This window comes from Streptococcus sp. CF8_St5-11, from assembly GCF_024295625.1.
GTDB lineage: Bacteria > Bacillota > Bacilli > Lactobacillales > Streptococcaceae > Streptococcus.
The window spans coordinates 286,757-344,427 of sequence record NZ_JANCOJ010000002.1; the positions used below are offsets into that span (position 1 = coordinate 286,757).

56 protein-coding genes, 1 riboswitch and 1 other annotated feature (2 of these 58 running past the window's edge) are annotated in these 57,671 nt (G+C 41.0%); of the genes, 50 read left to right on the top strand and 6 right to left on the bottom strand.

Annotated elements, in window-relative coordinates:
* The 9 genes from NMM13_RS05120 to NMM13_RS05160 form a co-directional block, all read left to right on the top strand.
* Positions 1–621, top strand: the 3' portion of a protein-coding gene (locus tag NMM13_RS05120; RefSeq protein ID WP_254727777.1) for an inositol monophosphatase family protein. Its footprint begins 150 nt before the window's first position; the window shows 621 of its 771 coding nt (coding positions 151–771); its start codon lies off the left edge, out of view; its stop codon occupies positions 619–621.
* Positions 622–1,926: an RsmF rRNA methyltransferase first C-terminal domain-containing protein gene (locus tag NMM13_RS05125; RefSeq protein ID WP_254727775.1), complete on the top strand. Its 1,305-nt coding sequence runs from the start codon at positions 622–624 to the stop codon at positions 1,924–1,926.
* Between the two features lie 107 nt (positions 1,927–2,033).
* Positions 2,034–2,900, top strand: coding sequence for a phosphate ABC transporter substrate-binding protein PstS family protein (locus tag NMM13_RS05130; RefSeq protein ID WP_049518365.1), 867 nt, complete (start codon positions 2,034–2,036; stop codon positions 2,898–2,900).
* Between the two features lie 16 nt (positions 2,901–2,916).
* On the top strand, positions 2,917–3,828 hold the full coding sequence (pstC, locus tag NMM13_RS05135) for a phosphate ABC transporter permease subunit PstC (RefSeq protein WP_049483388.1): 912 nt from the start codon (positions 2,917–2,919) through the stop codon (positions 3,826–3,828).
* A complete protein-coding gene (gene pstA / locus NMM13_RS05140; protein WP_070660270.1) occupies positions 3,818–4,702 on the top strand; it encodes a phosphate ABC transporter permease PstA in 885 nt (294 codons plus the stop codon). The genes pstC and pstA overlap by 11 nt, the downstream gene beginning before the upstream one ends.
* Positions 4,703–4,712: 10 nt before the next feature.
* Positions 4,713–5,516 (top strand): phosphate ABC transporter ATP-binding protein PstB, encoded by an 804-nt coding sequence (gene pstB / locus NMM13_RS05145; protein ID WP_003006600.1) that lies wholly within the window; start codon positions 4,713–4,715, stop codon positions 5,514–5,516.
* 29 nt (positions 5,517–5,545) lie between these two features.
* Complete coding sequence (gene pstB, locus NMM13_RS05150; RefSeq protein WP_003003393.1) at positions 5,546–6,304, top strand: phosphate ABC transporter ATP-binding protein PstB; 759 nt, start codon at positions 5,546–5,548, stop codon at positions 6,302–6,304.
* A 12-nt stretch (positions 6,305–6,316) separates the two neighbouring features.
* Positions 6,317–6,970 carry a phosphate signaling complex protein PhoU gene (gene phoU, locus NMM13_RS05155; RefSeq protein WP_003006603.1) on the top strand — a complete coding sequence of 218 codons (654 nt, stop codon included), beginning with the start codon at positions 6,317–6,319 and terminating at the stop codon, positions 6,968–6,970.
* A 130-nt stretch (positions 6,971–7,100) separates the two neighbouring features.
* Positions 7,101–9,644, top strand: coding sequence for a M1 family metallopeptidase (locus NMM13_RS05160; RefSeq protein ID WP_254727773.1), 2,544 nt, complete (start codon positions 7,101–7,103; stop codon positions 9,642–9,644).
* Positions 9,645–9,700: 56 nt separating this feature from the next.
* Here the strand turns inward: NMM13_RS05160 and NMM13_RS05165 are convergent, their stop codons facing one another.
* Positions 9,701–10,234, bottom strand: a complete 534-nt coding sequence (locus NMM13_RS05165; RefSeq protein WP_118228284.1) for a biotin transporter BioY — start codon at positions 10,232–10,234, stop codon at positions 9,701–9,703.
* A 205-nt stretch (positions 10,235–10,439) separates the two neighbouring features.
* Between NMM13_RS05165 and NMM13_RS05170 the strand changes: the two genes are divergently transcribed.
* From NMM13_RS05170 to NMM13_RS05190, 5 genes are all read left to right on the top strand, one after another.
* On the top strand, positions 10,440–10,982 hold the full coding sequence (locus NMM13_RS05170) for a hypothetical protein (RefSeq protein WP_254727771.1): 543 nt from the start codon (positions 10,440–10,442) through the stop codon (positions 10,980–10,982).
* A 134-nt stretch (positions 10,983–11,116) separates the two neighbouring features.
* Positions 11,117–11,797: a response regulator transcription factor gene (locus NMM13_RS05175; protein WP_003003305.1), complete on the top strand. Its 681-nt coding sequence runs from the start codon at positions 11,117–11,119 to the stop codon at positions 11,795–11,797.
* Positions 11,781–13,139, top strand: coding sequence for a cell wall metabolism sensor histidine kinase WalK (locus tag NMM13_RS05180; RefSeq protein WP_254727769.1), 1,359 nt, complete (start codon positions 11,781–11,783; stop codon positions 13,137–13,139). The genes NMM13_RS05175 and NMM13_RS05180 overlap by 17 nt, the downstream gene beginning before the upstream one ends.
* A 32-nt stretch (positions 13,140–13,171) precedes the next feature.
* A complete protein-coding gene (locus tag NMM13_RS05185; protein ID WP_023917784.1) occupies positions 13,172–13,552 on the top strand; it encodes a VOC family protein in 381 nt (126 codons plus the stop codon).
* A 110-nt stretch (positions 13,553–13,662) separates the two neighbouring features.
* On the top strand, positions 13,663–15,045 hold the full coding sequence (locus NMM13_RS05190; protein WP_254734758.1) for a polysaccharide deacetylase family protein: 1,383 nt from the start codon (positions 13,663–13,665) through the stop codon (positions 15,043–15,045).
* Positions 15,046–15,087: 42 nt separating this feature from the next.
* Here the strand turns inward: NMM13_RS05190 and NMM13_RS05195 are convergent, their stop codons facing one another.
* Both NMM13_RS05195 and NMM13_RS05200 read right to left on the bottom strand, forming a co-directional pair.
* The gene (locus NMM13_RS05195) at positions 15,088–16,173 is read right to left on the bottom strand and encodes a DEAD/DEAH box helicase (RefSeq protein ID WP_254727765.1); all 1,086 of its coding nucleotides are present in this window, start codon (positions 16,171–16,173) and stop codon (positions 15,088–15,090) included.
* Positions 16,170–17,150 (bottom strand): Gfo/Idh/MocA family protein, encoded by a 981-nt coding sequence (locus tag NMM13_RS05200; RefSeq protein WP_254727763.1) that lies wholly within the window; start codon positions 17,148–17,150, stop codon positions 16,170–16,172. The genes NMM13_RS05195 and NMM13_RS05200 overlap by 4 nt, the downstream gene beginning before the upstream one ends.
* A 102-nt stretch (positions 17,151–17,252) precedes the next feature.
* Between NMM13_RS05200 and NMM13_RS05205 the strand changes: the two genes are divergently transcribed.
* From NMM13_RS05205 to NMM13_RS05280, 16 genes are all read left to right on the top strand, one after another.
* On the top strand, positions 17,253–17,987 hold the full coding sequence (locus NMM13_RS05205; RefSeq protein WP_070673900.1) for a glycosyltransferase family 2 protein: 735 nt from the start codon (positions 17,253–17,255) through the stop codon (positions 17,985–17,987).
* A 1-nt stretch (position 17,988) separates the two neighbouring features.
* Complete coding sequence (locus tag NMM13_RS05210; protein WP_070673901.1) at positions 17,989–18,318, top strand: DUF2304 domain-containing protein; 330 nt, start codon at positions 17,989–17,991, stop codon at positions 18,316–18,318.
* Complete coding sequence (locus tag NMM13_RS05215) at positions 18,308–19,591, top strand: lipopolysaccharide biosynthesis protein (protein WP_254727761.1); 1,284 nt, start codon at positions 18,308–18,310, stop codon at positions 19,589–19,591. Before NMM13_RS05210 ends, NMM13_RS05215 begins: the two co-directional genes overlap by 11 nt.
* Entirely contained in the window at positions 19,587–20,363 is a 777-nt protein-coding gene (locus NMM13_RS05220; protein ID WP_125826376.1) for a glycosyltransferase family 2 protein, read from the top strand. The genes NMM13_RS05215 and NMM13_RS05220 overlap by 5 nt, the downstream gene beginning before the upstream one ends.
* A gap of 9 nt (positions 20,364–20,372) precedes the next feature.
* A complete protein-coding gene (locus NMM13_RS05225) occupies positions 20,373–21,851 on the top strand; it encodes a DUF2142 domain-containing protein (protein ID WP_031574202.1) in 1,479 nt (492 codons plus the stop codon).
* An 82-nt stretch (positions 21,852–21,933) separates the two neighbouring features.
* On the top strand, positions 21,934–22,863 hold the full coding sequence (locus tag NMM13_RS05230; protein WP_031574198.1) for a glycosyltransferase family 2 protein: 930 nt from the start codon (positions 21,934–21,936) through the stop codon (positions 22,861–22,863).
* Positions 22,860–24,761 carry a hypothetical protein gene (locus NMM13_RS05235; protein ID WP_254727759.1) on the top strand — a complete coding sequence of 634 codons (1,902 nt, stop codon included), beginning with the start codon at positions 22,860–22,862 and terminating at the stop codon, positions 24,759–24,761. Before NMM13_RS05230 ends, NMM13_RS05235 begins: the two co-directional genes overlap by 4 nt.
* Before the next feature lie 65 nt (positions 24,762–24,826).
* Positions 24,827–25,678, top strand: a complete 852-nt coding sequence (rfbD, locus tag NMM13_RS05240; RefSeq protein WP_125826274.1) for a dTDP-4-dehydrorhamnose reductase — start codon at positions 24,827–24,829, stop codon at positions 25,676–25,678.
* A 106-nt stretch (positions 25,679–25,784) separates the two neighbouring features.
* Positions 25,785–26,933 carry a beta 1-4 rhamnosyltransferase Cps2T gene (gene cps2T / locus NMM13_RS05245; protein WP_254727757.1) on the top strand — a complete coding sequence of 383 codons (1,149 nt, stop codon included), beginning with the start codon at positions 25,785–25,787 and terminating at the stop codon, positions 26,931–26,933.
* Positions 26,930–27,871, top strand: a complete 942-nt coding sequence (locus NMM13_RS05250) for a glycosyltransferase family 2 protein (protein WP_254727755.1) — start codon at positions 26,930–26,932, stop codon at positions 27,869–27,871. The genes cps2T and NMM13_RS05250 overlap by 4 nt, the downstream gene beginning before the upstream one ends.
* Positions 27,871–28,677 (top strand): ABC transporter permease, encoded by an 807-nt coding sequence (locus tag NMM13_RS05255; RefSeq protein ID WP_003003247.1) that lies wholly within the window; start codon positions 27,871–27,873, stop codon positions 28,675–28,677. The genes NMM13_RS05250 and NMM13_RS05255 overlap by 1 nt, the downstream gene beginning before the upstream one ends.
* On the top strand, positions 28,677–29,879 hold the full coding sequence (locus tag NMM13_RS05260; protein ID WP_118095650.1) for an ABC transporter ATP-binding protein: 1,203 nt from the start codon (positions 28,677–28,679) through the stop codon (positions 29,877–29,879). The genes NMM13_RS05255 and NMM13_RS05260 overlap by 1 nt, the downstream gene beginning before the upstream one ends.
* A 17-nt stretch (positions 29,880–29,896) precedes the next feature.
* A complete protein-coding gene (locus NMM13_RS05265) occupies positions 29,897–31,555 on the top strand; it encodes a glycosyltransferase family 4 protein (RefSeq protein ID WP_254727753.1) in 1,659 nt (552 codons plus the stop codon).
* A gap of 1 nt (position 31,556) precedes the next feature.
* Positions 31,557–33,305 carry a rhamnan synthesis F family protein gene (locus NMM13_RS05270; protein ID WP_254727751.1) on the top strand — a complete coding sequence of 583 codons (1,749 nt, stop codon included), beginning with the start codon at positions 31,557–31,559 and terminating at the stop codon, positions 33,303–33,305.
* Positions 33,305–35,830, top strand: a complete 2,526-nt coding sequence (locus NMM13_RS05275) for an LTA synthase family protein (RefSeq protein WP_254727749.1) — start codon at positions 33,305–33,307, stop codon at positions 35,828–35,830. The genes NMM13_RS05270 and NMM13_RS05275 overlap by 1 nt, the downstream gene beginning before the upstream one ends.
* 94 nt (positions 35,831–35,924) lie before the next feature.
* Entirely contained in the window at positions 35,925–36,401 is a 477-nt protein-coding gene (locus NMM13_RS05280) for an EbsA family protein (RefSeq protein WP_049522867.1), read from the top strand.
* A gap of 9 nt (positions 36,402–36,410) precedes the next feature.
* Here NMM13_RS05280 and NMM13_RS05285 read toward each other — a convergent pair whose 3' ends face one another.
* Positions 36,411–36,611, bottom strand: a complete 201-nt coding sequence (locus NMM13_RS05285) for a ferredoxin (protein ID WP_003003472.1) — start codon at positions 36,609–36,611, stop codon at positions 36,411–36,413.
* Positions 36,612–36,656: 45 nt separating this feature from the next.
* On the opposite strand from NMM13_RS05285, the gene NMM13_RS05290 reads away from it, so the two are divergent.
* The 16 genes from NMM13_RS05290 to NMM13_RS05365 all read left to right on the top strand — a co-directional run bounded on the left by NMM13_RS05290 (position 36,657) and on the right by NMM13_RS05365 (position 50,536).
* Positions 36,657–37,112, top strand: coding sequence for an SAG1386/EF1546 family surface-associated protein (locus tag NMM13_RS05290; RefSeq protein ID WP_003006692.1), 456 nt, complete (start codon positions 36,657–36,659; stop codon positions 37,110–37,112).
* A 14-nt stretch (positions 37,113–37,126) separates the two neighbouring features.
* Complete coding sequence (cmk, locus tag NMM13_RS05295) at positions 37,127–37,807, top strand: (d)CMP kinase (RefSeq protein WP_070586083.1); 681 nt, start codon at positions 37,127–37,129, stop codon at positions 37,805–37,807.
* Positions 37,808–37,830: 23 nt separating this feature from the next.
* Positions 37,831–37,959 (top strand) — a sequence feature (ribosomal protein L20 leader region).
* A gap of 16 nt (positions 37,960–37,975) precedes the next feature.
* The gene (gene infC / locus NMM13_RS05300; protein WP_003003721.1) at positions 37,976–38,506 is read left to right on the top strand and encodes a translation initiation factor IF-3; all 531 of its coding nucleotides are present in this window, start codon (positions 37,976–37,978) and stop codon (positions 38,504–38,506) included.
* 33 nt (positions 38,507–38,539) lie between these two features.
* On the top strand, positions 38,540–38,740 hold the full coding sequence (gene rpmI, locus NMM13_RS05305) for a 50S ribosomal protein L35 (RefSeq protein ID WP_003003453.1): 201 nt from the start codon (positions 38,540–38,542) through the stop codon (positions 38,738–38,740).
* A gap of 49 nt (positions 38,741–38,789) precedes the next feature.
* Positions 38,790–39,149 (top strand): 50S ribosomal protein L20, encoded by a 360-nt coding sequence (rplT, locus tag NMM13_RS05310; RefSeq protein ID WP_000124834.1) that lies wholly within the window; start codon positions 38,790–38,792, stop codon positions 39,147–39,149.
* A 104-nt stretch (positions 39,150–39,253) separates the two neighbouring features.
* Positions 39,254–39,721 carry a deaminase gene (locus NMM13_RS05315; RefSeq protein WP_049490930.1) on the top strand — a complete coding sequence of 156 codons (468 nt, stop codon included), beginning with the start codon at positions 39,254–39,256 and terminating at the stop codon, positions 39,719–39,721.
* A gap of 170 nt (positions 39,722–39,891) precedes the next feature.
* A complete protein-coding gene (locus NMM13_RS05320) occupies positions 39,892–40,323 on the top strand; it encodes a hypothetical protein (protein WP_254727747.1) in 432 nt (143 codons plus the stop codon).
* 706 nt (positions 40,324–41,029) lie between these two features.
* Positions 41,030–42,256, top strand: coding sequence for an ABC transporter permease (locus NMM13_RS05325; RefSeq protein WP_254727745.1), 1,227 nt, complete (start codon positions 41,030–41,032; stop codon positions 42,254–42,256).
* A gap of 399 nt (positions 42,257–42,655) precedes the next feature.
* Positions 42,656–43,846: a methionine adenosyltransferase gene (gene metK, locus NMM13_RS05330; RefSeq protein WP_254727743.1), complete on the top strand. Its 1,191-nt coding sequence runs from the start codon at positions 42,656–42,658 to the stop codon at positions 43,844–43,846.
* A 193-nt stretch (positions 43,847–44,039) separates the two neighbouring features.
* Positions 44,040–45,299 carry a UDP-N-acetylglucosamine 1-carboxyvinyltransferase gene (locus tag NMM13_RS05335; RefSeq protein WP_254727741.1) on the top strand — a complete coding sequence of 420 codons (1,260 nt, stop codon included), beginning with the start codon at positions 44,040–44,042 and terminating at the stop codon, positions 45,297–45,299.
* A gap of 56 nt (positions 45,300–45,355) precedes the next feature.
* Complete coding sequence (locus tag NMM13_RS05340) at positions 45,356–45,907, top strand: GNAT family N-acetyltransferase (RefSeq protein WP_003003737.1); 552 nt, start codon at positions 45,356–45,358, stop codon at positions 45,905–45,907.
* Positions 45,900–47,177 (top strand): CBS-HotDog domain-containing transcription factor SpxR, encoded by a 1,278-nt coding sequence (spxR, locus tag NMM13_RS05345; protein WP_150905861.1) that lies wholly within the window; start codon positions 45,900–45,902, stop codon positions 47,175–47,177. Before NMM13_RS05340 ends, spxR begins: the two co-directional genes overlap by 8 nt.
* A 21-nt stretch (positions 47,178–47,198) precedes the next feature.
* Positions 47,199–48,059, top strand: coding sequence for a methionyl aminopeptidase (locus NMM13_RS05350; RefSeq protein WP_003015764.1), 861 nt, complete (start codon positions 47,199–47,201; stop codon positions 48,057–48,059).
* An 83-nt stretch (positions 48,060–48,142) separates the two neighbouring features.
* Positions 48,143–49,114 carry a YihY/virulence factor BrkB family protein gene (locus NMM13_RS05355; RefSeq protein ID WP_254727738.1) on the top strand — a complete coding sequence of 324 codons (972 nt, stop codon included), beginning with the start codon at positions 48,143–48,145 and terminating at the stop codon, positions 49,112–49,114.
* A 253-nt stretch (positions 49,115–49,367) separates the two neighbouring features.
* Positions 49,368–49,832 carry a MarR family winged helix-turn-helix transcriptional regulator gene (locus tag NMM13_RS05360; protein ID WP_134974155.1) on the top strand — a complete coding sequence of 155 codons (465 nt, stop codon included), beginning with the start codon at positions 49,368–49,370 and terminating at the stop codon, positions 49,830–49,832.
* Positions 49,829–50,536, top strand: coding sequence for a B3/4 domain-containing protein (locus NMM13_RS05365; protein ID WP_134974154.1), 708 nt, complete (start codon positions 49,829–49,831; stop codon positions 50,534–50,536). The genes NMM13_RS05360 and NMM13_RS05365 overlap by 4 nt, the downstream gene beginning before the upstream one ends.
* Positions 50,537–50,560: 24 nt before the next feature.
* Here the strand turns inward: NMM13_RS05365 and NMM13_RS05370 are convergent, their stop codons facing one another.
* Positions 50,561–51,004, bottom strand: a complete 444-nt coding sequence (locus tag NMM13_RS05370) for a GtrA family protein (protein WP_049513904.1) — start codon at positions 51,002–51,004, stop codon at positions 50,561–50,563.
* A gap of 28 nt (positions 51,005–51,032) precedes the next feature.
* Positions 51,033–51,139, top strand: a riboswitch (PreQ1 riboswitch).
* Here NMM13_RS05370 and NMM13_RS05375 point away from each other — a divergent pair.
* The 4 genes from NMM13_RS05375 (at position 51,137) to pulA (ending at position 57,196) form a co-directional block, all read left to right on the top strand.
* On the top strand, positions 51,137–51,646 hold the full coding sequence (locus NMM13_RS05375) for a QueT transporter family protein (RefSeq protein WP_134974153.1): 510 nt from the start codon (positions 51,137–51,139) through the stop codon (positions 51,644–51,646). (Overlaps the previous riboswitch by 3 nt.)
* Before the next feature lie 243 nt (positions 51,647–51,889).
* A complete protein-coding gene (gene ligA / locus NMM13_RS05380) occupies positions 51,890–53,848 on the top strand; it encodes an NAD-dependent DNA ligase LigA (protein WP_254727736.1) in 1,959 nt (652 codons plus the stop codon).
* Positions 53,849–53,857: 9 nt separating this feature from the next.
* Positions 53,858–54,820 carry a diacylglycerol kinase family lipid kinase gene (locus NMM13_RS05385; RefSeq protein WP_021153031.1) on the top strand — a complete coding sequence of 321 codons (963 nt, stop codon included), beginning with the start codon at positions 53,858–53,860 and terminating at the stop codon, positions 54,818–54,820.
* 78 nt (positions 54,821–54,898) lie between these two features.
* Complete coding sequence (pulA, locus tag NMM13_RS05390) at positions 54,899–57,196, top strand: type I pullulanase (protein ID WP_254727734.1); 2,298 nt, start codon at positions 54,899–54,901, stop codon at positions 57,194–57,196.
* 54 nt (positions 57,197–57,250) lie between these two features.
* Here the strand turns inward: pulA and NMM13_RS05395 are convergent, their stop codons facing one another.
* Positions 57,251–57,671, bottom strand: partial view of an LTA synthase family protein gene (locus NMM13_RS05395; protein WP_024055522.1) — the 3' end only. The gene runs 1,739 nt beyond the window's last position; only the last 421 of its 2,160 coding nucleotides appear in the window; its start codon lies beyond the right edge, outside the window; its stop codon occupies positions 57,251–57,253.

Here is a 57,671-nt window from a genome sequence, read left to right on the forward strand (position 1 = left end):
GTTGAAAAAATCAAACATCGCTACCCAGAAGATCGGATTTTTGCGGAGGAAGATGGCCTTCGTTCCCCAATTTCAGAAGGTTCCGTTTGGGTGATTGATCCTATTGATGGGACCAATAATTTTGTGACCCAAAAGGAAGATTTTGCGGTGATGGTGGCCTATTTTGAAGACGGAATTGGTCAGTTTGGCCTGATCTACGATGTGATGCGGGATCACCTTTTTTACGGGGGTGGAGAATTCCCTGTTTATCGCAATGAGGTTGAACTGACGCCCTTTGTGGACCAACCTCTGGAAAACCTTTTGATTGCTTCAAATGTCGGCATGCTTGAGAAAAATGACTGGGGCATGGCCGATCTTGGTATGGACTCTCTTGGCATTCGGGTCTACGGAAGTGCCGGTATTAGTTTTTCAAAAATTCTCTCAGGTGGGATTCTAGCTTATTTTAGCTATATCTGGCCTTGGGATTATGCCGCAGCTGCGATCATGGGGGAACAGTTGGGCTATACCGTTTTAAATCTAAATGGAGATAAACCTAATTACCAGTCAGTGGAACCCATTATGATGGTTCCAAAAGTGAAGTTAACAGAAATTCAAACCTATCTTAAGAAAGGGAGAAGTTAAATGAATTTTCCCAATGGTTTTAAAGAAAAATACCAGCATCTTCTAGGTGAGGATGCTGCTGCTTTTTTTGCGACCTTTGAGCAAGAAGCAGTATCGGCCTTTCGGACTAATCCTTTGAAAGAAACTCAAAAAGCATTTGATGATCCGATTCCCAATACCCCTTGGGGACATTATGGAAAGGTCTCAGGAAAATCCATCGAGCACGCAACGGGCTTGGTCTATTCGCAAGAGCCAGCAGCTCAGATAGTGGCCCAGGTCGCCCAGCCTAAGCCAGGAATGAAGGTCTTAGACTTGGCCGCAGCTCCTGGTGGAAAGACCACCCAGCTCTTGTCTTATTTGGACAATCAGGGACTCTTGGTCTCCAATGAAATCCACAAGGGTCGTTCGAAAATTCTTGTAGAGAATGTAGAACGCTTTGGTGCGCGAAATGTGCTGGTGACCAATGAGTCTGCCGATCGTCTGGCCAAAGTTTTCTCAGGCTTTTTTGATCTGATTGTACTAGACGCCCCGTGTTCAGGTGAGGGGATGTTCCGTAAGCAACCAGATGCCATGGACTATTGGTCCATCGAATATCCTCGAGAGTGTAGTCTTCTTCAAAGAGAAATTCTAGAGGATGCTCTCAAGATGTTGGTTCCAGGTGGTTCCTTGGTTTATTCAACCTGTACCTGGGCTCCTGAGGAAAATGAAGAGATCGTATCCTGGCTCTTAGATAATTTTGATCTAGAATTGGAAACGATCGAGAAGATCAATGGTATGGCAGAAGGCATTGACCATCCAGAAACGGCGCGCATGTATCCTCATCTCTTTAAAGGGGAGGGACAATTTGTTGCTAAGTTCCGTTATCTAGGAGAGAATCGACCTGCCAAAATCCCTTCCAAAAAGGACCAATTATCTGCAGAACAAAAGAAATGGTGGCAGGAGTTTGCTAAGAAACACTTGAAGATCACTCTAGAAGGTGTCCTCGAAACCTTTGGGGACGAACTCTACTTGGTTCCACTTGGTTTACCAGATTTGCGAAAAGTAAAAATCGCCCGAAATGGCTTGCATCTAGGCACCTTCAAGAAAAATCGATTTGAACCTAGTTTTGCCCTTGGCCTTGCTCTAAAACCGAGTGAGGTCAAAGAGACCGTTTCGATCACGCCTGAAGACTTTGTTCATTATGTGGCGGGAGAGACGGTTCAATTAAAGGAAACGCATCCAAATGGATGGTACCAGGTCCTGGTTGAAGGCAATGGTTTGGGCTTTGCCAAAGTGACCGGACAGACCCTGAAAAATTTCTATCCAAAGGGGCTTCGTTTTAGGTAAAATGCTGGGCAAAGAACCCGTTCTATGATATAGTGGAAGTACAGGTTTTTTTGAAAAAAACTTGTCAAAATCATAAGTGAAATAGTGAAATATCAAGGAGACATGATTTGAAAAAGTCTAAAAAGCTGATCCTAGGACTAGCGACGATCGCATTAGCAGGAAGTTTATCTGCTTGTGCGTCTTGGATCAATCGCGGAGAATCCATCACTGCTGTCGGATCGACTGCCTTACAACCCTTGGTTGAAGGAGTAGTAGATCGCTACATTGAAGAACATCCTGGTAAGATTGTGAATGTACAAGGAGGAGGTTCTGGTACAGGACTTTCACAAGTTCAATCAGGCGCTGTTGATATCGGAAATAGTGACCTTTTTGCAGAGGAAAAATCTGGGATTGATGCTTCTAGTCTGGTCGATCACCAGGTAGCCGTAGCAGGGACAGCCATCATTGCCAATAAAAATATCTCAGTAGATAATTTGACAACAGAGCAATTGCGAAAGATCTTTACGGGTGAATATACCAACTGGAAGCAATTGGGAGGTCCAGATCTTGAAATCACGATTGTGAACCGAGCGGTTGGTTCTGGTAGCCGTGCTGTCTTTGATGCCATCATCATGGATGGCAAACAGCCCAAGCAGGCCCAAGAGCAAGACTCTAATGGAATGGTGAAAAACATCGTTTCTCAGACGCCAGGAGCCATCTCTTATCTAGCCTTTACCTACTTGGATAGCAGTGTTAAAACCATGAAGCTTAATGGCTATCAACCAACTAAAGCCAATGTCGTCAACAATAACTGGCCAATCTGGTCTTACGAACACATGTATACTAAGGGAAAACCTAATGAGTTGTCTAAAAAATTCATTGACTACATGATGACCGATGAGGTTCAGCAAAAAGTTGTTGGCAAGATGGGTTATATCCCGATCAATGACATGAAAGTTACCCGTGATTTAAAAGGGAATGTGACAAAAAAATAAAAGAATTAGGTAAAAAATGAACGAAGTAGCAAAAAAAATGCTGACGAAATCAAAAAACTCCCGCCTAGAAAAATTTGGCAGAACCATTACTTTTCTATGCATGAGTTTGATTGTTGTCGTCGTTGCCATGATTTTGATTTTCGTGGCCCAAAAAGGTTTATCGACTTTCTTTGTCAATAAAGTCAATATCTTTAGTTTTCTATTTGGGAGCTCTTGGAATCCTGCTGCAAAGGAATTCGGAGCCCTACCAATGATTCTAGGTTCCTTTATTGTAACCTTGCTTTCTGCCCTCTTGGCAACGCCGTTTGCCATTGGTGCAGCTGTTTTCATGACAGAAGTCTCTCCTAAAGGAGCTCGTTTCTTGCAACCAGCGATTGAGCTCTTAGTGGGAATTCCTTCAGTTGTTTACGGATTTATTGGCCTTCAAGTGGTCGTCCCATTTACGCGTAGTCTCTTTGGTGGGACTGGTTTTGGGATTCTCTCAGGGGTCTTTGTCCTCTTTGTTATGATCCTGCCAACTGTCACCTTTATGACGACCGATAGCCTCCGAGCTGTTCCCCGTCATTACCGGGAAGCTAGTATGGCCATGGGTGCGACACGCTGGCAAACGATTTGGCATGTCACGCTCAAGGCAGCCCGCTCAGGAATCTTTACAGCGGTTGTCTTTGGAATGGCGCGTGCCTTCGGGGAAGCCTTGGCGATCCAGATGGTGGTCGGAAACTCGGCAGTGGTACCAACCTCGCTCACAACACCAGCTTCCACCCTCACCTCTATTTTGACCATGGGAATCGGAAATACCGTCATGGGTACGGTCAATAACAATGTTCTTTGGTCACTCGCCTTGGTATTGCTCCTCATGAGTCTTGCCTTTAACAGTGTGATTAAACTGATTACGAAAGAAAGAGGTAAGAAGAACTATGCACGCTAAACGAATGGATAAAATTGCAACAGGAGTGCTGTATGCTATTTCAGGGATCATCGTTGCGATTCTTGCCTCATTGATCCTTTATATCTTGGTCCGTGGCTTGCCCCATGTATCTTGGCACTTCTTGACTGGGAAATCTTCTTCTTACCAAGCAGGAGGAGGGATCGGAATTCAATTGTATAATTCCTTCTTCCTCTTGGTCATTACCTTGGTGATTTCCTTCCCACTTTCTCTTGGAGCTGGGATTTACCTCTCTGAGTACGCTAAAAAAGGTCGTTTGACCAATTTGGTTCGTACCTGTATTGAGATCTTGTCTTCTTTGCCATCTGTCGTTGTAGGTCTCTTTGGTTACCTGGTCTTCGTTGTCCAGTTCAAATATGGATTTTCGATCATTTCAGGGGCCTTGGCCTTGACCGTCTTTAACCTGCCACAGATGACCCGCAATATCGAAGATAGCTTGCAGCACGTTCACCATACACAGCGCGAAGCAGGTCTAGCACTGGGCTTGTCTCGCTGGGAAACTGTGATCCATGTCGTGGTTCCAGAAGCTCTTCCAAGTATTATCACTGGGGTTGTCTTAGCCTCTGGACGGATCTTTGGGGAAGCTGCAGCCTTGATCTATACAGCAGGTCAGTCGGCTCCAGCCCTTGATTGGTCAAACTGGAATGTCTTTAGTGTGACCAGTCCGATTTCGATCTTCCGTCAGGCTGAAACCTTGGCTGTCCATATCTGGAAGGTCAACAGTGAAGGAACCATTCCAGACTCGATCGAAGTTTCAGCCGGTTCTGCCGCCGTTCTTTTGATCTTTATCTTGATCTTTAACTTTGGAGCGCGCAAACTCGGAAGTTACCTCCATAAAAAACTAACATCTGCTTAAAGGAGAAGAAATGTCAAAATACAATTGGGATGAGAGACACATCATTACTTTTCCTGAAGAAAAGGTGGTCCTATCGACCAAAGATTTGCATGTCTATTATGGAACGAACGAGTCCATAAAAGGCGTCGACATGCAGTTTGAAAAGAATAAGATTACAGCCTTGATCGGTCCTTCAGGATCTGGGAAATCAACCTACCTTCGTAGTTTGAACCGGATGAATGATACCATTGATATTGCGCGTGTAACGGGTGAAATTTGGTATGAAGGAATCGATGTCAATCGTCCAGATATCAATGTTTATGAAATGCGCAAGCATATTGGGATGGTTTTCCAACGACCCAATCCTTTCGCCAAATCGATTTATAAAAACATCACCTTCCCGCATGAACGCGCTGGGGTGAAAGACAAGAAGATTTTGGACGAATTGGTCGAAACTTCTTTGAAACAGGCAGCCCTATGGGATCAGGTCAAGGATGACCTTCATAAATCAGCCTTGACACTTTCAGGTGGTCAACAGCAACGGCTATGTATCGCGCGGGCCATCTCTGTGAAGCCAGATATCTTACTCATGGATGAGCCTGCTTCAGCGCTTGATCCGATCGCGACAGCGCAATTAGAAGAAACCATGCTTGAGTTGAAGAAGGATTATACCATTGTCATCGTGACCCACAGCATGCAACAAGCAGCCCGTGCTAGCGATTATACTGGTTTCTTCTACCTTGGGAACCTCATCGAGTACGATAAGACTTCGAATATTTTCCAAAATGCGAAATTGCAATCGACCAACGATTATGTATCGGGTCACTTTGGATAAAGTAAAATGACAACAAAAAGGAAAATAGAATGACAGAACCAATTTTGCAAGTCAAGGACTTGTCGGTTTATTACAATAAAAAGAAGGCTCTAAATAGCGTCTCCTTGGACTTTGCTCCAAAGGAGATTACAGCCTTGATTGGTCCTTCAGGATCAGGGAAATCTACCCTTTTAAAAGCCATTAACCGCATGGGTGACCTCAACCATGAGGTCACCACCACAGGAACCATCCTCTACAATGGACATAATATCTACGGACCACGGACCGATACGGTCGAATTGCGTAAGGAAATCGGAATGGTCTTCCAACAGCCCAATCCTTTCCCAATGTCCATTTATGATAATGTGACCTATGGTTTGATGATTAATGGTGTCAAGGACAAGGCTGTCTTGGACGAAGCAGTTGAAACCTCTTTGAAACGCGCGTCCATCTGGGATGAAGTCAAGGATCGCCTGCATGATTCAGCGATCGGACTTTCCGGTGGTCAGCAGCAGCGGGTCTGTGTGGCGCGGGTCCTTGCGACCAGTCCAAAGATTATTCTTTTGGATGAGCCAACTTCAGCGCTGGATCCAATTTCAGCTGGGAAGATTGAAGAAACCTTGTATGGACTAAAAGACCGCTACACCATGCTCTTGGTGACACGCTCCATGCAACAAGCAAGTCGGATTTCCGATAAAACAGCCTTTTTCTTGGATGGCGATTTGATCGAGTACAATGACACCAATGAAATGTTCTTGAACCCAGCTAAGAAAGAAACAGAAGACTATGTCTCTGGTAAATTTGGATAGGAAGAAAATAAAATGTTACGAGTTCAATTTGAAGAAGATTTAGAGAAGTTGCATAACCAGTTTTATGCAATGGGAAATGAAGTGTTGAGTCAGATCAACCGTACGGTTCGTGCTTTCGTGACCCATGACCGTGAATTGGCCCGTCAGGTCATCGAAGATGATGCGGAGATCAACGAATACGAAGTGAAGCTAGAGCGTAAGTCTTTTGAGATTATCGCCCTTCAACAGCCGGTTTCACAAGACCTTCGTGTCGTGATGACCGTCTTAAAAGCAGTTTCTGACTTGGAGCGGATGGGGGACCACGCAGTATCGATTGCCAAGGCAACGATTCGCATGAAAGGGGAAGTCCGTATCCAATCTGTTGAGGAAGAAATCAGCAAGATGGGCCGTGAAGTCAAAGATTTTGTTGAAGCGACACTAGATGTTTACCTCAAAGGCGATGTGGATTTGGCCTATGAAGTTGCTTCACGAGATGAAGTCATCAACCATTACTTCGATAGCATCCAAGAATTAGCAACAGAAGAAATTCGGAAAAATCCAGAGTCCATCGTGACGGGACGTGATTATTTCCAAGTGATCAACTTCTTGGAACGCATCGGAGATTATGCAAAAAATATCTGTGAATGGGTAGTTTACTTTGAAACAGGTAAAATTATCGAAATGTAAGATCATGGAGTCTTTTCGATCTCAGACAGGCATTGTCATGCTTGTCTTTTCTTTTATCCCAACTTTGTGATAAAATAGTTTTATTAGGGCTTTTGATTAGAAAAGCGTGAAACATTTAAAGGAGGAAATTATGCAAGCAGTTGCACATTTTGCAGAAACATTCGTTCCAGAACATTATGAAGTGTTTTTGGATTTAAGTCGTAAAACTAAGACCTTTAGCGGTCGTGTGATGATCACAGGTCAAGCCAAGGCGGACAAGATCTCGCTTCATCAAAAGGATTTGACCATTGAAACAGTAGAAGTAGCAGGTCAAGCACGTCCATTTACGGTTGATGATGCCAATGAAGCAGTCTATGTTGAATTGGAAGGCACAGGTCAAGTGACAGTTACCCTGACCTATTCTGGTAAGATCACAGACAATATGACAGGGATTTACCCATCTTACTACAGCCTTGATGGCGTGAAGAAGGAAGTCCTCTCAACTCAGTTTGAGAGCCATTTTGCGCGTGAAGCTTTTCCAAGTGTGGACGAGCCTGAAGCTAAAGCAACGTTCGATCTTTCTTTGAAATTTGACCAAGAAGAAGGTGAAATTGCCCTTTCAAATATGCCTGAAATCGATGTGGAAAACCGCAAAGAAACAGGAATTTGGAAATTTGCTACGACTCCACGGATGTCTTCTTACCTCCTTGCCTTTGCAGCTGGAGATCTTCAAGGAGTGACAGCTAAGACCAAGAATGGAACCCTAGTCGGTGTCTACTCTACCAAAGCTCACCCATTAGAAAACTTGGACTTCTCATTGGATATTGCCGTTCGTGCTATTGAATTTTATGAAGACTACTATGGCGTGAGGTATCCAATCCCTCAATCCCTTCATATCGCCCTTCCAGACTTCTCTTCAGGAGCGATGGAAAACTGGGGCTTGGTAACCTACCGTGAAGTCTACCTTCTAGTAGATGAAAACTCTACGGCCCAAAGCCGTCAAACAGTAGCCTTGGTGGTGGCTCACGAATTGGCTCACCAATGGTTCGGAAACCTCGTGACCATGAAATGGTGGGATGATCTCTGGTTGAATGAAAGCTTTGCCAACATGATGGAATATGTATCTGTCAATGCCATCGAACCAAGCTGGAATATCTTTGAAGACTTCCAAACAACAGGTGTTCCATTGGCTTTGAAACGCGATGCAACCGATGGGGTTCAATCTGTCCATGTGGAAGTCAAACACCCTGATGAAATCAATACTCTTTTTGACCCTGCCATCGTCTATGCGAAGGGAAGCCGTCTCATGCATATGCTCCGTCGCTGGTTAGGAGATGACGCATTCCGTAAAGGTCTCAAGGCTTACTTTGAAAAACACCAATACGGCAATACTATTGGACGTGACCTTTGGAATGCCCTAGGTGATGCATCTGGCCGTGATGTAGCAGCCTTCATGGATTCTTGGTTGGAACAACCTGGTTATCCAGTTCTTACAGCAGTGGTAGAAAATGATACCTTGAAGATCAGCCAAAAACAATTCTTCATCGGAGAACATGAAGACCAAGGCCGTCAATGGGTGGTGCCATTGAACAGCAACTGGTCTGGTATTCCAGATACACTTGAAACAGAAACCCTTGAAATCCCAGGTTATGCTGCCCTTGCTGCTGCAAATAGTGAATCGCTTCGTTTCAATACGGAAAATACAGCCCACTACATTACCGATTACCAAGGAGAGCTCTTGGATGCGATTGTAGACAACATGGCTTCCTTGGATAACTTGAGCAAGCAACAAATCCTTCAAGAACGCCGTCTCTTGGCAGAAAGTGGTGTCATCTCTTATGCAAGTCTCTTGCCAGTCATCGAGAAATTGACCCAAGAAACGTCTTATTTGGTTGTATCTGCAGTTTCATCAATTCTTCAAGGGCTCAGCCTCTTTGTGGATGAAGGGACGGAAGTAGAAGCAGCTTATAAGAAGTTGCTCGTGACCTTCAACCAATTCAACTTTGAACGCCTTGGTTTTGAACCAAAAGCCGGAGAAGCGGATGAAGATGAAATGGTTCGTCAATTGGTTATTTCAAATATGATCAAGGGAGACGATGCCAAAGCAAGCGCCAAAGCAAGTGAAATCTATGCAGCCCATGCAGAGGATATCAGCAAGCTTCCAGCCGCTATTCGTTTGCAAATCTTGATTAACCAAATCAAACACCATGAAAACAAAGAATTGACTGATTTGTACTTGAACACTTATGCCCAAGCGACAGATGGCAACTTCAAGCGTCAATTGTCTACAGCTCTGGCTTATACAACCGATGCAGACACTGTTGAAAAGATTTTGACAGAGTGGAAGAACAAGGATGTTGTGAAACCACAAGACTTGGCAATGAGTTGGTATTTCACCTTCTTACACCATGAGTTCACCCAAGAATCTGCCTGGACTTGGGCGCGTGAAAATTGGGAATGGGTCAAAGCAGCTCTTGGCGGAGACATGAGCTTTGACAAGTTTGTCATTTACCCAGCCAATACCTTCAAAACAGCAGAGCGCTTAGCAGAATTCAAAGCTTTCTTTGAACCACAATTGTCTGATATGGCTATCAGCCGAAACATCAGCATGGGAATCAAGGAAATCGCAGCACGTGTGGATTTAATCCAACGGGAAAAAGCAGCAGTAGAAGCCGCTATCCTTGCGACAAAATAGATTTAAAAAAATCGGTACAGAAATTTCTGTATCGATTTTTTAGTGGACTTTGTATCTTATTTGAAATACCAGTGGTGTTTGAGGCTGGCAAAAATTGCCTTGCTGGTGATCGTGATGATGACCAGTTTGATGAGGTCAGCAAGGATAAAGGGAGCGACGACCAAAGTAAATGCTTTTTGGAGATCGGTATGCGTGACCAGCATAAAGCCGATAGCTCCTGACACAAAGAGGAGAGCACTACTGAGGAGATTGGCCAAAAAGATAGTGACAAGGCTGGATTTAGCACTCGTGAACAGAGACGTGATCCATGCTCGGAATGGGAAGAAGAGGAGGAAACCAGCAGTAGGACCAAGGAAATGCGAAGCGCCACCAGCACCGCCGGCAAATATTGGAAAACCTAAGAAGCCTAAAAGTAGGTAGAGACAGACTGTGACAAAGGCATGGCTGGGTTTATAGATGGTCCCGATGATCCCGATCATGAGTGTCTGCAGGGTCAAAGGAATTGGACCAAAGGGAATGGTGAATTGAGATAGGACGGAGATCATGGCCACTCCAATGGAGATGAGAACTAAGGGAAAGATTTTCTTCATAACAGTTAACCTCGTATTTATTTTATGGTAACTATTCTACAATAAGGGGTTCATCCTGTCAATAGCCCACGCTTGTTTTAGGATTTTTTAAGTAAAAATTTAGGCAGGCTTAAGACTCCTGAAGTATAATCGCCTTACTAAAGGATCGAGCTCCCTTTAAATTTTAAAAGACAAGTACTTGTACAAAAAGATAAAAGGTAAAAAGATGAATCAAAAAGAAACAAAACAAGTAGTCGAAACGCAAGAATCCAAAGAAAAAATGGTTGTCCTAAAACGAAGTCCTAAGTGGTGGATTGGCATAGCAGCAGTTGGTGGATTGTTGGTCGGTGCTGGAAGTGGCTTTGGTGTCGGTGTCATCGCTTCACAATCTTCTAATAACCAACAATTTTCTCAACCGGTTCAAACGGGTCAAAACCAAGGAACCAATCAGCAACAAAATAGTCAAAATGGCCATGCTTCACAAGGAAACCAGCAAAATGGTGGCCTACAGGACGGCGGTCCTCAAGGCGGTGGTCCTCAAGGTGGTGGCCAAGGAAATGGTGGTCCACAAGGCGGTGGTCCTGGTCAGATGCCACAGGAAGGCAATGGTGGCCCTCAAGGAAATGGTCCAGAAAATGGCATGAACCAATTTGGCGGACAACAAGAAGGGCACCAGGATTCCTCTAACAAGTCCAACAAAAAGAAAGCGAAGAATAAAAACAAGACAAGTGACAGTCAAAGTAACAAGGAAAACACGACAAACTCATAAAATAATCTTCCTCAGGCAGACTGAATTTGCTAGTAAAACAAGATTCGAAACTATAGGAAATGAAGTAAAGTCGTGTTATAATGATTAAGAATAGATTAGAAAGACTCACTCAGGAAAGAGAAGAGGAAGCCACGATGATTAAAATTCTATTGGTCGAAGATGACCTTGGTTTATCAAATTCAGTATTTGATTTTTTAGATGATTTTGCGGACGTCATGCAGGTCTTTGACGGAGAAGAAGGTCTTTACGAAGCAGAGAGCGGTATCTATGATTTGATTCTGCTGGACCTCATGCTTCCTGAAAAAGACGGATTCCATGTCTTAAAAGAGTTGCGTGAAAAAGGCGTGACAACCCCTGTTTTGATCATGACAGCTAAAGAAAGTCTGGATGACAAAGGGCATGGATTTGAGCTAGGAGCAGACGATTACCTCACTAAGCCTTTCTATCTTGAAGAGCTTAAGATGCGGATTCAAGCTCTCTTGAAGCGTTCAGGGAAGGTCAATGAAAATACCCTCAATTATGGCAATTTAAAGGTTAATTTATCCACTAATTCGACTTACGTGGACGATAAGGAAGTAGAACTTCTTGGGAAGGAATTTGATCTTTTGGTCTATTTCCTTCAAAACCAAAATGTCATCCTTCCAAAGACCCAGATCTTCGATCGTCTCTGGGGCTTTGATAGTGACACAACCATCTCAGTGGTTGAAGTCTATGTTTCAAAAATCCGTAAGAAATTAAAAGGAACAGATTTTGTTGAGAGCTTGCAAACATTACGCAGTGTGGGGTATATCTTAAAAGATGCTAACAAGGATTAAGAAAACAGTCGGAGAAGATGACTTTTCTTACTTCATCCGATATTTTGGTCTCTTCACCTTGATATTCTCAGCCATGACCTTAATTATTATTCAGGTCATGCGCTCGAGTCTCTATACAACCGTCGATGAGAACCTCAGGACTCTCAGTCAGGATCCATACTCACTTGTAGCTATTGCTTATCGAGATCAGCGACAATCAACTAATAAAGATGATGATAACGATCATGGGATGATGTTACCTGACCATGACAAATCAGAACCTAAAGGAGATGTCACATCGAATACCACTGTTGTTTTGCTCAATAAAAAATACGAAAACTTGACAACTGGTAACGGGTTTCTAAACTTTAAAACAGTGACGTTTGGCCGAAAACTTCTCAATAAGGTTTCTCAGCTTCAAATTACCAATAGCTATGGGAAAAAAGAAAGTTATCGGGCCTATATGGCAGAGTTGAGTCTATCTGATGATGAAGATGAAAGTAATATCAAGTATGCGGTCATCATGACCAATATTAGTCAGCTAGAGCAGACCAGTGAGGAACATGAAAGCCAGATCGCTCTTGTCATGATTTGCTTCTGGGGAATCTCCTTGTTTGCGAGTCTCTTCCTTGCCCGTCTCAGCGTTAAGCCGCTGCTTGAGAGTATGCAAAAGCAAAAGTCTTTTGTAGAAAATGCTTCTCATGAGTTGCGGACGCCTCTAGCAGTCTTACAAAATCGCCTCGAAACGCTTTTTAGAAAGCCTGAAGCGACCATTATGGAATCGAGCGAGAGCATTGCATCTAGCTTAGATGAAGTTCGAAATATGAAGCTCTTGACCACCAACCTTCTCAATATCGCCCGAAGAGATGATGGCTTGAAGCCAGAGATGGAAGACATCGAACCAAGCTTTTTCGATCAGACCTTCTCGAATTTTGAGATCATTGCGGAAGAAAATGACAAAATCTTCCGAGGAGACAATCAGGTGGACAAAGTCATTTGTTCTGATAGAACGCTCCTCAAGCAATTGATGACCATTCTCTATGATAATGCCTTGAAATATACCGATGAAGATGGCGAGATCCAGTTTGAAGTCCAGTTGAAGGATAAAAATCTTCTTTTGAGGGTGCTGGATAATGGTCCAGGGATTCGAGATGAGGATAAGAAACGGATCTTTGATCGTTTTTACCGCGTGGACAAGGCCAGAACCCGTCAAAAAGGTGGATTTGGTTTAGGGTTATCCCTTGCTAAGCAGATTGTAGAATCCTTCAAAGGAACCATCCAAGTCAAAGATAATAAACCCAAAGGGACCATCTTTGAAGTGAAATTATCCGTCAAGACGGAAAGTCGTAAAAAAAATCGTTGATAATTTTTTAAAAATAGAAAAGAGGAATACCTATGAGTTCAAAAATGTTACACACTTGCCTTCGTGTGGAAAACTTAGAAAAATCAATCGCTTTTTACCAAGATGCATTTGGTTTTGAAGAAAAACGTCGGAAAGATTTCCCAGACTACAAGTTTACTATCGTGTACTTAGGCCTGCCTGGAGATGACTATGAGTTAGAATTGACCTACAATTACGATCATGGTCCCTATGTGATCGGAGATGGCTATGCTCACGTTGCCTTGAGTACTCCTGATCTAGAAGGTTTGAATGCTGAACACAAGGCTAAAGGCTATGAAGTGACGGAACCAAAAGGTCTTCCAGGAACACAGCCGAATTACTATTTCGTTGTAGATCCAGATGGTTATAAGGTAGAAGTCATTCGCGAAAAATAAGAGTGATTAAAAATTAGGGCCGTTGTCGGCGACGACAGTCGGCCTCTTTTCTATGAAACCATTTACAAAAAAGGAATGCTTTTTCGAGAGAAATTTGCTATAATAAAGTAATGAGATTCAAACACACGAAAACTATTTTATTAATCATTATAAATCTCCTTTTTCTGAGTCTTTTGTATATCGGGTATCAAAAGATTCAAAGGCTTCGTGAACAAAAAGCCTATCAGGATCAGTTTGCTAAGGTTACCCAACTCGAGAAAAGCTCTGAAAAAGGGAAAGATGTTCAGGTTCAGGAAGGAATTTTAGGAACTTCTTATGTGACCGCTTTTTATCCTACAAAGGATGGACAGCCTGTTGAGATTATTAAAGAGAAGATCCAAGAAGACCTTCAGCGTCTAGGAACCGATGAGAAAACCAAAGAGCCTAAGCATCTGACCTTCTACCATAGTGAAGAAGCAGAAGCACCTTTTGTTGGTTATCATCCTATCCAAATCAAACGGGCTGAATACCAGTACAAAAAAGGGAAATTCATCAAAGATGAGACGGTGAAGTTGCCCCTCTTTTACTTGGATGATGAGAACAATCCTCTGACCCTGAGTCAGGTTTTTGCGGATCCAGATGGAGCCAAGCAGATCTTTTTGGAGGAACTACGAGGGAATCTAGCCTTTCGTCAGCTAGATGAGGAAAGCATTGATCAAATGGTTGCCCACTTCTCAGAGTTGGACTTGAGCCAATGGGAATTCCAATATGAAAAAGGGAATTTCACCATTCCATTTCCAAACAAGGTTAAAGGAGACGATACCTTTACTGTTCCCTTATCTAAATTCTATGACGTGATTGATACAGAGCGCTTGCTTCCTGATGATTTAGCTTCTTACCAATCCTATATTGAAGAACGCCATCGTAAGATGATTGCCCTGACCTTTGATGATGGACCGGATCCAACGACGACTCCTCAGGCACTGGCTATCTTGAAGAAATACAATGCTAAAGCTACCTTCTTTATGGTCGGAAAAAATGTCAGTGCGAATCCTGATATTGCTAAGCAAGTCCGCAAAGAAGGTCATCAAATCGGGAACCATACCTGGGATCATCCTCAATTGCCAAAATTGAGCTTGGATAATGCCAAAAAAGAGATCTTGGATACCCAAGAAGCTATTCAAAAAGCGACAGGCGTTCAAACTAAGATCACGCGTCCTCCGTATGGAGCCATCAATAACGCCATCCAATACAGTGTAGACCAGTCCTTCATCATGTGGGATGTGGATAGCCTGGATTGGAAAACTCATAATACGACGGCTATTCTCAATGAAGTGAAAAAAGAAGTCAAACCGGGTTCGATTATCCTCATGCATGATATCCATCAAACCACGATTGATGCTCTTCCGACCGTCCTTGACTACCTTAAATCACAAGGCTATACCTTTGTAACGGTAGATGAATTGTTGGATTATCAACTTGAAAGTCATCGCATTTATTACAATGGAAATTAACTAAAAAATCCTCTGCAGTATATTTACTAGCAGAGGATTTTCTTATTCATTTAAAAAGAGTTCGGAATTTTTTAAAACAAGTTCACGGACAGAAGCGTATTTTTTCAAGGATTTGAGTTCTTCTGGGTGGGTGATAAAGGTGATCACATAGCCATCACGCCCCATTCGACCTGTTCGACCAGCACGGTGGGTATAGGTCTCTACATCACGGGGGATATCGTAGTTAATCACACATTCAAGATGTTCAATATCGATTCCACGAGCGACCAAATCGGTGGCCAGTAAGAGGGTTAGCTGATGGTCTTTGAAGCGTTCCAGGATGACCTTGCGGTATTTGACATTGACATCACTAGCCAGCGACACGGCCTCAACACCCCGGTATTGTAGTTTTTCTTCAGCACTACCTAGATCAGATAGGCTGTTGAAAAAAGCGAGACCACGAAAATCTTCGACGTAGGCGAGTTTGCGGAGCAATTCGACCTTGTCACGCCGATCCACTTGCATATAAAAATGTTGGATATTGTCCAAAGAAACTCCATCAACTGTAATGCGAAGAGTATTCTCTTCTAGCTGATCTGGATCGACCTTGGCTGTGGCGCTCATGTAGATATGTTGGTGGTCGCGGGGAGCATAGTGGCTGATCTTGTCGACGAAGTGGTACTGAGAATCACTCAGTAGTTGGTCAAATTCATCTAAAATGATGGTTTCCACATTCATCATTTTGATCTTTTTCAGCTTGATCAGTTCAAAGATTCGACCAGGCGTCCCAATTAGAATCTCAGGTCCTTTTTTGAGACGTTCGATTTGCCGTTTTTGACTGGATCCTGACAGGAAGAGTTGGGTCTGGAATCCAAGAGGCTCTGCCCATTGCTTGGTGACATCAAAAATTTGTCCTGCTAACTCTGTATTAGGAGCTAGAATCAAGAGTTGTTGGGCCTTCTTCGGTTTGAGTTTGAGCAAGCTCGGGAAGAGGTAGGCAAGTGTCTTACCAGTACCAGTAGGACTGATCCCGAGGACATTTTCTCCTTCATAGATAGGGGTGAAGATTTGCTCTTGAATTTCAGTGAATGTATCAAATCCGAGTGTTTCTAGCTGATCTTTCCAGATTTGTGGAAATTGTTCTTTCATTCTTTTTCATCCTTAAATTGTATTCCAGCGCTTTGACGCATCTGGTAGAGGGTTTCATGGACCTGCGCAGCCGTTTGTAACCATTCGAGATAAGCAGCCTCCTTGTGACCAGCTATGGCATGGGCAAAGGTTTCCGCCTCTTCTTGCATTTGGTGTGGGCAGGGCTGGATCGGAAGGTCGATAACCTCCCCAGAATGGCTGACGAAGCGGGCCTGGTTAATGGCTGTTACAGCATTGAGAGTTAGTGTTCCAGTCTTGGTGTAGATTTCAGCAGGTAGATGGCTGGTGATATTTTTTCCTGCCTGAATAGCAACCTGAAAATCTGGATAAATCAAGACACCTTGACCATAGAGATCAACCGAATTGGGTAATTGCTGAGCGGTGTAGTGACTGGAGATGGGGTCTCCAAAGAAGCCAATCGCCAAGTAGAGGCAGTAGACTCCCAGATCCATCAAGGCTCCACCTGCATAGACATCTGAGAAAATATTAGGAATCTCACCTGCAAGAAGGGCTGGCAATTTGGAAGAATATTTGGCAAAGGTGAAGTTGGCGCCCAGTATTTCCTGGTTAGAGAGGAAGTCTTTAATTACTTGAAAGGCTGCTTCTTGGTAATTTCTGGCAGCTTCAAAGAGATAGACCTGGTGCTCATTAGCGAGCTTGACCAGCTCCTTCCATTCAGAAGGGGTGGTCACGGCCGGTTTTTCAATGATGACATGCTTCTTGGCCAGAATAGCAAGCTTGGCCTGATCGAAGTGAAGAGAATTGGGGCTAGCAATGTAGACCACATCCAGTTCACTGTCTAAGAAGTCAATGAAATCCGTGTAGCAAGAGATTGCTCCATAAGGCTCACAAAACTCTTGAGCAGTCTTCATCTTTCTCGAATACACAGCCTGCAAGTGATAGTGGCCCGTCTGATGAGCAGCTGTAATAAATTCATGTGAAATCCAACTCGTACCAATAATTCCCAGCTTTAACATAAGGTGTCCTTCCGTCATCGATTCACTCTATTATACCATGAAAAGGGGGAGGGGACAGTATAAAGTAGAAAATATGCACTGATTATTGTATAATGAAGTGATATGCTTAGAAGGGAAAACATAGGATTGAGAAATTCAGAATTACTGATCATTATTCCTGCTTATAATGAGAGTGGAAATATTGAAAAAACAATCAAGATGATTGAAGAACATACACCTGAATTTGATTATGTCATTATCAATGATTGTTCTACAGATCATACACTTGAAATTTGTCGCAATAACAACTTTAACGTTATCGATTTACCGATTAATTTAGGAATTGGTGGTGCTGTTCAGACTGGTTATCAATATGCAGTTAAAAATGGCTATCAATATGCTGTTCAAGTGGATGGAGATGGCCAGCATAATCCTGAATTTATCAGAAAGATGCTTCAAGTCCTTCAAGAGAAGAATGTGAACATGGTGATTGGCTCTCGTTTCATTGAAAATCAAGGTTTCCAATCCTCCTTCGCGCGACGGATTGGAATTTCATTTTTTGAAAAATTAATCAAGGTTTTGACGGGTCAAAAGGTAACAGATCCAACTTCTGGTTTACGAGTTGCTGACCGAAAAGTAATTGAGGAATTCGCCAAGCAATATCCAAGTGATTATCCAGAACCAGAGACGATTGTGTCCCTGTTAACCTCAGGATATTCAGTTGCAGAAGTGCCTGTATTAATGAACGAACGAGAGCACGGGGAATCATCTATCACATTAAGCAAATCTGTTTACTATATGATTAAAGTGACTATGGCAATGTTATTGGCTAGAATTGGTGGAGGATATAAGAAATAAAATGCTAAATATTTGGTTGACCATTATTGTAATTGTTTTTATGCTTTATATTCTACGACTGGTTGCAAAGAAGCTTGTTGAAATGAGAAATGTCATCTCTTGGCTTATTCTTTGTATCGTCTCGTTGCCAGTCATTTGGTTTCCTAATTTGATTGGACAGGTATCAAAAATGTTAGGAATTCAAGTTCCAAGCAATCTAATCTTTTTCTTAGGATTCTGTTTACTTGTCTATTTAAACTTCTCTTTAACTCGGATTACCTCAAAACAATCCGTTCAAATTCGACAATTGTCTCAGAAGATTGCATTACAGGTAAAAGAGCATGAAGAATAATCAACCTGTTTCAACGGAGAAGGTGTATTTTTGGAATCTGTTAGGGAACTTGGCATTTGCTGGATCATCTGTACTATTTACATTGATCGTTACACGCATGACCTCGCCAATGGAAGCAGATTCTTTTAGTCTTGCCTATGGGATTGCTGCGATTCTAGTAGTAGTAGGCATGTTTCAAGTTCGAAGCTACCAAGGGACAGATGTTCTCTTTAGACACTCCTTTACCAGTTACAGTATTGCCAGATGTCTCTCTTTCCTACTCATGATGGCGATCTTTTTTCCTTACCTTTTTGTTTCAGGAATTGATCTACATGAGAGTTCAAAAATTGCGATTATTGGCTTGTACGTTCTATTTCGTATGTGTGAGGCAATTTCAGATCTTTTCCAAGGATTGTTTCAACGTCACGAACGATTAGATATCGCTGGCAAATCAATGACCATTCGTTATTCTTTCAGCACGATTCTTTTGTTGGCATTTTTGCTTATTACAAAGTCATTAACACAATCATTGCTTTACTTAGTTGTTTTAAACTTTATCTTTGTATTTTGTTATGATTATGTAAAATCAAAAGAATTTGAAACAATTGATTTCTCAGTAAAAAATCTCAAAAGAGACCTATTTGATGCGATCACTATTTTAAAGAATTGTATTCCTCTCTTTATCAGTGGATTTTTACTAGCTTATATTTTCAATGAACCTAGAATCGCGATTGACTCTGAAATTAGACTGGGACACTTTATTGCAGGAACACAACGGGATTATAATATTTTGTTTATGCCTGTGTTTTTTATGAGTCTCTTTATTTTAATTCTTAGACCCTTAACAACGCAATTAGCGATCTTATGGAAGAATAAAGAATTGAAAAAATTTGATGCCATCATTGCGAAGATGTTTGTCATTGTTTTGGGTGTCGGCTTGGTATTAACTGTGCTAGCTTATTTGATCGGGACGCCGATATTAAGTCTTGTTTTTGGTTTACCTTTAAACCAGCATAGTACTACCCTAGCCATCCTTGTTTTTTCTGGAATTCTGTATTCTATTGGGATTGTTTTTGGGGATGTCATGACGGTTATTCGAAAACAAACGTATCTATTGCCTGTGTATTTATTCATGTTTATAGCTTCCAAATTGACAAATAATGATTTGGTACAAAAAATGGGACTTCTAGGTGCGTCTTTAAGCTTTTTCATCGTGATGTCTGTTTATTTTAGTGGAAGTTTACTTGCTTATTTTATTGCAAGAAAAATAGAAAGGAAGGACTATGCTCATTAATCAACAACATACGTGGGTGATTTGTGCTTATGGTGAGAGCGAATACTTGGAAGCTTGTATTCAATCCTTGAAGAATCAAACTCTCCAATCACAGATTATCTGTTACAGTTCAACACCACTGGATTCGATCAAGGAACTTTGTCAGCGTTATGCTATTCCATTTTACACCAAGCAAGGTGGTGGGATTGGTAAGGATTGGAACAATGCCATGTCTTTTGTAGAGACGAAGTATGCTACCATCGCCCATCAGGATGATTATTATGAGCCGGACTATGCTGAGAAAGTTTTGGCTAAGATGGAAAAAAATCAAGATGTGTTGATTGGGTATTCTGATTATTTTGAAGAAAAAGATGGCCATAAGATTCCTGCGAATACAAATCTGAAGATCAAAACCTTGATGTTAAAAACTATGAATCTTTTTCCTGCTAGTCACTTTTGGCGAAACCGTGTAATGGCTTTTGGGAATCCGATTTGTTGTCCAGCTGTCACCTATAATCGTGAAAATTTGAAGAATTTCTATTTTGATGAAGGAATGAGAGTGAGTTTGGATTGGTACGCATGGTATAAGATCAGCGAGTACAAAGGTCGTTTTGCTTATGTATCTGACAAACTCATGTGCCACCGTATCCATGGAGAGTCTGAAACATCAAAAACGATTGCAGACAATACGCGTAGTAAAGAAGATCTATACATGTACCAACTCTTCTGGCCTAAATGGATGGCCAAGTTGTTGATGAGACAATATGTGAAGAGTCAAAATTCGAATAAGTAGGAGAAACTGATGGGATATTTTGTTGATAGTTATGAGCGAAATAAAAAGTATTTAGTAGCTTTCGCAGTTTTGGCCTTTTGTATTGCAGTGATTTATACAAAGCGCTTAGTAGATTTTCCTAAAATTGGTGTAGCGTTATTTGTTGTATTGGCTTTTTTCATTTTTCTTTTACCGAAGAAGAATGTTGGGACCTTCCTTGCGATGCTCATTGGTGGTCTGTCCTTTGCTTTTATTACACCCGTTTTGAATACGCCCGATGAACAAGTTCACCTTTCAAGAACGATTCATATTGTGGAAGGCAACGTCAATATGGGAAATAAAAACATCCATATTACGGAAGATTACTTTGATGTTTATAAGAATTTCAAAAAACCATTTACCAAATCTTCTTTATTTGAAGAAGGGCAGACGACCAAACAAGTGAAGTTTGGGAAAGAAACGGATTACAGGGCAACCAACTCATATTGGTTTATTGGTTATATCCCTCAGGCTCTTGGATTTGGGATTGGAAAGTTTTTGAATTTGAGTGTAGGAGTCTCCTATTATCTTGGTCGAATTTTTAATGTCATTGCTTACTGTATTTTAGCTCTTATTGCTATTAAATTAAGTGGGAAAGCGAAGCAGTTGATGACAATGGTAGCGATGTTTCCAATGAATCTGGTTCTAGCTGCTTCTTATAATCAAGATAGTGTAGCCTTAGGTTTAACCTACATCATTATTGGATTATTTTTGAACTATGTAACGGATGATGAAAAAGTGGTTAAAATTAAGGATTTATTGCTTTATGCTTTCCTTTGCGTGATCCTTGTAACAATGAAGCTTCCTTATGTCTTGCTTGTAGGATTATTGCTATTTATACCGAAAAAGAAAACGCAATGTAAAAACTACTATCTCGTTTCTCTCGCTTTGATTGCTGCTGTCTTTCTATTTACGATCTTTTGGTATGTTCTTACCCAGCAAGTTCGAATTGAGAACTTTAAACTAGATGGAGCGGATGTGAAGTCTCAGGTGATTAGTATCATTTCGAAACCTCATTGGTATCTTCCAGTGATTTTGAAGGAGATGCTATTATCAGTCAGTCATTTGAATCAACTCTACACCTTTGGTTGGTTAGATTTGTCGATGTCAGAAGTCCTTATTCCAATTTATGCTCTTTATAGCTTGATTACTTTTTCAAATTTTGGGAAGATCAAACTTCCAAAAGTATCAGTAGTAGGGGCAAGTTTGGTTTCTCTTGCAATTATTGGTTTAATTTCTTTGACCTTGTATCTGACCTGGACACCAGTTGGAAATTTTGAAGTTTTAGGAGTTCAAGGCCGATATTATTTGGGTGTTGTTGCTCTTTGTCTACCAGTTATTTGTAGTTTATTTAAGCAAAGAGTTCCAGATGAACAAAAATTCTCTGATCATTTTGTAGTACAAAGCAGTCTCATTATTTTATCTCTAACATTACTACAAACCATCTCTGTTTTATATGCTGCAGTTTAATTAAAAGACTAAAATAAGTTATTACTAGGGGAAACCCTAGTTTTTTGTTACAATAGAAAGTGAATAAGTCAAGGAGTAAGAGATGACCATATCAGTTGTAGTCCCATGTTTTAACGAAGAAGAATCGATTCCATTGTTTTATAGAGAGATGGAACGCGTTCGGATGAAGATGGGAGAAAAGTTTGAATATATTTTTATAAATGATGGCTCTTCAGATGGTACACTATCTGTTCTTCGAAAGCTACATGTTACAGATTCAAGTGTGCACTACCTTTCTTTTTCTCGAAATTTTGGGAAAGAGGCGGCGCTGTATGCTGGACTTGAGCGTGCTAGTGGTGAATATGTGACAGTTATGGATGTAGATTTGCAGGACCCACCGGAGTTATTGATCGAAATGAAGCAGAGGTTGGAGGAACAGCCGGATTTAGACTGTGTCGGAACGAGACGCGTAACCCGTGATGGGGAACCACCGATTCGCTCTTTCTTTGCACGGATGTTTTATAAATTGATCAATCATATTAGCCAAGTGGAAATGGTTGACGGGGCGCGTGATTTCCGTTTGATGCGCCGTCCCATGGTCGATGCTATCATGGAGTTATCGGAGTACAATCGTTTCTCAAAAGGGATTTTTGCATGGGTGGGATTTGAGACAGAATACCTCGAATATAAAAATGTCGAGCGCGTGGCAGGAGAGACGTCATGGAATTTTTGGTCCCTCTTTAAGTATTCGATTGAAGGGATTGTCAATTTCTCGGATGCACCATTAAACATTGCCTTTATTGGTGGACTGTTATCTTGGATTTTGGCCTTTATCATGATGATTTTGATTGTAATCCGCACCTTGGTCTTTGGGGATCCTACTTCAGGTTGGCCATCCCTCATGACAGTGATTCTTTTCCTGGGAGGGTTCCAATTATTGACCATCGGGATTTTAGGGAAATATATTGGTAAGATCTTCATGGAAACCAAGAAACGTCCAATCTATGTGATCAAAGAGAAAAGTGAAGAATGAAGAATATCCTACCTATGAGTCTTGCTGCTAAGCAAAAGATAGACAGATTTTACGAGGGAGTTGATCGGCTCCTCGATAAAATCAATCAGTTGGATATGGTAAAAGTGATCCGCAGTCATATTGACCGGCTTATAGATGTTTTCAACCAAATCAGTAATAAGTTGGTCTACCTATTACTAACTTCCTATGCGCTCATTTTTACATTTGTATCCTTCAATCTGATCAATTTTCAAAGTCGCTCATATGACTATGTCTTTCATTTATCCCGCATTGTCGGCTTAGCAGAGTCCATTGAGCATTGGGATTTACTCCCCAATCTGAATTTTTTATTTGCATTCGGTACGGGATATGCTTCTCCTATGTTTTATGGAAATTGGCAGTTTTATCCGTCAGCCATCGTTTATATGATGACCAACGATGGAAATCTTGCTTATTCTATATTTGCATTTTTGATCACTCTTGGTACAAGCCTAACAAGTTATATTGTTATTTCAAAAATAGTAAAAAATAAGGTGACTGGTATAGTAGTGGCCTTGACCATTCCTTGTTATTACACCTTATTTGGTTTTGGAATGACCATGGTAGTGCCACTTGTCCCAATTCTTATTTATTCTATTTATCGAGTGCTCTACTTAAACAAAAAGAATCCTCTCTATTTAGGGATTGTAGTAGCGCTTTTAATTCAAACCCATATTTTATCAACGATCATATTAGCAATTTTTTCTGCGGTATTTTTATGTTTAAATTATAAAAGGATCACACTGGAAAAGATTATCTCTTTTGTATTTTCTATCTTGTTTGCCTTATGTTTATCGGCAGGATACATTTTTCAATATCTGGAACAGGTTTCATCACAAAAATTTTTCTTCACATGGACAGCGAGAAATTTTCCTGTCAATGTGAAAGATACCTTTTTGGTTCCTTTTCCATTTCAAGCAGATCGATATGGTTTTTATAAACCTTTCACACCATTAGAGTGGCCGATCCATCAATTCGTACGAGATGGCCTATTCTATGCGAGTATGATGGTGATCTTATTTTATCGCCGTCTAGGGAGTTTAAGTAAAACCATATTTTGGACTTGTTGGATCTTATATTTTTCTGCAACGAGTCTTCTGCCTTGGAATTCCGTATTGAAATACACTTTTTTAGGGAGTATGCAGTATTCAGGGCGTCTATTGTTTTTCATTCCCCTCTTGTTCCTATTCTTTCTTGCTGTAACAAATAGAAATGGATTTTTCTCTATTGTCTTATGCATCTTGAGTTTAACTTTCTATTTCAATCATGTTGTCCCTCAATTTGATACCTCTTCAAAAAACTATAAACAGATGCGGGATGATAATAAAAAGAATGAAAAATTACTGAAATCAGTATATAGAGGGGACAAATCAAAATATATTGATCCTGTAGGTGATGAATATTATAATCTTGATATCAATAACCAAGATATACGCTTACCACAATTTACAGAATTTCAAACAGCTAAGGATGTAAAAATATCAACTATTAAAAAGAGATACAATCTTTTAGAATTCGATATAGAGGTTCCTGATGATAAAAAAGAAACAACTATTTCTATACCAATGATATGGTACAAAGGATATCGCGCAGAATATTCTAAGGGTGCAGAAGGTTCTCAACCTGTGTTGAAACAGCGTGCTTTTACCGAATCAGAATTAAAAGAAAATAAAAAAGATCGGAAACCAACTGTCTCAGAAAAGGTTTTAAATAACGGAAAAATTTATTTATCTATTCGAAATTCTGGCCATGTCAAAGTTTCTTATCACAAGACATTTATACAGAATCTTGGTTTCATGATAGAATGGATCTCTTGGATACTGGTATTCTTTATTTTTAAGCAGAAGTATTCAAAAAATAATGAGCAATTCCCATCTTAAAAAGCAGAAAACTTCTGCTTTTTTTGCTATAATGATAGGGAAAAAGCATTTGAAAGGAATTTAACATGATTTTAATTACAGGAGCAAATGGGCAACTTGGGACAGAGCTTCGCCATTTGTTGGATGAACGAAATGAAGAATATGTAGCTGTTGATGTGGCTGAAATGGATATCACAAATGCAGAAAAAGTAGACGAGGTATTCGCAGAAGTGAAACCAACCCTAGTCTACCACTGTGCTGCTTACACAGCTGTTGATGCTGCTGAAGATGAAGGTAAAGAGTTGGACTATGCGATCAACGTGACTGGTACGGAAAATGTAGCAAAAGCGTCTGAAAAACATGGTGCAACCTTAGTTTATATCTCAACAGACTACGTTTTTGATGGGAAAAAACCAGTGGGACAAGAATGGGAAGTAGACGATCAACCAGATCCTCAAACAGAGTACGGTCGTACCAAACGTATGGGGGAAGAATTGGTTGAGAAGCATGTGTCTAACTTCTATATCATCCGTACAGCTTGGGTCTTCGGGAACTACGGTAAGAACTTTGTCTTCACCATGCAAAACCTTGCCAAGACTCACAAAACACTTACAGTCGTTAATGACCAACATGGTCGTCCAACCTGGACACGTACTCTTGCAGAGTTCATGACTTATTTGGCTGAAAACCGTAAGGAGTATGGTTATTACCACTTGTCTAACGATGCGAAAGAAGATACAACTTGGTATGACTTTGCAGTTGAAATCCTCAAAGATACGGATGTTGAAGTGAAACCAGTGGATTCTAGCCAATTCCCAGCTAAGGCAAAACGCCCTCTCAACTCAACGATGAGCTTGGCTAAGGCTAAGGCTACAGGATTCGTTATTCCAACTTGGAAAGATGCTTTGAAAGAATTTTATAAACAAGAAGTGAAATAAGATCAATAGAAGCGGCCCTTGAGGGTCGCTTTTCTGTTTGGATTAGGCAAAAAGCCTAGAAAATGATATAATTGAATAGACTGTGAATGATTTGAAAGGGAACTCTATGCAACATGTTTTTATTATCGGAAGTCGTGGGCTTCCGGCTCAATATGGCGGTTTTGAGACTTTTGTGGACCAATTGGTCTCGCATCAAGTGTCTCCAGATATCCAATATCATGTTGCCTGCCTTTCTAATAATCAAGCTTATCAACATTTTGACTTCAAGGGTGTCGATTGTTTTACCATTAAAGCCCCTAGGCTTGGGCCTGCGCGTGTCATCGCCTATGATATGATGGCCATCAACTACGCCTTGAAGCATATTAAGAAACAAGGAATTGAACAGCCGATTTTTTACGTCTTGGGCAATACAATCGGAGCCTTTGTGGCGCCTTTTGCGCGCAAGATCCATAAGATGGGTGGCCGATTCTATATCAACCCAGATGGACTGGAGTGGAAGCGGGCCAAGTGGGCCAAGCCGATCCAAGCCTATCTCAAGTATTCTGAAAAGATCATGACGCGCCATGCGGACTTAGTAATTTCAGACAACCCTGGTATTGAGTCCTATATCAAGGAAGCCTACCCTTGGTCCAAGACGACCTATATTGCCTACGGAACGGACTTGTCTCCGACTAGCCTAAATAGTCAGGATAATAAGGTCCGAGAATTCTATCAGAAATGGCAGACACAGGAGAAGAACTATTATTTGATCTTGGGCCGCTTTGTCCCAGAAAATAATTATGAGACCGCCATTCGTGAATTTATGGCCTCTTCCACCAAACGGGATTTGGTGATCATTTGTAACCAGGAAGGCAATCCTTATTTTGAGGAGCTCCGAGCTCGAACTGGATTTGATCAGGATCCTCGTGTTAAGTTTGTAGGAACGGTCTATGATCAAGACCTGTTGAAGTATATCCGTAAAGAAGCCTTTGCCTATATCCATGGTCATGAAGTGGGTGGAACCAATCCTGGTCTCCTAGAGGCTCTTGCTCAGACGGATCTGAATTTAGTTTTGGGAGTTTCCTTTAACCAAACGGTTGCAAAGGATTCGGCTCACTATTGGACTAAAGAAACTGGAAATTTGGCGCATTTGATTGATCGGGTTGATTCTTTAGAAGATGTATCTGAATGGGGTCAACGTGCCAAGGCCAATATGAAGCAAAACTTTACCTGGGAAAAAATTGTAGGTGAGTACGAGGAATTATTCTTATCATGAAAGTAAATATCTTGTTGTCCACCTATAATGGTGAACAATATCTAAAAGAGCAGGTCAAAAGTATCCAAGACCAGACTTATCAAGACTGGCAACTCTTGATCCGAGATGATGGGTCGACAGATGGTACGGTGAAGATTATTCAAGAGTTGGTGGCCCAAGATGAGCGCATTCGTTTTATCAACCAAGGAGCTATTGAAAATCTCGGAGTTATCAAGAGCTTCCATGCGCTTCTGAAATATGAAAAAGCTGATCTTTATTGCTTCAGTGACCAAGATGATGTCTGGCTTCCTGAAAAGATTGCTCTTCAGGTAGCAGAAGCCGAGAAGCATCCTCAAGAAGTGCCTTTGCTGGTCTACACAGATTTAAAAGTGGTCGATGAAAACTTGAATGTGCAGCATGAGAGTATGATTCGCACCCAGTCTGATCATGCCAATACCGAACTGATTCAAGAGTTGACGGAAAATACGGTAACTGGCGGAGTTGCCATGATTAACCACGCTCTGGCGGAGTTATGGACAGGTCAAGAAAAACATGCGCTCCTTATGCATGATTGGTATTTGGCCTTGTTGGCAACTGCCTTTGGGAAGCTCATCTATATCGATCAACCAACAGAATTGTACCGTCAGCACAGTAGCAATGTTCTGGGTGCTCGAACCCTCAGAAAACGGGTTAAAAATTGGATCCGACCCCATGTGCTGTTTGCCAAGTATTGGAATCTCATAGAGTCTAGTCAAGAACAAGCAAAAAATCTATTGGATCTGCCTGTCAGTTCCCAAACTAAAGAAATTATTGAAAACTTTGTCACCATTATGGATGTTCCACTAAAAGAACGTCTGAGACGGATTCGTCAGTATGGTTACCGGAAGAACCGAGCCTTTCACACCTTTGTGTTTACCAGCTTGATTCTGACAAAGTTTGCATATCGAGGTAAAAAATAATGTTTGACGTTTTTAGTCAGAAAAATCGAATTTTATTACGAGAGTTAATCAAAACAGACTTTAAATTACGCTACCAGGGATCAGCAATCGGTTATCTTTGGTCGATTTTAAAGCCCCTGATGACTTTTACGATCATGTATATTGTCTTCATCCGATTCTTACGCTTGGGTGGAGATGTGCCCCATTTCCCAGTTGCCCTCTTGTTGGCCAATGTAATCTGGGGCTTCTTCTCAGAAGCAACATCTATGGGGATGGTGTCGATTGTTAGTCGAGGCGACTTGTTGCGAAAATTGAACTTCTCCAAACACATCATTGTCTTGTCTGCGATTTCAGGAGCAGCCATCAACTTTGTTATTAACCTTGTAGTGGTCTTGATTTTTTCATTCTTCAATGGGGTGACATTCTCTTGGACAGCCTTGATGGTCATTCCGTTGTTCTTTGAGTTATTCTTGATGGCGACAGGATGCGCACTGATCTTAGCGACATTTTTTGTTCGTTTCCGTGACTTAGGTCAAGTATGGGAAGTACTCCTGCAAGCAGGCCTATATGCGACGCCAATTATCTATCCGATTACCTTTATTGCAGACCGCAATCCATGGGCTGCTAAGTTGGTCATGATGAATCCTTTGGCTCAAATTATTCAAGACATGCGTTATTTCTTGATTGATAAGGCCAACACCCCTGTCTGGCTTTTGGTGGAAAATAAGTTCTTGGTTCTGATTCCTTATGTCTTGCCAATTCTTATTTTTGTTGCTGGCTTTGCTTACTTTAACAAACATGCTAAGAAATTTGCGGAGATTCTCTAATGACAGATAAACAAATTGCAGTAAAAGTAGACCATGTCAGCAAGTACTTTAAGTTGCCAACAGAGGCAACCAATAGCCTTCGAACTGCCCTGGTCAATCGCTTCAAAGGAATCAAAGGATACAAAGAACAACATGTTCTTAAGGATATTTCTTTTGAAGTAGAAAAAGGAGACTTTTTCGGGATCCTCGGAAGAAATGGTTCTGGAAAATCGACTCTTTTAAAAATCATTTCTGAAATCTATGTGCCAGAAAAAGGAACCGTCACTATAGATGGGAAACTGGTGTCCTTTATTGAGCTTGGAGTAGGCTTTAACCCGGAACTGACTGGTCGTGAAAATGTCTATATGAACGGGGCCATGTTGGGCTTCTCAACAGCTGAAATTGATGCCATGTATGATGATATCGTAGACTTTGCTGAGTTGCATGAATTCATGAACCAAAAGCTTAAGAACTACTCATCAGGCATGCAGGTTCGTCTAGCCTTTTCGGTTGCCATTAAGGCCCAAGGCGATATCTTGATTTTGGACGAGGTCCTAGCAGTAGGAGATGAGGCCTTCCAGCGCAAGTGTAACGATTACTTCCAAGAACGGAAAAAATCAGGGAAAACCACGATTCTGGTTACCCATGATATGGGAGCCGTCAAGAAATATTGTAACAAGGCTGTTTTGATTGAAAATGGCTTGGTGAAGGCCATTGGTGATCCTTTTGACGTTTCTGATCAATATAGTTTTGACAACTTGGAATCGAATTCACATCATCATGGAGATGAAGATGAGGGCTTGGTCACAACGGAAGTTGAAGATTTTACAGCTAGATTGCTTTCTCCTAAGAAAGTAACTCCTGACGATGAGGTGGTGATTGAGTTTTCATTTAATCTATTAGATGAGTCTGTTAATCCTCATATAGCCTTTTCATTTGTTGATATTTCTACTGGAAATGGACTGTACAACGATAATTCCATGGATATTCCATTATCCGGTATCGGTGCTAAAAAAATCACTTATAAATGTAAGTTGCCGTACTTTAATCATGTGAAGTTAAGACTAGTAGCATTTTTAAGAGATGAAAATCAAGAAAACTTAGCAATATTGTCAACAACGAACCCTCCAGTCTTTTCAATAGATCGGGTAGTCGATCGAACAAATCGTTCGGAGTTGGATTCTTCGACTGGTTTGTTGATCCGTCAAGGTAAGTGGGAATAATTTCTTTGGTGTAGGCTATGAAAATTTTATTTGTATCTCCTGTTGGAGCCATGTTTAGTGGAGCAGAAGTATCGATTGTGAACCTAATGAAATTGTTGGTTCAGCAAGGTCACGAAGTTTATAATGTGATACCGGATAATGCTCCACACATTGATAAAGACTATCTCCGTCATATGGATACAACTGGAATTAAACTATTTCAGTTAAAAACCAATCAGTGGTGGTGGCCTGAATCTAAGACGCTGAACATTTCAGAGTTAGAAATCCAAGCTTCTCAACAAAAGAATATTGAGGAAGTAAGAGAAATCATTCAGAACGAACAGATCGAACTGGTTATTTCGAATACAGTCAATGTGTTTCAGGGGGCATTTGCAGCTGCATGTGAAAAGGCCAGACATTTTTATATTATTCATGAATTTCCTTTTGGTGAGTTCGGTTATTATAAGGACCTGATTCCCTTAATTGATGATTTGTCTGATAAAATTTTTGTAGTAGAAGGGGAATTGTATCACACTCTAACGAATTATTTTACGACTGATAAATTGATTCCGTTTATCCCCTATACAGAAGTTCAAGAGCGACCTCTTAAGAATTCTACTGTTTCTCGTTTTGTATCCATCGGTGGAATTAACGAACGAAAAAATCAGCTTGAGTTGCTTGCAGCCTATAATGGTTTAAATCGGAAAGATATCGAACTGATTTTTATCGGAGGATGGGATGAGCAGTACAAAAAGTTGATGGATGACTATATTCAAACGCATCATCTAGATCGTGTGACTTTTGTTGGTTTTCACTCGGATCCATGGTCCTTGGTGACAGATAAAGATATCCTCGTCTTGCCTGCTAAATTAGAAACATTTTCTTTAGTATTTGTGGAATCAGTCCTCAATGGAGTTCCGGCAATCATTTCCGATAATTTAGGTCATTTGTCTTCGAGTAAATTTTTAGAATCTGGGAATTTATATCCACTAGGAGATAGAGATCTGCTAAGTCAACAAATGGCTACAGTGATTGAGAATTTTGATAGCTATAAAGAAAAACAATTACTGGATCAAGAACTCGCTCGAAAGAAATATAATCTTGAGACGATCTATGCTGTTTTTAAAGATAACATTGAAGTAGAAACGCCAATTGGTAACCAAAAGCTTTCCTCTAAGTATGCTCGATTTTTGGGGATGAAATTCAATAATCGTGATCTCGAAGTAATTGGTAAATCTCAGGTGGTGATTTCAGCTTCTAACGATGGACTTCACTCAGCCTACCATGAAATAACAAAAGAGAGAATGGAAAATAAGGGCTCTATTATCTTCCAGCTTGAAAAGGAAAAGAGTCTAAAAATATTACTTTCAGAATTTCCGGGATCCTATAAAAAATTGTCATTGATTGCATTGGAGGATCAAAGAGAAATTCCTCTTGTAACTTCAAACGGAATTGATTTCGAGGATGTTTTGGTTTTCTTTAATACCCATCCACATATTCTGTTTGATCTTTCGAATAGTTCAGGTAATCAATTTCAATTCTCCTATGAAAAAGAAAGTGACGAAGAATTTAGCAGACACCTATTCAACTTACATGAGAATCATAAAAAATTATCTCATGAATACAATTCCGTCATCCATTCTCGCCGTTGGACCATTCCAACAAAGATCTTGAAATTCTTAAGAATAAGGAAATAATATGCAACGTTTACTTTTATATGTTCACTACAATAAGTTCAATTTTATTAGTGGACATGTACTCTATCAATTAGAAAAGATTCGCCCCTTGTATTCACGGGTGGTCTTTATCTCCAATAGTCAGCTACCAGAAGATATGAAGGATCATTTGTTCTCGCAACAGTTGGTAGACGATATTCTAGAGCGCCAAAATAGTGGCTTTGACTTTGCGGCGTGGCGGGATGGAATGAAGACAGTCGGCTTTGATCAACTGGCTCACTTTGATTCTGTTACCCTCATGAATGATACCTGCTTTGGACCGCTTTGGGATCTAGAACCTATTTATCAGCAGTTTGAACATGATGATGAAGTAGATTTCTGGGGTATGACCAATTACCGGAAAGACAAGGATTTTAACGAGCATATTCAGAGTTATTATCTCAGTTTTAAAAAACAGGTGCTGACATCAAACGCCTTCCCAGAATTTTGGCAGGGTGTTCAAGACTTCACCAATGTTCAAGATGTGATTGATCACTACGAGACCAAGGTCACAACGAATTTCTTGGATGCTGGTTTTCGCTATAAAACTGTTTTTGATACCATTCATGAAGACACCACAGGGATGCTCTATCCGGACTTTTCTTACTACAATCCAACAGCGATTCTCCGTCATAAGGTTCCTTTTATCAAAGTCAAAACCATTGCGAATAATGAAGGAATCATTCCTTACATTTTTGACGAATTGGAACGTATATCGGACTATCCATTAGATTTGATCCTCAACCACATGTCTATGATTGATCGTCCGGACTATCCGTATTTGTTATCGCGTAAGTACGTGAAAAACCAAGAATTGGCAGAGAATTTCGATAGAAAAGTTGCGGTTCATCTCCATGTCTTTTATGTGGACCTCTTGGAAGAATTTCTAGATGCTTTTCAAGCCTTTCATTTTGTTTATGACTTATGGATCACGACAGATGTAGAAGAGAAGAAGCAGACTATTGAGAAAATTCTTTCTAATCGGGCACAAGATGCGACGGTTGTGGTGACTGGAAATATTGGACGAGATGTGCTGCCAATGCTGCTCTTAAAAGAGCAACTTTCTCAATATGATTATGTTGGCCATTTCCATACTAAGAAATCTAAAGAAGCAGATTTCTGGGCAGGTGAATCTTGGCGCAAAGAATTGATCGAGATGTTGGTCAAACCGGCTGATCAAATCCTGGCCAATATGGAAGCCAATCCAAAAGTCGGAATCACTATCGCAGATATTCCAACTTTCTTCCGTTACAATCGAATAGTGGTTGCCTGGAATGAGGCTCTTATTTCACCAGAGATGAACAAGCTCTGGGAACGGATGGGAGCGGCCAAGACGATTGACTTCAAAAATCTCAATACCTTTGTTATGAGTTATGGAACCTTTGTTTGGTTTAAATACGATGCTTTGAAACCACTCTTTGATTTGAATTTGACAGCAGCAAATGTTCCAGCCGAACCTTTACCTCAAAATTCGATATTGCATGCGATCGAACGTTTGTTGATCTACATTGCTTGGGATCAAAAGTATGACTTTAGGATCTCTCAAAACCCACATGTTCTGACACCTTTTATCGATAATAAGCAATTGAACAATCGCGAAGATCTTCAACCCCATACCTTTGTAGACTTTAATCAAATTGGGGGGATCAAAGGAGCCTTGAAGTATATTGTGATTGGACCAGCAAGAGCTGTGAAATATATACTAAAAAGAATGATAAAGAAAGTGAAATAATGAAACGGAAAAAAGAGTTTAATATTAATGAATTTATCCTCTCAGTTTTATCAAAAGTCTCAAGAACCCAGTGGTATTATTTGATTACTTTCGTTCTATTTTCTTTTTTTAATTTTTATCTAGCCCAGAATAATCTTGCTGTTCACAACAAGGCAACTGGTACAGTCTTACAATATGTCAATTTTTTAGGAATTTTATTTGGAATAAGTTTCCTACTATTAGTTCCAATATTATCCCAGTTCAATTTTAAAAAATGGTTTCCATTCAAACTGGTTGTCAGTTATTTGGTTTACAATACTCTATCTTATTTGACGGAAATCACGATCTATTTGAATAATCCAAAATACAAGGTTTGGAATTTTGATCAGAATCCATTCTTTAGAATGGATTCCTTCCTTTTTATTTTCCTTCTGTTTGCTTCTACAGGTGGTTTGGTTCTATTGCGACAGCATTATGATAAGCTCCCTAGTCGGAAAAAAGGAGGAGAAGAGATAGGGGAGAACTATCAGTATCTGATCTTGTCACAACTCTTGATCACTTTTATCGTAACAGACAAAAATTTTTCGACCCTTATTTACAGGACAGATAATTTTTTGTATAAGGCGTTTGAAATTGGCAAATACTCAGCCCAACAATTCTGGTTGACAAATGAGTTTTTATATTTTCTATTTCCTTTGATTTCCTTGCTTGGATTTTTATACACAAAAGGGCAACGAGATTTCGTCAAAAACAAACCAAGTTTTTCTTTAGCGTTCTTTTCTAGTACCACGATAGCAATTGTATTGAATTATTTCATTCAAATCAGTTTAGGGCGAACAGAACCCTTCTTAGGCGTTCATTACACGATTCCAGATGCCATCATATTTCAAATTCTCATTCTGACAGCGATCCTCATCTTAGTTTATTTTTGTATCAATCAATATTGGATCGCTACCTGTCTCATTTCCATTGTTTCCATAGCTTTTGTGGTTGCTAATTCCATTAAGTTTGGAATGAGGAATGAACCAGTTTTACCGAGTGATTTAACTTGGCTAAGTAAACCAATGACCCTTTTGAGTTTTGTGGACAAAGCGCAAATGTTTTACATCCTTTTATTGGTGGTCTTTCTGGTTTGTCTACTAATTGTTGGGAAAAAGTACCTGTTCAAGGGAAGAATTATTTCCTCATGGAAAATTCAAATTGCTGCTATCGCTATGATGCTCTTGTGTTTTAAGAGTGTCAATGGAATATTCAGTGATAAAGAAAACGGTAAGATCAAGGCCAATGTACCAATTATTAGCACCCTGAACAATTATCAGGATATTAATTGGCTAGGCAATACGACCAATGCACGTTATAAGGGCTTGTCCTATGTTTGGATGAATCAATTAACAACAGAAGTTATTCTAAAACCGGATGGTTATTCAAAAGAACGTCTTGAAAAGATAGTCAAAAAATATACTAATTTGTCGAATGAGATCAATAAGGAGAGAAGTAACTACTTAAACGATCAAACAGTCATCTATATACTGAGTGAAAGCTTTTCTGATCCTAGAAAAGTTGAGGGAGTAGAACTGACGCAAAATCCAATTCCAAATATTGAGAATATCATGAAGACCCATACGAGTGGGCAAATGCAATCGGATGGTTATGGGGGTGGAACTGCAAATATGGAGTTCCAGACTCTGACAGGTTTACCTTTCTACAATTTATCGCAAACTGTATCTGTCTTGTATACGGAAGTCCTTCCTAAGATCCATGATGTGCCATCTATCAGTAATGCATACTCGAAACAGAATAAGGTTGCTGTTCACTTGGCAGGTAAATCGAATTATTCTCGGGATATTGTGTATTCGCGGTTAGATTTCAAAGATTTCATTACGATCAATACAAAAGGGATCAAATATAGAAATGAAGGAATCAGTCCGAGTGATGAATCCACTTATAATATTGTTCTAGATAATTTAAACGACAAAACCGGACAATTCTTTTCTGTGATGACCATGCAAAATCATACACCGTGGTTGGAAGCAAATCCAGAATCTTTGGATGGTAAAGGTAAAGGGTTTAGTGATGAAGAAAATTCAAAACTAACCTTCTACAGTCGCTTGCTTTCACAAACCGACACCGCCACCCAATCTTTCCTGGAAAGTCTTTCTAAAATAGATAAGAAGATTACAGTGGTATTCTATGGAGATCACTTGCCAGGTCTTTATCCTGAGTCCGCCTTTAAGAATAATCCGGAGAGTCAGTATCAGACAGACTACTTCATTTGGAGTAATTTTGATGCACCGAAATTGAACTATCCTTTGGTCAATTCAAGTGATTTCTCTGCTATGGTCTTTGAACAGACCAATTCAAAAGTTTCGCCTTACTATGCTTTGTTGACAGAAGTATTGAAAAAAGCAAGTGTCGATAAAAAGGCCTTAGAAGGAGAAGCACAAGAAATTGCAGAGGATTTAAAAATGGTTGAATACGACTTGATTAGTGGGAAAGGTTACCTTTCTAAAGACTTCTTTAAAGTTCCAACTGATAAATCCAATTAAAAGGAGAGCAAGCAGGTAAAAATCTTTGTGATTTTGGCTGTCTGGCTCCCTTTTTTTTGTTTTTTATGCTAAACTATTAGATGGGGGTACGCTCATGATTAAGATATTTGGAAAGGTCCATTATCATTGGCAACCGGACTTATCTATTCTTGTGACTTATTGGTCCATTGCAGTGATTCCGGTCTTTATTGGACTGGCCTTGATGTATGAGAGCTCTAGTGTGCCAACGCTAGTTTTGTTTTCGTTCTTTTTATTTATGGCCTTGCTCGCGATTGGGGTCCATCGTTACTTCACGATCTATGAGGATGGGATCTTACGGATTATTACAGCCAATCCTTTTACTCCAATCAAGGTGCAGATTGACTCGATCGAAAAGGTCGAAGTTAATAAGAAATCGATCAAGCTCATATTTAATGATGGATCGCGCAGTCGAACATTCTGTATGCGTAAATGGCCGAAAAAATACTTTATCAATGCACTTGCTTTAAATCCTTATTTTAAGGGAGAAGTAATCCTGACGGACAATTTCATCCATGTGGATTACTACGAGATGTATTATGCAAACAAATAAAAAGCCCTCTTAATCTTTTAAGAGAGCACGAGTGGGGCATTCTTTAATAGCCTCGAGAACATCGTTTGTGACAGGAACTTCCTTTTCAAGGAGGTCGTCCTCTTCAGCAGCAAATTTAACGATGCCATTGTCATGGTAATCAAATAATTCAGAATAGGTCTGACAGAGACCGCAAGCGATGCAACGATCTGGAATTAACGTAACTTTCATACTTCTATTGTAATGATTTTTACGAGAAAAAACAAGGAGGAAGTCATGGCAAAAGAACCATGGGAAGAAGATATTTACGATGATGGAGAAGAAACATTGAAAAGAACGAGTAAGTTAAACGGAATCAAGGCAGATCGTCTATTGACGATTTTAGCCATTATTTTCTTTGTAGTAGTAGTAGCGATGGTCTGCTTGTTGATTTTCCTTTCAACAGGTGGCAGCAATAAATCAAAACAAATGTCTGGCTTCTACAATGGAGAGACTAAGGTTGAACAGAAATCATCAGCCCCTGCAGCACAAACTGACCAAGCGGCTAAAGACGATAGTTCAAAAGATGAGAACTCTGAAGAAGGTACGATCACTGTTCAAGCAGGTGAAGGGGAAGCAGCGATTGCTGCGCGTGCTGGTATTTCCATTGCTCAATTGGAACAGTTAAATCCATCTCACATGTCTACAGGATCATGGTATGCCAATCCTGGTGATGTCGTTAAGATTCAGTAGGAGTTGAGGACAGCATGAAACAAATTCAAATTGCCATTGATGGACCGGCTTCTAGTGGAAAATCTACAGTTGCAAAGATCATTGCCAAGGATCTAGGCTATACGTATCTAGACACAGGAGCTATGTACCGTGCAGCGACTTACCTAGCTTTGCAAAATAATCTGACAGCTGAACAGGTTGATGACTTGTTAGCCCTTTTAGATCAGTATCCAATTAGTTTCGGTCGTTCGGAAGAAGGAGAGCAGCTTGTCTTTGTAGCGGACGTGGATATTACTCACCCGATTCGCGATAACCAAGTGACCAACAATGTTTCATGGGTTGCAGCACTTGCGCCGATCCGTGAAAAACTTGTCACTCTACAGCAAGAAATTGCAGCAGAGGGGGGCATCGTTATGGATGGACGCGATATTGGGACAGTCGTCCTTCCACATGCAGAGTTGAAGATCTTTTTGGTCGCTTCTGTTGAGGAGCGGGCAGAACGTCGTTATAAGGAAAATGTTGAAAAGGGCATCACAGCGGATCTTGAATTGTTGAAAAAAGAAATCGCTGAGCGGGACTATAAGGACAGCCACCGTGCCGTTTCTCCTTTGAAACCTGCAGCTGATGCCATTCATTTTGACACAACGGGTGTTGGAATTGCAGACGTTGTTGCATTTATTGAAGAAAAAGCAAAAAAACTTCTTGACAAAGAATAAAAAACTTGATATCATATAAAAGTTGAGAAAAGCAGAAGTGAGAACTTCTCGCCTTGTGACGCAAGTTGCCTGGCCCCTACGGATCAAGTTTCAGAAATGAAATACATCATGTAGTTCGGGCCTGTTTTGCAGGTCCGTTCTTTGTTTTTCTCGAATAATAAAAAAGAGGTGAAAACCATAGCAAAGCAAGACTTATTCATCAATGATGAAATTCGTGTACGTGAAGTTCGCTTAATCGGTCTTGAAGGTGAGCAATTGGGTATCAAACCACTTAGCGAAGCGCAAGCACTTGCGGACGACGCTAATGTTGATTTGGTTCTCATTCAACCTCAAGCTAAACCTCCTGTTGCGAAAATTATGGACTACGGTAAGTTCAAATTTGAGTATCAGAAGAAGCAAAAAGAACAACGCAAAAAACAAAGCGTTGTGACCGTGAAAGAAGTTCGTTTGAGCCCAGTGATTGACAAGGGTGATTTCGATACAAAACTTCGCAATGCTCGCAAATTCCTTGAAAAAGGAAATAAAGTGAAGGTATCCATTCGCTTTAAGGGTCGTATGATTACCCACAAAGAGATTGGTGCTAAAGTTTTAGCCGACTTCGCTGAAGCGACACAAGATGTGGCGATCATCGAACAACGAGCTAAGATGGATGGACGTCAAATGTTCATGCAATTGGCGCCAGCAACTGACAAGAAATAATCTGTCAGAAAGTTAAAAAAAGGAGAAAATATCATGCCAAAACAAAAAACACACCGCGCATCAGCTAAACGTTTCAAACGTACAGGTTCTGGTGGACTTAAACGTTTCCGTGCTTACACTTCTCACCGTTTCCACGGAAAAACTAAGAAACAACGTCGTCATCTTCGTAAAGCATCTATGGTGCATGCAGGAGATTTCAAACGTATCAAAGCAATGCTTACTCGCTTGAAATAATCGCGTATTTGTAAGTAAAGAATTCTAGGAAATATTGGAGGAAATATAAATGGCACGTGTTAAAGGTGGCGTTGTATCACGCAAACGTCGTAAACGTATTCTTAAATTAGCTAAAGGTTACTATGGAGCTAAACACATCTTGTTCCGTACTGCAAAAGAACAAGTAATGAACTCTTACTACTATGCATACCGTGACCGTCGTCAAAAGAAACGTGACTTCCGCAAATTGTGGATCACACGTATCAATGCGGCAGCTCGTATGAACGGACTTTCATACTCACAATTGATGCATGGTTTGAAATTGGCTGAGATCGAAGTTAACCGTAAAATGCTTGCTGACTTGGCTGTTAACGATGCAGCAGCTTTCACAGCTCTTGCAGATGCAGCTAAAGCAAAACTTGGTAAATAATGTTTACAAGGCTGAGGAGTTTTCCTCAGTCTTTTTTTCTTGCTGATTTCATGCTATAATGAAAATAATCGTAACCAATATGAGGAGAGATGGAGGATACAAAGGTGACACACAATCGACTAGCATGGGATGAGTATTTTGCAGCACAGGCCTTACTAATTTCAAATCGGGCAACTTGTAATCGAGCGAAAGTAGGCGCTGTTCTGGTTAAGGATAATAAAGTCATTGCAACCGGGTATAATGGATCCGTTTCTGGGACAGATCATTGTCTAGAGGATGGATGCCTCATGGTCGAGGGACACTGTGTCCGGACGATTCATGCGGAAGTCAATGCTATTTTGCAAGGAGCTGAACGTGGAATTCCAAAAGGCTTTACAGCTTATGTGACACATTTTCCTTGTCTCAATTGTACCAAGCAGTTGCTTCAAGTCGGTTGCAAGCGGGTCGTTTATATCCATCAATACCGCATCGATGAATATGCCGAGTATCTTTACCGTGAAAAAGAAGTAGAACTGGTCAATTTACCAATTGAAGAAGTGAAACGAGCTATTGCTGAGGCTGATTTTATTTAGGGAAGCTTCCAGTCTATTTCATGATATGTTAGCAATCTAATTGAAAAACTGTTCAAATTAATGTTTAAGAGATAGCATTGAATAGATGGCTATCATGAAAAGAATAATGGAATCAAGTATAATGGTGTTAACGGAAAAACATAAAAATATAAGAAAGGTAGGAGAAAGTGATGACAAACCAAGAGAAACATCTTGAGGAAAATAAAGAACATAGTAAGATCAGTGAAGATTATCCCAATTCTGTATCTGTTCAGAATCCTCCAAAAGAAAATAGCTTACATTCTATTCTTCTTTCAGTAACCTTTTACCTATCCATTATCTATCTTGTATTGTTTGTCTTTTTCTTTAATATTTTGGGATTTTTCATGTTGTTGATTTTTCTAACACCAAACTTCTTAGGTGTTGCTATTGGAACCATTTTACTTGGACTAGGGATGAAGAAGGGGAATAAAAGCCTCCTCTATACGAGTGTTGGACTCTATCTGCTGTCTATCATCTTGGGTTTTGAACTAGATTGGGATATTTTTCGAATCGCTCCGTTACTGCTAGGTATTCTGGTTTTAATTGGAACACTCTTAGTTGAAGAAGAGAAAAGCTCTTAATCAAAAAATGGGTATGGTCAACTCTACTCAATAAAAAGTATTCGGGTCGATCAAAGAGATAGTTAAATCAGTTCTTCCTCTCTATTTTTAAGAGCTATTATTTGAAAGAATAACTAAAAATGTTAGGAGAAAGTTATGACAGATCAACAAAAAAATCCTGAAGTAGATAAAGAAAATGAGGCAAAGATTCCGGAGGAAGCTCTTTCGCCTGTTGGTGAGATTGGTTCAGAAAAGAGAGTTGGAAGTTAGTTAACGCTATCTATTGCACTTGCTTTCACGATTATATACTGAAGATTATTTCTCCTCGAAGTAGCCGTATTAGCAGGATGGGCACCTGCCCTCTTGTTTTTCCTTGGGTTTCATCTCATTTGTTTCATCATTGCAACCATTCTCTTGTGGAATGGGAAAAAGATGGGCAATGTAACAACTCTTTACACGTCTGTAGGTATTTATTTTGTCTCAATGATTACAGCTCGTACTCCAGATTGGTCTAGCTTTTTCTTTCCTCCTCTTGTGATAGCTATACTGGTTTTTATTGGAATTGTATTGCTTAAAAATGAAGAGTGATGCTAGCAGGTAGGGTGTTCAATCCTATCTTTTTTATTTATTTAGTACTGATAACGCACTAAGAAAACGATTACAAATTGTGTTATAATTTAAATAAATGAATCGTTAAATACTTTTCTTAGAAAGTGGAGGAGAATCTATGTCTAGAAAAAAATGGTATGGTATACTGCTAATTCTTGAAGCAATTCTTTATCTTGTTTCTTATGGTAGTAGTCTAGTAGATAGCTATAATGTCCAAAATTTAAATGGAAATACACCACTGATCACTACCTCTAGTATTTTTTCTATATGGAATGGAATGATTATTTGCTGGGTAATTTGGAGAATTATGAAGCAACGTTTAAATGTTGAAGGATTGATAGCTGTTCTTCTCCTCTCAATTACCCAACTACTGATGTTATTTTTACCACCTTTCTCCCCAACAAATCTGATGAACATTTCCTTTGTGCTAAATATCATTTGTTTAATATGGATTTGCTTGCTTATAAAGAATGTAGAAATGAGGGAGCTTTTAAACAATTGGAAAAGTAAAGATGGTTGGAAATCATCGATAGCTTATTTAGTACTATTTGTTGCCTCTACAAATATTTCTCCACTATTTATATTGATTGGTATGGATAGAACGAGTGATATTTACGCTTTTACACTTCGATACAGTGTAATGGAGTTAATGTTTTTACTTCTGATTAATGTTATGATCACAAGTACAAGTGATAAACTTCAGAAAGTCTTTTCTCTTTTGCTCATTTTATCTTCCTTTGTTGAGATAGGTATAGTATACTCTTTCATCTCTCGTATAAGCTTTTACGGTCTCTTTTATCTTCTCTTATCGATTTATATTGCTTGTCGTGTTTTTAGTTTACTTGAGAAAGTTGCAGCTAGCTGGGAGTCCAAGGTGAAAGTACAAGATCTATCATCTATTGACACTAAACCAGAGATGGCGTACTCTCAAGTAGAAGGAGACATAGATGTAAACGATCAGTTGAATGCTGATATACAATCAAACAATGATAAAGAAAATTCGCCAAAGAGGATCATTCTTCATTCGCCTTGGTTATGGAGCGCCCTTATAATAGCAGTCTGCCACCTTGGTATTATGATTTTTCCTTTATTTTTAGGAAACCCCATGTATCTACTGATCTTATATATTGGTGCCATCCATTATATTTGTTTTATGATTGCGACTTTCATCCTTTTCATAGCTATGAGGAATGGAAATGTGGGTCTCTTAAATACATCAGCCGTCTTATTTATTGTTTCCATCATAGGTACGCTAGATCCTTATTGGACAGGTCCAAATATTTTATCCTTGGTTTTAGGAGTCCTGGTATTTATTGGAGGTATATTATTTAAAAATGGAGACTGATTAAAGTAGATAGGGTTGAAATTTTTTAAAGAACTGTTATCATTTAAGTAGGTGGTAGGTTTTCGAGTACCCATTGGTACGCGGACGCCTACCATTTTTGAAGATAAAAAAAGCACCGTGTGAGGGTGCTAGATCTTGCCTGCTGAACTCGTCAATTGATAGATACCCTACGGGGTATTTTTTGTGAACTTTTTAGGAACTTTGAGGACTGTTTAAGTCAGTTTAACTGGGTATTGCATAGACCGAAAAAGCTGATTTAATGGGTTTTTTGAAAAATCATTTTCCATATCATATGTAATGTGTTATAATGAAGTGTTATATGGTCCCGATAAGGTGGTAGAAATCTTCTATCAGTACTTTGTAACTCTATAACAATATTTTTTAAGGGGGGACATTTTTATGTCAGAACGTAAACTTTTCACGTCTGAATCAGTATCTGAGGGGCATCCAGATAAGATTGCAGACCAAATTTCAGATGCTATTTTAGATGCTATTTTAGAGCAAGATCCAGAAGCTCACGTGGCTGCCGAAACAGCTGTTTATACTGGTTCCGTGCATGTCTTTGGTGAGATTTCAACGACTGCTTATGTGGATATTAACCGTGTGGTTCGTGATACCATTGCAGAGATTGGGTATACCAATACAGAATATGGATTCTCTGCTGAGACTGTAGGAGTACACCCATCTTTGGTGGAACAATCTCCTGATATTGCCCAAGGGGTTAATGAAGCCTTGGAAGTACGTGGAAATGCAGATCAAGATCCACTTGACTTGATCGGAGCAGGAGACCAAGGTCTCATGTTTGGTTTTGCGGTGGATGAAACAGAAGAACTCATGCCATTGCCAATTTCACTCAGCCACAAGTTGGTTCGTCGTTTGGCAGAGCTTCGTAAGTCTGGGGAAATCAGCTATCTTCGTCCAGATGCCAAGTCACAAGTTACTGTTGAGTACGATGAAAATGACCGCCCAGTGCGCGTGGATACAGTGGTTATTTCAACTCAACACGATCCAGATGTCAGCAATGAACAAATCCATGAAGATGTGATTAACAAGGTTATCAAAGAAGTCATTCCAGCTTCTTACCTGGATGATGAGACAAAATTCTTCATCAATCCAACAGGTCGTTTCGTTATCGGAGGACCTCAAGGAGATTCTGGTTTGACTGGTCGTAAAATCATCGTGGATACCTATGGTGGTTATTCCCGTCACGGGGGTGGTGCCTTCTCTGGTAAAGATGCCACTAAGGTAGACCGTTCTGCTTCTTATGCAGCTCGTTACATTGCCAAAAATATCGTAGCGGCAGGTCTTGCTAAGAAATCAGAAGTGCAATTGGCTTATGCCATTGGGGTAGCTCAACCTGTCTCTGTTCGTATTGATACCTTTGGTACTGGAACAGTCGCTGAAAGTAAGCTTGAAAAAGCAGCACGTGAGCTCTTTGATCTTCGTCCTGCAGGGATTATCCAAATGCTGGATTTGAAACGTCCAATCTACCGTCAAACAGCGGCTTATGGCCATATGGGACGGACAGATATTGACCTTCCATGGGAACGTTTGGACAAGGTAGAAGCCTTGAAAGAAGCTGTAAAATAATTAGTTGAAATGGAAAAGTTAGGGTCAAGTTGATCCTAGCTTTTTTTCGTTTTGAAAATTCCTACAGATGGAAAAATAGGTCGATCTGTGGTATAATAGATGCAGTATTTTGAATACGTTGTCCCTTTTATTTCCGTTACAAAAAAACGATAGTAAAAGGAAAAAGACTTGAAAGAGCTAATAAATTATTAAGATGAAAAAAATTGTAATAAATGGTGGTCGCCCTCTAAAAGGAGAGGTGACCATTAGTGGTGCAAAAAATAGTGTAGTAGCCCTGATTCCGGCGACCATTCTGGCGGATGATATCGTGACCCTCGATGGGGTACCGGATATCTCCGACGTGGCGAGTCTGATTGAAATCATGACCATCATGGGGGCTAAGATCGAGCGCAAAGAAGACAGTTTGATCATTGATCCACGTGGGGTGAAGAATATGCCCATGCCATTTGGAAAAATCAACAGTCTGCGAGCTTCCTATTATTTCTATGGCAGTTTGTTAGGGCGTTATGGTCAAGCAACTGTTGGACTACCTGGTGGGTGTGATCTTGGCCCACGTCCGATCGATTTGCATTTGAAGGCCTTTGAAGCGATGGGAGCTGCTATGACCATGGATGGCTCTAGTATGAAACTTGCGACTGATGGCAAGCCTCTTCAAGGAGCTAACATCTACATGGATACTGTTAGTGTCGGTGCAACGATCAATACGATTTTAGCAGCAGTCAAGGCTGAAGGTCGGACAGTGATCGAAAATGCTGCGCGGGAACCTGAAATTATCGATGTGGTGACCTTGCTCAATAACATGGGAGCTCATATTCGTGGAGCAGGGACAGATATTATTATCATTGATGGTGTTCCGCATTTGCATGGAACGAGACATCAAGTAATTCCGGATCGCATCGAAGCTGGAACCTATATTGCCCTTGCAGCTGCTATTGGAGAAGGTATCCAGATCAATAATGTCCTGTATGAGCATTTAGAGAGCTATATTGCTAAGTTAGAGGAAATGGGTGTGCGCATGACCATTTCTGAAGATAGTATCTTTGTAGAAAAGCAGACGGGCTTGAAGGCCATCCAGATCAAAACGTCTCCTTATCCTGGTTTTGCGACTGATTTGCAACAACCGATCACACCTTTGCTCTTAACGGCTGCAGGACGTGGACGCATTGTTGATACAATTTATGAAAAGCGGGTCAACCATGTACCAGAATTGGCTAAAATGGGGGCCACCATTTCGACCTTGAACGACCACATTATTTATGAAGGGCCAAATCAATTGACAGGATCCAGTGTGAAAGCGACGGATCTTCGAGCTGGTGCGGCTTTAGTGATCGCCGGTCTCATGGCTTCTGGAACAACAGAAATTACAAATGTGGAATACATCCTTCGCGGGTATTCAGATATTATTCATAAATTGACCCAACTTGGAGCAGACATCCAGTTGGTAGAGGAATAGTGACAGAACTAGGAATCTGATAGTGGCGGCTGGATACACGAACAATGGAGTTTGAAATGAATATTTGGACGCACTTAGCTGCCTATTCACTAATTGAAACACAAAGGTTGTATTTACGACCTTTTCTCTTTGAGGATGCGGAAGATTTTTATAAGATTGCTTCGAATCCTGATAACCTACAATTTATCTTTCCTGCTCAAGCCGATCTTGCTGAAACTCAATATGTACTAGCCAACTATTTCATGAAAAATCCTTTGGGGGTTTGGGCGATCTGTGATAAGGAAACCAATCAGATGATCGGCTCCATTAAGTTTGAAAAGTTGGATGAGATTAAGGGTGAGGCTGAGTTAGGCTACTTTTTACGCAAAGATTTTTGGGGAAAGGGTCTGATGACAGAAGCGGTCAAAGAGTTGGTTTATCTATCATTTGAGAAATTTCAACTGAAGGAGCTTAAGATTGTCACCCATGTTGAAAATGCAGGGAGTCAAAAGGTCGCTTTAAAGGCTGGTTTTCGTCTTTTTCGTCAATTCAAAGGGAGTGACCGCTATACGCGTAAAATGCGCGATTATTATGATTTCCGCCTAGGTAGAGGGGACTTCTATGAGTAAACACCAAGAGATTTTAGACTATCTCGAAAAATTGCCGATTGGAAAACGGGTCAGTGTCCGCAGTATTTCCAACTTTTTGAATGTCAGTGATGGGACGGCTTATCGGGCTATTAAAGAAGCTGAAAATCAAGGAATTGTAGAAACGCGTCCTAGAAGCGGGACTATCCGTGTCAAATCGAAAAAAGCTGTACTAGAGCACTTGACCTATCGGGAAATTTTAGAAATCACTGGCTCTGAAATATTAGCAGGTGAGGAAGGTCTCGAAAAAGAATTTAATAAATTTTACATCGGTGCCATGACGGAAAAGCACGTCCTAGACTATGTGTCTGAAGGTGGGCTTTTGATCGTGGGAGACCGCACTAGCATCCAACGATTGGCTCTTAAGCATGACAATGCGGTCTTAGTGACGGGTGGCTTTGAGGTCAGTGAGGATGTGATTGATCTGGCCAATCAGGTGCAAATCCCAGTCATCCGAACTTCACACGATACCTATACCGTCGCGACCATGATCAATAAGGCCTTGTCTAACATGCAGATCAAGACGGATATCTTGACAGTCGAGCAGGTCTATCGGCCCTTCCATGAGTACGGCTATCTTTCTGAGACGGATACGGTCCGGGATTATTTAGATTTGGTTCGAAAGAATCGCTTTAGTCGTTTTCCGGTTGTCAATCAGCACCAGATGGTGGTGGGGGTCGTGACCATGAGAGATGCTGGAGATAAGGCGCCTCAGACGACCCTTGATAAGGTGATGTCACGGACCATTTTTACCACTAATTTGTCCACCAGCATTGCGACGATTAGCCAACGGATGATCGCTGAAGATTATGAAATGATTCCTGTTGTTCGTAATAACCAGACCTTGCTGGGGGTTATTACGCGTCGGGATGTCATGGATCGGATCAGCAAGGTGCAGTTTTCGAGCTTACCAACCTTTAGTGAGCAAATTGGTCAAAAGATTCAAACAGAGAACGACCATTACCAATTCACAGTGGAGCCAAGTATGCTGGAGAAAAGCGGTGTTTTGGCCAATGGGGTCATGATCGAAGTGCTGATGAAGGTTATTCGCAAGATGATGCAACACAGTGGGCGTAGCTTGATTGTCGAACAGTTGATCATCAATTTTTTACAGGCTGTGCAGGTGGATGATGTGATCCGCATTGAACCCCAACTTGTTCGGCGAACTAGACGTTCGGCCTTGGTTGATTTTAGCTTGTATTTAGATCTGCAGCTAGTCGCGAAAGCAACCATTACGATTAAGATTAATTAAACAAAAAGAAATGAGGAGACAATGATTACATTAAAATCACAACGTGAAATTGAAGCCATGGATCGTGCAGGAGATTTCCTTGCCAGCATTCATATTGGATTACGTGACTTGATCAAGCCAGGGCTTGACTTATGGGAAGTAGAAGAATATGTCCGTCGTCGCTGTAAAGAAGCCAATGTCTTGCCGCTTCAGATCGGTGTAGAAGGCAGTCTCATGGATTATCCTTATGCGACTTGCTGTGGTTTGAATGACGAAGTAGCCCATGCTTTTCCACGTCACGTCATTCTTAAAGATGGTGATCTCCTCAAGGTAGATATGGTCTTGTCTGAACCGCTGGATAAGTCTGTTTTAGATGTTTCAAAATTGGATTTTGATAATGTAGCCCAAGTGAAAAAATATACAGAGTCCTATACCGGTGGTTTAGCTGATTCATGCTGGGCTTATGCTGTTGGAAATGTTTCCCAAGAAGTCAAAGATTTGATGGACGTGACCAAAGAATGTCTCTATAAGGGAATTGAGAAAGCGGTCGTAGGTAATCGCTTGGGAGATATTGGCGCAGCGATTCAAGAGTATGCGGAAAGCAAGGGCTATGGCGTTGTGCGTGACTTGGTCGGACACGGTGTCGGGCCTACCATGCATGAAGAACCAATGGTCCCACATTATGGTCGTGCTGGACGCGGTCTTCGCTTACGTGAAGGGATGGTCTTGACGATTGAGCCAATGATCAATACCGGTACTTGGGAGATTGATACAGATATGGAAACTGGTTGGGCCCATAAGACCCTCGACGGTGGACTTTCTTGTCAATACGAGCATCAATTTGTGATTACAAAAGATGGTCCAGTGATCTTGACTAGTCAAGGTGAAGAAGGAACATACTAAAAAATAGAGAGGAAAGAATGGAGCTGAAGGCTAGTGTCTGGTTTCGCTCTTTGCTCTTTTTTAGTAAAATGGGGAGGTGACGAATGAAAAAGGTCCTACAAAAAGTACTGGAACAGCCATTTATAAAGGGCTTCGTGCGGTTTTATCAGAGTGCAGAGTCTGATATCACCAGCATTGCTGTAGCCTATTATTTGCTGATCTCCATTTTCCCTTTGATGCTGATTGCAGCCAATATTTTACCCTACTTTCATATTCGTCCCACTCAGATTCTTTTAAGCTTACAGAAAGTTTTGCCAGCCTCCTTATATCGAATAGTGGCACAGATGATTTCGAGTGTCTTGACCAAACCTTCGACAGGCTTACTGAGTTTCTCGATTATTTCTGCTTTGTGGATCTTCTCTCAGAGCATTGCCTACCTCCAAAAAGCCTATAACAAGAGTTATGGGGTGGAAAAAGAGCGTGGTATTATCTGGGGGCGACTCTTTAGCTTCCTGATCAGTTTTGCCTTGCAGGGCTTGTTTGGACTCTCGCTGATCCTTTCCATGTTTGGGAAAATGATCGTTCGCTATCTCTATCGGACCTTTTCATTTGATCGGACGATTTATGTGCGCTTACTGAATTTGACAGAGCCGACCATCTATCTCTTGCTTTTTGTTAGTCTGGTCTTACTCTATTACACCCTTCCAAATGTCAAAATTCCGAAATTTAGATATGTATTGCCAGGGGCGACCTTTGTTGTTGCTGTCCTGTATGCGATCTTGAATATCTTTTGGAAATATGTGGATCGTTATGTGAGTCATTTCTTAGATGCTCGTTTCTTCGGTTCGGTCGTCCTAGCGGTCATCATGTTCTGGTTTATCTTGGTGGCAAAAATCATGATTATTGGTTGTATTTTAAATGCCAGTATCCAATTTGCTAGAGAAGCAAAGTTCCAAACGCGCAGTGGAGAAATTGTCTCTAAGTTAAAATCAGAAGAAGTGGACTTTCGGCATAGAGAAGTTTCACAAAAATTAAAGCTTCGGTTACGCTTGATAAAAAAAGAAAAAACGGAATAAGGGAGAGTGGGACAGAAATCGGTAATTCGTTAGAATTCGATTTCGTCGTCCCACCTCCGCACAGTTGAGTAGGGCTGTAAAAGCTGATGGAATCAGCGTAGTAGAGCCCACTCAACGACTGCGTCTTGCTCGACAATTCAAAAATAATTGAGAGGCTAGGATTTTTGTCCCAGCCTCTTTTTTTCTTATCTATTTTTATTGCATTTGCAATAAAAATGTGTTATGCTATTGTCAATAGGAAAGGAGGAGTGAGATGAGTATTTTGCGTGAGATTGGCATCATTGCGAGAGCACTGGATTCTATAGCAAATATTGAATTTCGAGATTTGGATCTGGCGCGTGGTCAATACCTCTACCTGGTGCGAATTGCCGAGCAACCTGGAATGATTCAGGAAGAACTCTCTGAAGTCTTGAAAGTAGATCGATCCACCGTTGCAAGGTCTGTAAAAAAACTAGAAGAACGAGGACTGATTCAGCAGCGTCCAAGGGGTGAAAACCTTAAAATCAAGGAATGGGAATTAACTGAAAAAGGTAAGCAGATTTACCCCTTCATTTTAGGGGAGCATCATTACTCTGAAAAAACTGCCTTAAAAGGATTTTCCAAAGAGGAAGTCGCACAGTTAGAGGAGTATCTCATCCGAGTTCGAGAGAATATCACCTTGGATTGGGAGCTAGTCAAAAAAGGTCAAAAAAGAAATTATAGTGAGGTAAAGCAATGAAAGTGACAGTCGATCAAGCATTTTGGGATTTATTTCCAACAGCTATAATTACAGTGATGTCCTTGTATGGTATTGATAATACAGTAGATGAAGCCAAGGATCCTTATTTCAAAGAATTGTTGGACAAGGGTACCAAGAGAGCATGGGAATTTATTGATGAAGAAAACTATACCCAGAGTGAGTTCGTTCAAGAGTGGCGCCAAGCTTTTAGCAAGTTTAAAACAAAAAAAGGAGCCCGATCTTCCATCGAGGCACTCTTAAAACGGGTTCACCAGGGACGTGAATTCTATCCGATTAATCCTTTGGTGGATCTTTACAATAGTGTTTCTATGGCTTATGCCCTTCCTTGTGGGGGAGAAGATATGGATAAATTGGTGGGTGGACTCTCACTAGGGCAAGCGAAAGGAGGCGAACCTTTCTTTCCATTAGGTGCTGAAGAAGATGCTCCAGCTTTGGAAGGGGAGATTATCTACTACGACCAAGACGGAGCTGTTTGCCGTTGCTTGAATTGGCGTGAGGCACAAAGAACTATGTTAACAGAAGATACCAAGGACGCTATTTTAGTTATTGAAGCCATCAATGAGGAGCAGGCCAAACGGGCACAAACAGCTATGCAGGAATTGAAAGATCTAGCCAAAGATTATTTTGGGGTTGAAGGCACCATCTATCAATTAAGTGCAGAGCATGCAAGTATAGAAGTTTAAAAGAATAAGGCTGAAACAATCGTTTCAAGCCTTGTTTTTATTTTTAAAGACAAAGAGTTTACTAAAGACGTAATTGAGGACTACAATGGCCACTTGTGCAAAGAGGGTTTCAATCAGATTGATCTGACTTTTGTTATTGTGGACGAATTGCCCGATAATTCCTGGGAACTGCTTGACAAAAATCTCGGTCAAGGCCATGTCCAGTACAAAGGTCCCAGAGCGCGCAATTGCAAATCGGATCAAGCGCTGAAACCAGCCCTTTCTTTCTTGTTTAAAGACAATGGTATCATTGGTTGCAAAGGCAAAGAGGATCCCAGCAATGTTTCCAATCGCGGTCGCTAATCGTTCATCACGAGACACTTGATAGATGAAGAGGCGGGTTCCGACGGAAACAATGGTTGTGGCAACCCCAAAAAAGAGATAGGATAAAATCTCATTATCAAAAAATTTTTTAATTAGTGTTTTCATAAATTCAGTCTACCATAAAACCTCAAAATATGCTATACTTGAAAGGTTGAAGAAATCAAACCTTCAACCCTTGGTGCTTAAGATCCTTTCGCCAAGCATATTACACGCGGGAAAACCGCTAAAGGAGAATAAATGAAACAGTTAACTGCTCGTGATATGGCGCAAATTGCCATTGTTTCTGCGATTTATATCGTATTGACCATTACCCCACCACTCAATGCTATGGCCTACTATGGCTATCAATTCCGTGTTTCGGAAATGATGAATTTCTTAGCCTTCTACAATAAGAAGTACTTGATTGGGGTGACTCTTGGTTGTATGATTGCTAACTTATTTAGTTTTGGATGGATCGATGTCTTTGTCGGTGGAGGTTCAACCTTTGTCTTCCTAGGACTTGGACTTATTCTATTTGGTCGGTTTAAAAACAAGTTCTTGTTTGACGGTCTTATTCGCTTGGACCATTTCTTGTTTGCGATTTTCTTTTCCATCTCCATGTTTACGATTGCCTTGGAACTATACTACCTTCAAGGCCAACCATTCTTCTATAACTGGTTGACTATGGGATTGGGTGAATTCGCATCCTTGATTTTTGGAGCGATTGTGATCAATCAACTTTCTAAACGGATCGATTTTACAAAATAAGAAGAGAGTGGGACAGAAATCGGTAATTCGTTAGAATTCGATTTCGTCGTCCCACCTCCGCACAGTTGAGTAGGGCTGTAAAAGCTGATGAAATCAGCGTAGTAGAGCCCACTCAACCGCTGCGTCTTGCTCGACAATCCAAAAATAATTGAGAGGCTAGGACTTTTGTCCCAGCCCCTTTTTTTAATGCTAAGAATGCAGTAAATTCAAGGCTAAATTAAGATTTTATGATAAAATAAGAACATGAAAACCAGAATGAAAGAATTAGTGGAATTACTCAATCGATATGCTTACGAGTATTACACAAAAGACGCTCCATCTGTTTCAGATAGTGAATATGATCAATTATATCGGGAGTTGGTGGAACTAGAAACCGCTCATCCTGATGAGATCTTACCAGAGAGTCCAACTCACCGTGTAGGTGGGGTGGTTTTAAAAGGCTTTACCAAATACCAGCACCAGTATCCCCTTTATAGTTTGCAGGATGCTTTTTCGCGTGAAGAATTAGAAGCCTTTGATCAGCGTGTCCGTAAGGAATTTCCTTCTATCAGCTATGTATGTGAGCTGAAGATCGATGGCTTGTCCATTTCCCTCACCTATGAAAATGGAGTCCTCGTAACGGGGGCGACACGTGGGGATGGTTCTGTCGGTGAGGATATTACAGAGAACCTCAAGCGGGTCAAGGACATTCCTTTAGTGTTACCAGAGCCAGTGAACATTACAGTTCGAGGCGAGTGCTATATGCCACGGGCTTCCTTTGATCGGATCAATCAGATCCGTCAAGAAAACGGCGAGCCGGAGTTTGCTAATCCGCGGAATGCTGCTGCAGGAACGCTTCGCCAATTGGATACGAAAATCGTGGCCAAGCGAAATCTCGCGACCTTCTTGTATCAAGAAGTGAGTCCAACTGATCAAAGCAGTCAGGAAGGCGTGCTTGAGAAATTAGCCCGCTTAGGCTTTGTTGTGAACCGAGAGCGAGTGCTGGCTGAGGATATGGAGCAAATTTGGGACTTCATCCAAAAAGTAGCTCAGCTTCGAGAGGATCTTCCCTACGATATCGATGGGATCGTCATCAAGGTCAATGACCTAGCTGTTCAAGAAGAACTAGGCTTTACCGTAAAAGCTCCTAAATGGGCTGTCGCCTATAAGTTTCCAGCTGAAGAAAAAGAAGCAAAAATTTTATCAGTCGATTGGACGGTTGGACGGACCGGTGTTGTGACGCCAACTGCCAATCTAACTCCAGTCCAGCTAGCAGGAACCACTGTTAGTCGGGCAACCTTGCACAATGTGGACTATATTGCTGAAAAAGACATTCATCAGGATGATACCGTCATTGTCTATAAGGCGGGTGATATCATTCCTGCGGTCTTGCGTGTCGTCAAAGATAAGCGAGTCTCTGATCAAGCATTAGCCATTCCAACTCATTGTCCGAGCTGCCAGAGTGAGTTGCTTCATTTCGAGGATGAGGTGGCCCTTCGCTGTATCAATCCGCTCTGTCCAGCCCAGATTAAGGAAGGATTGAACCACTTTGCCAGTCGGGATGCTATGAATATCACAGGCTTGGGTCCAGCTGTTGTAGAGAAACTCTTCGCAGCTCAGTTGGTAGAGGATGTAGCTGGGATCTATCGTCTGACAGTCGAGGACCTATTGACTTTGGAAGGCTTTAAAGAAAAATCTGCTGAAAAACTCTATGAAGCCATTCAAGCTTCAAAAGAAAATTCAGCTGAGAAGTTGCTCTTTGGTTTGGGGATCCGCCATGTCGGTAGCAAGGTTAGTCAAATCTTGCTCCAAGAATTCCATGACCTCGATCAATTGGCTACAGCTGATCCAGAAAGAATTGCCAGCATTGATAGTCTCGGTATGGTCGTGGCTGAAAGCCTCAAGCGTTATTTCGCTCAAGAAGGATCCAAGCGCCTATTGCAAGAGCTTAAAGAAGCTGGTGTCAATATGGCTTATCTTGGTGAGAAAGTCGCTGCTGATGCGGCCCTATCAGGAATGACAGTCGTTTTGACTGGGAAGCTAGAGCGCCTCACGCGTTCAGAAGCCAAGGCAAAATTAGAAAGTCTGGGCGCTAAGGTAACCGGATCGGTTTCCAAAAAAACAGATTTGGTCGTTGCAGGTAGTGACGCTGGTAGCAAATTAACCAAAGCACAAGAATTAGGAATCCAGGTAGAAGATGAGGCCTGGCTTGAAAGTTTATAGAGGATCTTTATGGTAGAACGAATCAAAAAAGCCCGTTTAATTTATAATCCGACCTCTGGGCAAGAAATTATCAAGAAAAATATTGCGGAAGTCTTGGACGTACTCGAAGATGTGGGCTATGAGACTAGCGCTTATCAAACGACTCCAGAACCATTTTCTGCCCAAAATGAAGCAGAAAGAGCCGCTAAGGCAGGCTTTGATTTAATCATTGCTGCTGGTGGAGATGGCACGATTAATGAAGTGGTCAATGGAGTTGCAGGTCTGGAGAATCGTCCGCAGATGGCCTTTATCCCAACCGGCACAACCAATGACTATGCGCGTGCCTTGAAGATCCCGATGGGAGATCCAGTGGCAGCTGCCCGCATTATCGAAAAGAATCAAACCATTCAAATGGACATTGGTCGTGCTTATGGCAGTAAGTATTTTATCAATATTGCTGCAGCAGGGACCATGACAGAATTGACCTTCAGTGTCCCAAGTAGTGTCAAATCTCGCCTGGGTTACTTTGCTTATGTAGCTGAAGCAGCTAAAATGTTGCCGAGGAACAAGGCTCGTAAGGTACGGATCGAACACGATAATGGCGTTTTTGAAGGTCCAGCTTCGATGATTTTTGTGGCTTTGACCAACTCTATTGCTGGCTTTGAAAGTGTCGCACCAGATGCTAAGCTCGATGATGGAAACTTCACCTTGATTATCGTAAAAACTGCTAAGCTCTTTAACATGTTGTCCTTGATGATTCAGGCCATTAATGGAGGCAAGCATGTGCACGATGAAAATGTAGAATATCTCAAGACCAAGAAGTTGTCGATCGAAATGTTAGGGAAAAATGCTCAACCATTCCGCATCAATCTAGATGGCGAATATGGGGGAGATACTCCAGTTGAATTGGAAGTCTTTCATAATCACTTGGAATTCTTTGCGAATATTGATGAAATCAACAACGATGCATTGGTTCATACATCTGAAGAATAAAAACAAATAGTTGGAACCATATACGTGTTTCACGAGCGAATGGTTCCTTCGGTATCAAATTGGAAATAGGAAAATGTTATGCGACAATACCATGTAAAGCTTCATTTTCATAAGCAAAAAGGAAATTATTTTGCCTATGATATGTGGCAATGGCAGGATCAAGTAGAAGGAAAATCAGTCTCTTTCTCCAAGTTGGATTATTTTGGAGTGGAGGGAAATCTGGTATACGAGAGTAAGGATGCCTTGAACCGGGGCCATGTCCTAGTTAAAGAAGGGGATTGGCTCACTAAGACCCGGGACTTTGAAATCGAACTCTTACCAGAAGGGCATGTTCGAGAAGTGTGGATTCTTGATGGAGACGATACAGTCTATTATTCTTTGCAAGCTGCTTTGACGAGTCATGCATACAGCCATCGTCAGCCTCATGCCTACGATATGGCGATGCGCCCTCGAGAGTTTGATGCCAAGTGGGCGTATCAAGGATGGCTCGGTCATCGGGAGGAAGAAGGAGAGCATTGCTTTAAACTGTGGGCTCCTACTGCTAAGAAAGTTGAATTGTTACTCTATCAATCAACAGAATTGGATGCGCCTATTTGGAAAACTATTCCGATGATGCGTGGCAAACAAGAGTCTAGCTACCACCCAGAAAATACCCATGGTGTTTGGATTTTAGATTTTCTAGGAAATTTAAGTGGCATGGCTTATCAATATCGTGTGAATTTTGAACACCATACTCAAGTGACGAGCGATCCTTATAGCATTGCAACGACAGCGGACGGGATGCGCACTGCCATTCTTTCAAGAGCAGATCGTCAGTTTGATTGGGGTCCTAAAAAAGGAGCCGATGCGACTCCTTGGCGCTTGGACAATCCTTGTCAAGCAGTGATTTATGAGATGCACCTTCGAGATTTGACCAAATCACCGACTTCAGGTGTGGACGAGTCTTTGCGTGGAACCTATCTGGGCGCTTGCCAAGAAGGAACCGTCAATAGCCATGGTGATGCAACTGCCTTTGATTATATCCGTCAGTTAGGAGTCAATGTCGTGCAACTGCAGCCGATCTCTGATCGCTTTAAACAGTACGACGAAGAAGGCCGTGTGACCTACAATTGGGGTTACGATGTTCAAAATTATTCCGCACCAGAAACGAGTTTTTCGACGGATCCATCCAATCCGAAACAAACCGTGAAAGAGCTCAAAACCATGATCCGGGCTTATCATGAGGCAGGAATTTCTGTGGTTATGGATGTGGTCTACAATCATATCTACTCGACCGAGCATGGTCCTTTCCAAAATACAGTACCCGATTATTATTACCGGATGGAGCCAGATGGTCGCTTCCAAAATGGGACAGGTGTCGGTAATGAAACAGCTAGTGAGCATGAAATGTACCGCAAGTACATGATTGATTCCCTCACACACTGGGTCAAGGAGTACCAGATCGATGGCTTCCGCTTTGATTTGATGGGCATTCATGATGTAAGGACGATGAATGCTATTCGGGAGGCTATGGATGCTCTAGATCCTCGCATTCTTCTTTACGGAGAAGGCTGGGACATGGGGACAGGTCTCGCACCAGAAGACAAGGCTAAGAAAGACAATGCAGCGCAATTGCCTCGAATTGGTTTCTTTAATGATACGGAGCGCGATGCCATTAAAGGGGCTGAGGTTTATGGTTCCATCAAACGTGGCTTCGTCAGTCGAAAATCGACGGAGAATATCGTTGCACGTGCTGCTTTAGGTAGTGCGGAGCTTGGCAATTATTTAAGTCCCAATCAGGTCTTGAATTATGTGGAAGCTCACGATAATTATAATCTTTATGACTTGCTTCAGACCCTTCATCCGAATGAAGAAGTAGCAGGCTTGGTCAAGCGCTCAGAGTTTGCTACAGCCATGAATCTGCTCTTCCAGGGCATGACCTTTATGCAATTGGGTCAAGAGTTCATGAGGACTAAATTGGTAGCGACAGGTCCTGATGGTGAGATCACCCCTTTGGATCGTGAACGGGCCATGAATTCCTACAATGCTCCAGATTTTGTGAATCAGGTCAATTGGGATCTGGTCAGTCAAAACAAGGAATCAATTGCCTATATCCGAAGCTTGATCAATTTGAAGACAAGTCTTCCTGTCTTAGAGCTTGAAAGCTATGATAAAATCTATCAACAAGTCTTTATCCAATCTGCAACTGATACCAGCGGTCTTGTCATCTATGAACTAACAGGAGACAAGAAGTACTTGGTCATCTTCAACGTCAGCGGGCTTCCATATTACCTCCAAAATTCAAATAAATTGACATTGATGGTTGGGAATAGTCGTCATAAACGACCATTCTACGTGGAGAATTTAACAGCTTCTGTTTTTGAAGTCCTAGATTAAGTTCTTTTTAAAGAAATCACAAAATCCCTGAGTTTGAAAACTCAGGGATTCTCTTTATTTAGAAGAACTGCTACTGGTCTCTGTTGAGGAAGAACTATCGTCTTCTGGGTGCAATTCTTTATAAGTTGGTGCCTTGAAGAGATCAACGGTGGACTGGTTGCCACGTTGGTTATAAAGGCTGGTTGATTTGTCACCTTTTTCCTTTTCAATCTTCTTCAATGCTTTGAAGGAATTGGTGTAGGAATAATCTTCTGGATCGACTTTTCCAAGATCATTGCCCTTGAAGAAGCGAAGGAGATCACCGGTCTGGATGCTATCGCTAATCTTCAATTGCAGGTTAGCAGCTTCCCTGATCTTGTCCAGTTCTTCCTTGGTTTTTTCGTCTGGGTTCGTGATTTCCTCACCTGTTTTGGTGTAATAGGTCCGGCCACTATAGCTCGTATACTCTGGAGTAACAAAGTAGTTAGCGGAGCGG

Bases quoted from the DNA above. Each gene is read 5' to 3' on its own strand.
- NMM13_RS05215 (WP_254727761.1), top strand. From the start codon at position 18,308: ATGAAGAATAATCAACCTGTTTCAACGGAGAAGGTGTATTTTTGGAAT.
- NMM13_RS05280 (WP_049522867.1), top strand. From the start codon at position 35,925: ATGATTAAGATATTTGGAAAGGTCCATTATCATTGGCAACCGGACTTA.
- NMM13_RS05225 (WP_031574202.1), top strand. From the start codon at position 20,373: ATGGGATATTTTGTTGATAGTTATGAGCGAAATAAAAAGTATTTAGTA.
- NMM13_RS05190 (WP_254734758.1), top strand. From the start codon at position 13,663: ATGAGATTCAAACACACGAAAACTATTTTATTAATCATTATAAATCTC.
- cmk (WP_070586083.1), top strand. From the start codon at position 37,127: ATGAAACAAATTCAAATTGCCATTGATGGACCGGCTTCTAGTGGAAAA.
- NMM13_RS05175 (WP_003003305.1), top strand. From the start codon at position 11,117: ATGATTAAAATTCTATTGGTCGAAGATGACCTTGGTTTATCAAATTCA.
- spxR (WP_150905861.1), top strand. From the start codon at position 45,900: ATGAGTAAACACCAAGAGATTTTAGACTATCTCGAAAAATTGCCGATT.
- NMM13_RS05335 (WP_254727741.1), top strand. From the start codon at position 44,040: ATGAAAAAAATTGTAATAAATGGTGGTCGCCCTCTAAAAGGAGAGGTG.
- NMM13_RS05250 (WP_254727755.1), top strand. From the start codon at position 26,930: ATGAAAGTAAATATCTTGTTGTCCACCTATAATGGTGAACAATATCTA.
- NMM13_RS05235 (WP_254727759.1), top strand. From the start codon at position 22,860: ATGAAGAATATCCTACCTATGAGTCTTGCTGCTAAGCAAAAGATAGAC.
- NMM13_RS05165 (WP_118228284.1), bottom strand. From the start codon at position 10,234: ATGAAGAAAATCTTTCCCTTAGTTCTCATCTCCATTGGAGTGGCCATG.
- pulA (WP_254727734.1), top strand. From the start codon at position 54,899: ATGCGACAATACCATGTAAAGCTTCATTTTCATAAGCAAAAAGGAAAT.
- rpmI (WP_003003453.1), top strand. From the start codon at position 38,540: ATGCCAAAACAAAAAACACACCGCGCATCAGCTAAACGTTTCAAACGT.
- NMM13_RS05230 (WP_031574198.1), top strand. From the start codon at position 21,934: ATGACCATATCAGTTGTAGTCCCATGTTTTAACGAAGAAGAATCGATT.
- NMM13_RS05340 (WP_003003737.1), top strand. From the start codon at position 45,356: ATGAATATTTGGACGCACTTAGCTGCCTATTCACTAATTGAAACACAA.
- ligA (WP_254727736.1), top strand. From the start codon at position 51,890: ATGAAAACCAGAATGAAAGAATTAGTGGAATTACTCAATCGATATGCT.
- NMM13_RS05355 (WP_254727738.1), top strand. From the start codon at position 48,143: ATGAAAAAGGTCCTACAAAAAGTACTGGAACAGCCATTTATAAAGGGC.
- pstB (WP_003006600.1), top strand. From the start codon at position 4,713: ATGTCAAAATACAATTGGGATGAGAGACACATCATTACTTTTCCTGAA.
- NMM13_RS05265 (WP_254727753.1), top strand. From the start codon at position 29,897: ATGAAAATTTTATTTGTATCTCCTGTTGGAGCCATGTTTAGTGGAGCA.
- NMM13_RS05375 (WP_134974153.1), top strand. From the start codon at position 51,137: ATGAAACAGTTAACTGCTCGTGATATGGCGCAAATTGCCATTGTTTCT.
- NMM13_RS05125 (WP_254727775.1), top strand. From the start codon at position 622: ATGAATTTTCCCAATGGTTTTAAAGAAAAATACCAGCATCTTCTAGGT.
- metK (WP_254727743.1), top strand. From the start codon at position 42,656: ATGTCAGAACGTAAACTTTTCACGTCTGAATCAGTATCTGAGGGGCAT.
- NMM13_RS05325 (WP_254727745.1), top strand. From the start codon at position 41,030: ATGTCTAGAAAAAAATGGTATGGTATACTGCTAATTCTTGAAGCAATT.
- cps2T (WP_254727757.1), top strand. From the start codon at position 25,785: ATGCAACATGTTTTTATTATCGGAAGTCGTGGGCTTCCGGCTCAATAT.
- NMM13_RS05255 (WP_003003247.1), top strand. From the start codon at position 27,871: ATGTTTGACGTTTTTAGTCAGAAAAATCGAATTTTATTACGAGAGTTA.
- NMM13_RS05360 (WP_134974155.1), top strand. From the start codon at position 49,368: ATGAGTATTTTGCGTGAGATTGGCATCATTGCGAGAGCACTGGATTCT.
- NMM13_RS05370 (WP_049513904.1), bottom strand. From the start codon at position 51,004: ATGAAAACACTAATTAAAAAATTTTTTGATAATGAGATTTTATCCTAT.
- rfbD (WP_125826274.1), top strand. From the start codon at position 24,827: ATGATTTTAATTACAGGAGCAAATGGGCAACTTGGGACAGAGCTTCGC.
- NMM13_RS05275 (WP_254727749.1), top strand. From the start codon at position 33,305: ATGAAACGGAAAAAAGAGTTTAATATTAATGAATTTATCCTCTCAGTT.
- NMM13_RS05180 (WP_254727769.1), top strand. From the start codon at position 11,781: ATGCTAACAAGGATTAAGAAAACAGTCGGAGAAGATGACTTTTCTTAC.
- NMM13_RS05285 (WP_003003472.1), bottom strand. From the start codon at position 36,611: ATGAAAGTTACGTTAATTCCAGATCGTTGCATCGCTTGCGGTCTCTGT.
- NMM13_RS05270 (WP_254727751.1), top strand. From the start codon at position 31,557: ATGCAACGTTTACTTTTATATGTTCACTACAATAAGTTCAATTTTATT.
- NMM13_RS05160 (WP_254727773.1), top strand. From the start codon at position 7,101: ATGCAAGCAGTTGCACATTTTGCAGAAACATTCGTTCCAGAACATTAT.
- NMM13_RS05185 (WP_023917784.1), top strand. From the start codon at position 13,172: ATGAGTTCAAAAATGTTACACACTTGCCTTCGTGTGGAAAACTTAGAA.
- NMM13_RS05350 (WP_003015764.1), top strand. From the start codon at position 47,199: ATGATTACATTAAAATCACAACGTGAAATTGAAGCCATGGATCGTGCA.
- NMM13_RS05365 (WP_134974154.1), top strand. From the start codon at position 49,829: ATGAAAGTGACAGTCGATCAAGCATTTTGGGATTTATTTCCAACAGCT.
- NMM13_RS05290 (WP_003006692.1), top strand. From the start codon at position 36,657: ATGGCAAAAGAACCATGGGAAGAAGATATTTACGATGATGGAGAAGAA.
- NMM13_RS05195 (WP_254727765.1), bottom strand. From the start codon at position 16,173: ATGAAAGAACAATTTCCACAAATCTGGAAAGATCAGCTAGAAACACTC.
- NMM13_RS05320 (WP_254727747.1), top strand. From the start codon at position 39,892: ATGACAAACCAAGAGAAACATCTTGAGGAAAATAAAGAACATAGTAAG.
- NMM13_RS05210 (WP_070673901.1), top strand. From the start codon at position 17,989: ATGCTAAATATTTGGTTGACCATTATTGTAATTGTTTTTATGCTTTAT.
- phoU (WP_003006603.1), top strand. From the start codon at position 6,317: ATGTTACGAGTTCAATTTGAAGAAGATTTAGAGAAGTTGCATAACCAG.
- NMM13_RS05260 (WP_118095650.1), top strand. From the start codon at position 28,677: ATGACAGATAAACAAATTGCAGTAAAAGTAGACCATGTCAGCAAGTAC.
- NMM13_RS05205 (WP_070673900.1), top strand. From the start codon at position 17,253: ATGCTTAGAAGGGAAAACATAGGATTGAGAAATTCAGAATTACTGATC.
- pstA (WP_070660270.1), top strand. From the start codon at position 3,818: ATGCACGCTAAACGAATGGATAAAATTGCAACAGGAGTGCTGTATGCT.
- NMM13_RS05385 (WP_021153031.1), top strand. From the start codon at position 53,858: ATGGTAGAACGAATCAAAAAAGCCCGTTTAATTTATAATCCGACCTCT.
- NMM13_RS05200 (WP_254727763.1), bottom strand. From the start codon at position 17,150: ATGTTAAAGCTGGGAATTATTGGTACGAGTTGGATTTCACATGAATTT.
- pstB (WP_003003393.1), top strand. From the start codon at position 5,546: ATGACAGAACCAATTTTGCAAGTCAAGGACTTGTCGGTTTATTACAAT.
- NMM13_RS05170 (WP_254727771.1), top strand. From the start codon at position 10,440: ATGAATCAAAAAGAAACAAAACAAGTAGTCGAAACGCAAGAATCCAAA.
- pstC (WP_049483388.1), top strand. From the start codon at position 2,917: ATGAACGAAGTAGCAAAAAAAATGCTGACGAAATCAAAAAACTCCCGC.
- rplT (WP_000124834.1), top strand. From the start codon at position 38,790: ATGGCACGTGTTAAAGGTGGCGTTGTATCACGCAAACGTCGTAAACGT.